At 54.6% G+C, this 57,671-nt stretch carries 48 protein-coding genes (2 of these 48 only partly in view); 20 read left to right on the forward strand and 28 right to left on the reverse strand.

Annotated elements, in window-relative coordinates:
- Positions 1–738 carry the 3' portion of an MFS transporter gene (locus tag NST26_RS26805; RefSeq protein ID WP_340950397.1) on the forward strand. 441 nt of this gene lie to the left of the window's left edge, so only the last 738 of its 1,179 coding nucleotides appear in the window; its start codon lies beyond the left edge, outside the window; the stop codon is at positions 736–738.
- 110 nt (positions 739–848) lie between these two features.
- Positions 849–1,208: a DNA primase gene (locus tag NST26_RS26810; RefSeq protein WP_036722053.1), complete on the forward strand. Its 360-nt coding sequence runs from the start codon at positions 849–851 to the stop codon at positions 1,206–1,208.
- Between the two features lie 107 nt (positions 1,209–1,315).
- Here NST26_RS26810 and NST26_RS26815 read toward each other — a convergent pair whose 3' ends face one another.
- Together NST26_RS26815 and cyoE are read right to left on the reverse strand one after the other, a co-directional pair.
- Positions 1,316–1,933 carry an SCO family protein gene (locus NST26_RS26815; protein WP_340950396.1) on the reverse strand — a complete coding sequence of 206 codons (618 nt, stop codon included), beginning with the start codon at positions 1,931–1,933 and terminating at the stop codon, positions 1,316–1,318.
- A gap of 31 nt (positions 1,934–1,964) precedes the next feature.
- Positions 1,965–2,897: a heme o synthase gene (cyoE, locus tag NST26_RS26820; protein ID WP_036722057.1), complete on the reverse strand. Its 933-nt coding sequence runs from the start codon at positions 2,895–2,897 to the stop codon at positions 1,965–1,967.
- Positions 2,898–3,103: 206 nt separating this feature from the next.
- Between cyoE and NST26_RS26825 the strand changes: the two genes are divergently transcribed.
- Together NST26_RS26825 and NST26_RS26830 are read left to right on the forward strand one after the other, a co-directional pair.
- Positions 3,104–4,108: a metal-dependent hydrolase gene (locus tag NST26_RS26825; RefSeq protein WP_340950394.1), complete on the forward strand. Its 1,005-nt coding sequence runs from the start codon at positions 3,104–3,106 to the stop codon at positions 4,106–4,108.
- Positions 4,109–4,439: 331 nt separating this feature from the next.
- Positions 4,440–4,631: a hypothetical protein gene (locus tag NST26_RS26830; RefSeq protein ID WP_036701722.1), complete on the forward strand. Its 192-nt coding sequence runs from the start codon at positions 4,440–4,442 to the stop codon at positions 4,629–4,631.
- A 1-nt stretch (position 4,632) separates the two neighbouring features.
- Here NST26_RS26830 and trpS read toward each other — a convergent pair whose 3' ends face one another.
- Positions 4,633–5,622 (reverse strand): tryptophan--tRNA ligase, encoded by a 990-nt coding sequence (gene trpS, locus NST26_RS26835; RefSeq protein ID WP_036722062.1) that lies wholly within the window; start codon positions 5,620–5,622, stop codon positions 4,633–4,635.
- Between the two features lie 447 nt (positions 5,623–6,069).
- Here trpS and NST26_RS26840 point away from each other — a divergent pair, with 447 nt between their 5' ends.
- Both NST26_RS26840 and NST26_RS26845 read left to right on the forward strand, forming a co-directional pair.
- Complete coding sequence (locus NST26_RS26840) at positions 6,070–7,041, forward strand: aldose 1-epimerase (protein WP_340950393.1); 972 nt, start codon at positions 6,070–6,072, stop codon at positions 7,039–7,041.
- A 102-nt stretch (positions 7,042–7,143) separates the two neighbouring features.
- Positions 7,144–7,377, forward strand: coding sequence for an alpha/beta-type small acid-soluble spore protein (locus NST26_RS26845; RefSeq protein ID WP_036701727.1), 234 nt, complete (start codon positions 7,144–7,146; stop codon positions 7,375–7,377).
- A gap of 114 nt (positions 7,378–7,491) precedes the next feature.
- Here NST26_RS26845 and NST26_RS26850 read toward each other — a convergent pair whose 3' ends face one another.
- Together NST26_RS26850 and NST26_RS26855 are read right to left on the reverse strand one after the other, a co-directional pair.
- Positions 7,492–7,866, reverse strand: a complete 375-nt coding sequence (locus NST26_RS26850; protein WP_340827879.1) for an O-methyltransferase — start codon at positions 7,864–7,866, stop codon at positions 7,492–7,494.
- Between the two features lie 392 nt (positions 7,867–8,258).
- Positions 8,259–10,058: a M3 family oligoendopeptidase gene (locus NST26_RS26855; RefSeq protein WP_076081557.1), complete on the reverse strand. Its 1,800-nt coding sequence runs from the start codon at positions 10,056–10,058 to the stop codon at positions 8,259–8,261.
- 105 nt (positions 10,059–10,163) lie between these two features.
- Between NST26_RS26855 and NST26_RS26860 the strand changes: the two genes are divergently transcribed.
- Entirely contained in the window at positions 10,164–10,355 is a 192-nt protein-coding gene (locus NST26_RS26860) for a YycC family protein (RefSeq protein WP_036722071.1), read from the forward strand.
- A complete protein-coding gene (locus NST26_RS26865) occupies positions 10,352–10,582 on the forward strand; it encodes a hypothetical protein (protein WP_036722073.1) in 231 nt (76 codons plus the stop codon). Before NST26_RS26860 ends, NST26_RS26865 begins: the two co-directional genes overlap by 4 nt.
- Positions 10,583–10,702: 120 nt before the next feature.
- On the opposite strand, the gene NST26_RS26870 is transcribed toward NST26_RS26865, so the two are convergent.
- Together NST26_RS26870 and NST26_RS26875 are read right to left on the reverse strand one after the other, a co-directional pair.
- Positions 10,703–11,407: a DUF2225 domain-containing protein gene (locus NST26_RS26870; protein ID WP_235191738.1), complete on the reverse strand. Its 705-nt coding sequence runs from the start codon at positions 11,405–11,407 to the stop codon at positions 10,703–10,705.
- A gap of 29 nt (positions 11,408–11,436) precedes the next feature.
- Complete coding sequence (locus tag NST26_RS26875; protein WP_339250957.1) at positions 11,437–11,820, reverse strand: globin domain-containing protein; 384 nt, start codon at positions 11,818–11,820, stop codon at positions 11,437–11,439.
- Between the two features lie 441 nt (positions 11,821–12,261).
- On the opposite strand from NST26_RS26875, the gene ylbJ reads away from it, so the two are divergent.
- The 4 genes from ylbJ to NST26_RS26895 all read left to right on the forward strand — a co-directional run bounded on the left by ylbJ (position 12,262) and on the right by NST26_RS26895 (position 17,300).
- Positions 12,262–13,533, forward strand: a complete 1,272-nt coding sequence (gene ylbJ, locus NST26_RS26880) for a sporulation integral membrane protein YlbJ (protein ID WP_340950391.1) — start codon at positions 12,262–12,264, stop codon at positions 13,531–13,533.
- A 132-nt stretch (positions 13,534–13,665) separates the two neighbouring features.
- The gene (locus tag NST26_RS26885) at positions 13,666–14,463 is read left to right on the forward strand and encodes an NAD kinase (RefSeq protein WP_036722084.1); all 798 of its coding nucleotides are present in this window, start codon (positions 13,666–13,668) and stop codon (positions 14,461–14,463) included.
- A gap of 172 nt (positions 14,464–14,635) precedes the next feature.
- Positions 14,636–15,814, forward strand: a complete 1,179-nt coding sequence (locus NST26_RS26890) for a stalk domain-containing protein (protein WP_340950390.1) — start codon at positions 14,636–14,638, stop codon at positions 15,812–15,814.
- 34 nt (positions 15,815–15,848) lie between these two features.
- Positions 15,849–17,300, forward strand: coding sequence for a S41 family peptidase (locus tag NST26_RS26895; RefSeq protein ID WP_036722086.1), 1,452 nt, complete (start codon positions 15,849–15,851; stop codon positions 17,298–17,300).
- Positions 17,301–17,449: 149 nt separating this feature from the next.
- On the opposite strand, the gene NST26_RS26900 is transcribed toward NST26_RS26895, so the two are convergent.
- Both NST26_RS26900 and lipA read right to left on the reverse strand, forming a co-directional pair.
- Positions 17,450–18,127 carry a YutD family protein gene (locus NST26_RS26900; protein WP_340950388.1) on the reverse strand — a complete coding sequence of 226 codons (678 nt, stop codon included), beginning with the start codon at positions 18,125–18,127 and terminating at the stop codon, positions 17,450–17,452.
- A gap of 310 nt (positions 18,128–18,437) precedes the next feature.
- Positions 18,438–19,343, reverse strand: a complete 906-nt coding sequence (gene lipA, locus NST26_RS26905) for a lipoyl synthase (RefSeq protein ID WP_340980248.1) — start codon at positions 19,341–19,343, stop codon at positions 18,438–18,440.
- Positions 19,344–19,576: 233 nt separating this feature from the next.
- Here lipA and NST26_RS26910 point away from each other — a divergent pair, with 233 nt between their 5' ends.
- Positions 19,577–20,686 carry a M23 family metallopeptidase gene (locus tag NST26_RS26910; RefSeq protein WP_340980249.1) on the forward strand — a complete coding sequence of 370 codons (1,110 nt, stop codon included), beginning with the start codon at positions 19,577–19,579 and terminating at the stop codon, positions 20,684–20,686.
- Positions 20,687–20,746: 60 nt separating this feature from the next.
- On the opposite strand, the gene NST26_RS26915 is transcribed toward NST26_RS26910, so the two are convergent.
- On the reverse strand, positions 20,747–22,447 hold the full coding sequence (locus NST26_RS26915; RefSeq protein WP_340980251.1) for an alpha amylase N-terminal ig-like domain-containing protein: 1,701 nt from the start codon (positions 22,445–22,447) through the stop codon (positions 20,747–20,749).
- Between the two features lie 116 nt (positions 22,448–22,563).
- Between NST26_RS26915 and NST26_RS26920 the strand changes: the two genes are divergently transcribed.
- Complete coding sequence (locus tag NST26_RS26920) at positions 22,564–23,592, forward strand: LacI family DNA-binding transcriptional regulator (RefSeq protein WP_340980252.1); 1,029 nt, start codon at positions 22,564–22,566, stop codon at positions 23,590–23,592.
- A 179-nt stretch (positions 23,593–23,771) separates the two neighbouring features.
- On the opposite strand, the gene NST26_RS26925 is transcribed toward NST26_RS26920, so the two are convergent.
- The 3 genes from NST26_RS26925 to NST26_RS26935 form a co-directional block, all read right to left on the reverse strand.
- Complete coding sequence (locus NST26_RS26925) at positions 23,772–24,443, reverse strand: alpha/beta hydrolase (protein WP_340980253.1); 672 nt, start codon at positions 24,441–24,443, stop codon at positions 23,772–23,774.
- 163 nt (positions 24,444–24,606) lie between these two features.
- On the reverse strand, positions 24,607–25,185 hold the full coding sequence (locus tag NST26_RS26930; protein ID WP_339250978.1) for a hypothetical protein: 579 nt from the start codon (positions 25,183–25,185) through the stop codon (positions 24,607–24,609).
- 23 nt (positions 25,186–25,208) lie between these two features.
- A complete protein-coding gene (locus tag NST26_RS26935) occupies positions 25,209–25,745 on the reverse strand; it encodes a hypothetical protein (protein WP_339250980.1) in 537 nt (178 codons plus the stop codon).
- Between the two features lie 794 nt (positions 25,746–26,539).
- Between NST26_RS26935 and NST26_RS26940 the strand changes: the two genes are divergently transcribed.
- The 4 genes from NST26_RS26940 to NST26_RS26955 all read left to right on the forward strand — a co-directional run bounded on the left by NST26_RS26940 (position 26,540) and on the right by NST26_RS26955 (position 33,992).
- Positions 26,540–27,439 (forward strand): DUF6385 domain-containing protein, encoded by a 900-nt coding sequence (locus tag NST26_RS26940; RefSeq protein ID WP_340980254.1) that lies wholly within the window; start codon positions 26,540–26,542, stop codon positions 27,437–27,439.
- A 162-nt stretch (positions 27,440–27,601) separates the two neighbouring features.
- Positions 27,602–29,671: a glycosyltransferase family 2 protein gene (locus tag NST26_RS26945; RefSeq protein ID WP_340980256.1), complete on the forward strand. Its 2,070-nt coding sequence runs from the start codon at positions 27,602–27,604 to the stop codon at positions 29,669–29,671.
- Entirely contained in the window at positions 29,671–31,308 is a 1,638-nt protein-coding gene (locus NST26_RS26950; protein ID WP_340980258.1) for a glycosyltransferase, read from the forward strand. The genes NST26_RS26945 and NST26_RS26950 overlap by 1 nt, the downstream gene beginning before the upstream one ends.
- Positions 31,309–31,826: 518 nt before the next feature.
- Positions 31,827–33,992 carry a glycosyltransferase gene (locus NST26_RS26955; protein WP_340950379.1) on the forward strand — a complete coding sequence of 722 codons (2,166 nt, stop codon included), beginning with the start codon at positions 31,827–31,829 and terminating at the stop codon, positions 33,990–33,992.
- Between the two features lie 32 nt (positions 33,993–34,024).
- Here NST26_RS26955 and NST26_RS26960 read toward each other — a convergent pair whose 3' ends face one another.
- From NST26_RS26960 to NST26_RS27025, 14 genes are all read right to left on the reverse strand, one after another.
- Positions 34,025–34,198, reverse strand: coding sequence for a hypothetical protein (locus tag NST26_RS26960; protein WP_209875854.1), 174 nt, complete (start codon positions 34,196–34,198; stop codon positions 34,025–34,027).
- Positions 34,199–34,524: 326 nt separating this feature from the next.
- Positions 34,525–35,415: a glycoside hydrolase family 43 protein gene (locus NST26_RS26965; protein WP_235192081.1), complete on the reverse strand. Its 891-nt coding sequence runs from the start codon at positions 35,413–35,415 to the stop codon at positions 34,525–34,527.
- A gap of 33 nt (positions 35,416–35,448) precedes the next feature.
- Positions 35,449–37,290, reverse strand: a complete 1,842-nt coding sequence (locus NST26_RS26970; RefSeq protein WP_340980260.1) for a glycoside hydrolase family 127 protein — start codon at positions 37,288–37,290, stop codon at positions 35,449–35,451.
- 18 nt (positions 37,291–37,308) lie between these two features.
- A complete protein-coding gene (locus tag NST26_RS26975; protein ID WP_036732596.1) occupies positions 37,309–38,139 on the reverse strand; it encodes a carbohydrate ABC transporter permease in 831 nt (276 codons plus the stop codon).
- Positions 38,136–39,023: a carbohydrate ABC transporter permease gene (locus NST26_RS26980; RefSeq protein WP_036732595.1), complete on the reverse strand. Its 888-nt coding sequence runs from the start codon at positions 39,021–39,023 to the stop codon at positions 38,136–38,138. Before NST26_RS26980 ends, NST26_RS26975 begins: the two co-directional genes overlap by 4 nt.
- A 21-nt stretch (positions 39,024–39,044) precedes the next feature.
- Positions 39,045–40,448, reverse strand: a complete 1,404-nt coding sequence (locus tag NST26_RS26985) for an ABC transporter substrate-binding protein (protein WP_340980261.1) — start codon at positions 40,446–40,448, stop codon at positions 39,045–39,047.
- A 128-nt stretch (positions 40,449–40,576) separates the two neighbouring features.
- Positions 40,577–42,343, reverse strand: coding sequence for a sensor histidine kinase (locus tag NST26_RS26990; protein WP_340980262.1), 1,767 nt, complete (start codon positions 42,341–42,343; stop codon positions 40,577–40,579).
- Positions 42,340–43,935: a response regulator gene (locus tag NST26_RS26995; protein ID WP_340980263.1), complete on the reverse strand. Its 1,596-nt coding sequence runs from the start codon at positions 43,933–43,935 to the stop codon at positions 42,340–42,342. Before NST26_RS26995 ends, NST26_RS26990 begins: the two co-directional genes overlap by 4 nt.
- Before the next feature lie 487 nt (positions 43,936–44,422).
- Positions 44,423–45,259: a sporulation protein YunB gene (yunB, locus tag NST26_RS27000; RefSeq protein ID WP_340980875.1), complete on the reverse strand. Its 837-nt coding sequence runs from the start codon at positions 45,257–45,259 to the stop codon at positions 44,423–44,425.
- Positions 45,260–45,756: 497 nt separating this feature from the next.
- A complete protein-coding gene (locus NST26_RS27005; protein ID WP_340980265.1) occupies positions 45,757–46,482 on the reverse strand; it encodes a hypothetical protein in 726 nt (241 codons plus the stop codon).
- Between the two features lie 151 nt (positions 46,483–46,633).
- Entirely contained in the window at positions 46,634–47,248 is a 615-nt protein-coding gene (locus tag NST26_RS27010; protein WP_339251004.1) for a TVP38/TMEM64 family protein, read from the reverse strand.
- 208 nt (positions 47,249–47,456) lie between these two features.
- The gene (locus NST26_RS27015) at positions 47,457–48,341 is read right to left on the reverse strand and encodes a glycine betaine ABC transporter substrate-binding protein (RefSeq protein WP_340980266.1); all 885 of its coding nucleotides are present in this window, start codon (positions 48,339–48,341) and stop codon (positions 47,457–47,459) included.
- A gap of 15 nt (positions 48,342–48,356) precedes the next feature.
- Positions 48,357–49,193 (reverse strand): ABC transporter permease, encoded by an 837-nt coding sequence (locus NST26_RS27020; protein ID WP_036732574.1) that lies wholly within the window; start codon positions 49,191–49,193, stop codon positions 48,357–48,359.
- Positions 49,190–50,389 (reverse strand): quaternary amine ABC transporter ATP-binding protein, encoded by a 1,200-nt coding sequence (locus NST26_RS27025; RefSeq protein WP_036732571.1) that lies wholly within the window; start codon positions 50,387–50,389, stop codon positions 49,190–49,192. The genes NST26_RS27020 and NST26_RS27025 overlap by 4 nt, the downstream gene beginning before the upstream one ends.
- 255 nt (positions 50,390–50,644) lie before the next feature.
- Between NST26_RS27025 and NST26_RS27030 the strand changes: the two genes are divergently transcribed.
- Positions 50,645–51,199 carry a GbsR/MarR family transcriptional regulator gene (locus NST26_RS27030; protein WP_036732568.1) on the forward strand — a complete coding sequence of 185 codons (555 nt, stop codon included), beginning with the start codon at positions 50,645–50,647 and terminating at the stop codon, positions 51,197–51,199.
- A gap of 682 nt (positions 51,200–51,881) precedes the next feature.
- Here the strand turns inward: NST26_RS27030 and NST26_RS27035 are convergent.
- A complete protein-coding gene (locus tag NST26_RS27035; RefSeq protein WP_340980268.1) occupies positions 51,882–57,047 on the reverse strand; it encodes a carbohydrate binding domain-containing protein in 5,166 nt (1,721 codons plus the stop codon).
- 315 nt (positions 57,048–57,362) lie between these two features.
- On the opposite strand from NST26_RS27035, the gene NST26_RS27040 reads away from it, so the two are divergent.
- Positions 57,363–57,671: the 5' portion of a LacI family DNA-binding transcriptional regulator gene (locus tag NST26_RS27040; RefSeq protein ID WP_340980876.1), read on the forward strand. 717 nt of this gene lie beyond the right edge of the window; only the first 309 of its 1,026 coding nucleotides appear in the window; its start codon is at positions 57,363–57,365; the stop codon falls past the right edge of the window.

Consider the following 57,671-nt stretch of genomic DNA (forward strand, 5'->3'; position numbering starts at 1 on the left):
GCCTTCATCGTCGCCAAAGCCGGTTACTCCGGCACGTTCAGTACATTGGGGTGGCTCCTGATCTTCACCGGTGTGATGGCCTTCTTCAGTGTGCCGAAGCATAATCCGGCCCTGGCCCTGCCGGGGCCAGTACTCCCGGTGAAGGAGAATCTGCCGTCTGGGGCGGCCGCTACCGGCCAGCCTGCTGTCTCCAGGCGTTACTATCTGCTGCCCTTCTTCGTATCCTGCTCCCAGGGCGTACTGTTCTTCGAGCTTCCGCTGTCACAAGGACAAGACGGGATGGTATCTACCGGAATTCTGCTCTCCCTGCTCAGCCTTGGAGCGCTGGCGACCCTCTGCCTGTTCTTCCTGAACCGCCTCTCGCCGGGCATCCGGATTGCCGCTGCCCTGCTGGGAATGGCTCTCTGCTTCTTCACCCTGGCTGCCTTCCGCAGCATCCCGGCCGGAGTGATTCTCTTCCTGCTCGGCTCTGCCAAAGGCGTGTTGTTCCCGGCTATGGCCTCCCTCTTCATCAGTCTGGGCGGCGCAGGACGGCTGGGCCGGACCTTCTCGCTGCAATCCATCGCCATGTCCCTCGGAGCCTTCGCCGGACCCGTCGCTGCCGGGCAGCTAAGGGAGTACGTGTCCCCGTACTTCATCGCCTTCGTGCTGCTGATGACAGCCCTTATGCTGCTGCCTCCGGGCAGATCCGGCCGTCTCTCTTCCTACGCTCCCGGCTGGAACAGCCCGGCCGCCTGAATGCGACATTTCCCGGGGAATGAATACATATTGTTCCGCCAAGCTGTTAAAAATAGCGCAGCTTAGGTACAATATCGTCATAACAACTAAGATCCGGGGGCTGATTGCATATGTCCATCACCATTATTGTCGAAGGCAAGAACGACCGCAGCAGACTGAGGCGGCTGCTTGAACCAGAGGTCGACATTCTGTGCACCTTCGGTACGCTGAATACCCTGAAGCTGGAATCCCTGCGGAATACCATCCGGGACGGGGAAGTCTACCTGTACATGGACAATGACAGCTCAGGCAAAAAAATCCGTGCAGTCCTGCGTGATGCCTTTCCCGATGCCATTCATATGTATACCCGCAAGGGTTATGCCGGCGTGGAAGGGACTCCGGATGAATATAACATCACCCAGCTGGAGAAGGCCGGACTTGAAGATTTCATTATTTACCCCCAGCCGTATCCGCAGGGTATAGAAGGATAATTCATCGCATGAAGCATATACATTCTTAACCTTTCACCACAAAACGAGGGTGTCCTGTGCAGCAGCTCCACTGCTCCACGGACACCCTCGTTTATTGCGTTCCTGTGCTATTCACGGGCCAGCTTCTTAACCGTTCTGGCCAGGAACTCCGGCGTTACTTTCTCCGTATCCCCGGCATCGTACAATCCCCGGAGCCGGTTGTTCTTGTCCACCAGGCCAATAAGGTTCGCGTGGGCGAAATCATCCTTGCTCGTGCCATAGATCAGCACCTTGAAGGACTCCGCTGCCAGCTTGCGTACCTGCTCCTGATCCCCCCGCAGGAAGTACCAGCCGTTATAATCGGCATGGAACTTGTCGGCGAAGGCCTTGATCGCTTCCCTTGTATCATTCTTCGGATCGAAAGATATCGAGACGAATTCAACGTCTTTGCCGAAGCTGCCGTCTTTAACCAATATATCCTGCGTCTCTGACAGCATATAGGTGGTAATCGGACACACATCGGGACAGACCGTGAAGAAGAAATAGACCAGCCTTGCTGTGCCTGCCGTATCCGCCAGACTGATCTGCTTCCCGTCCACATTCTCCAGAGAGAAGTCCTGTACCTGACCTATGACAGGCAGCTTCTTCTCACCGAACCCAAAGGATTGGACTGCCAGATAGCCAGCCATAATTATTGCAATCAGCAGCAGCAGCCAGGTCCACTTGTAGCGCTTCAAGGTCTGCACAGGACGCCCTCCCCCTCTATCCTAAGAATACTTACACGTGAATGGTATTCAGCACCAGGGCAATCAGACTTAAGGTCAGATAATTAATGGAGAAGAGGAAGCTTTTCTTCGCCCATACCTCATCATCCTTTGCCTTGAATCCGATTAGAGTTAAGTAGAGCCATGCCACCGACAGTCCCAGTGATACAATCAGATAATATATACCTGCATAATCATAGGCGTACATCAGCACAGGCACCGGTAGCAGCAATGCCACATAAGGAATCATCTGGAATTTGGTGCGGCGCGTCCCCTTCACAACCGGAAGGAGCGGAAATCCTGCTGCTCTGTATTCCTCCTTGCGGCGGATGCCAAGGGCCCAGAAATGGGGCGGCTGCCACAAAAAGAGCATTGCGAACAGCAGCCAGGCGCCGAGATCCACTGTTCCTGTAACAGCCACATAGCCGATGACAGGAGGCATGGCTCCCGAGATCGCACCTACCGAGGTGCTCCAGGTGGAGGTTCTTTTGAGCCAAAGGGTGTACACTACAACATATACGAACATGCCGACTATGCCGAATAATCCGGCTAGTACGCCGCAGAAGGCGAACAGCACGCCCAGCCCGGCAATGCCGAGCCCAATGCCATAGATAAGAACCGTTGTCGGCTTCAGCCTTCCTGTAGGCAGCCCGCGTTCCCGGGTCCGTTCCATCTTCATATCCAAATCGCGGTCAAAATAATTATTGAAGACACAGGCTGAAGCCATGACCAGCATGGTGCCGAGCAAAGTCAGAATCAGGCGGCCATACTGTACATCCCAGCCTGATGCCACCCAGTAGCCTGCGAATGCCGCAATCAGATTGGAGCGGATAATCCCGGGCTTTGTAACGGTAATAAAGTCGCGCCAGCTTGCACCTTCCGGTGGAGACTTGGCAGACATTGATGCGGAATCAGAAGAAGCTTGATATCTCAATTGATTGTCCACGTATCGGGTTCCTCCTTCTAGGGAACTTCTTACACTCCGCTATTAACTTTATCATAGCAAACTGGGAAAGACTTTGACAATCATTGACCAAGATGTTCATTAATTCGACAATTACGTGACGATATTTATTTTCCCGTCCTTAAATAACTTAGCCCAATAATGGGTAGTTATTAATAGAGAACTTCCGTACAAAGGAGATCTGACTAATGGATACTGCCACACATTTTGTTATGGGACTTGGACTTGCAGGTCTGTCCTTCGTCGATCCGCTCGTCGCTTCGAATGGAACGCTTGCCGGAGCGGTGATGGTAGCTACTGTACTGGCTTCTCAGGCACCGGATGCCGATACCGCCCTGCGTCTGAAGGATAACGCGGTATACATCCGCAATCACAGGGGGATCACCCATTCCCTGCCCTTCTTACTGCTGTGGCCGGCATTGATCACCGTGGTCATCGGGCCGTTGTTCGGCTTCACGGACCTGAGCACCTTAAGCCATATCGCACTCTGGAGCTTCATCGGCGTTGCCGTCCATGTATTCTCCGATCTGTTCAACACCTACGGGACTCAGGCCGCACGCCCGTTCACCGAGAAATGGATCGCCTGGAACATCATCCATATTTTCGATCCGTTTATCTTCGGCAGCCATGCAGCGGCGATTATTCTCTGGATCAGCGGACTGGTGCCGCCCGCTCCCCTGTTCATCACCTTGTATGCCTGCATCGTCTTGTACTACATCTGGCGGACCCTCGTTCATGCCCGCATTACCCGCAGCATCAAGAACAAGGATGTTCACCATAATGCAGGCGACCGTTACTATGTGATCCCAACCATTTCGCCAACGCGGTGGAATCTGGTCAAAGCTAAGCCGGACGGAAGCTACAATGTCGGGCTGCTGAACAGCGGACGGCTGGAATGGTTCAAGCATGCGGTGTGCTCCACTCACCCCGCTGTCGAGCGTTCCAAATCCCATCCGGATATTCAGGCCTTCCTGTACTTCACCTCGTACGCTGTCGCGGAGGTGGAGGAGCTGCCCTCTGGTTATATTGTACGCTGGGGAGATGTCCGTTATTTACACCGTAAGCAATTCCCGTTCGTGGCTGTGCTGGTAATGGACCATGAGTATAAAGCGCTGAATACTTATGTCGGCTGGCTGAGCAGCGAGAAGCTGGATGAGCGCTTCGCCGTTGATCCGGGAACCGTCAAGCTGTAGTATGATTTGCAAACGATAATCACCATGGAGAGGGTTGCCCCGGAAGCCAGGAAGGAAATGGCTGCCTTGGGCAACCCTCTTGACGTCCGGGACCGCATAAGTCACAATCAACAACAAGTGGAAAGGCTTTGCCGTCCTTTTAAAGGACGGTACCCTTTCAGCGAGAAATATAAAGACAATGCACAGTGTGAAACATTTACATTCTTATATTTCAAAAGCGCTTACAGGTCAAAGCCTATATACGCTCACTTTACGTAAAATCCCGGCATGCTGCGAGGCACACCGGGATTCACTTGTACATTATTTGAAGCAGAAAGGAAGGCTGGAACATATGGGTAAAGGTCTGTCACTGTGGTTCGCCTGCTCTTCAATTCTACTCCTCACAGCAGCTTCCATCTCGATCAGCTATAACATTTGGCTGGCGCTGCTGCTCGGCGCGCTGTGCGTGCTTAACATCGGCTGGGGCTTCATCGTCAAGGCCAGGCTGAGACGCAAGGCGGAGAGCAACCAGCCTACCCCTTAACTTAACGGGTAGGCAGGAAGCCCATCCGTTCCTTCACGCCCTCCAGGGTACGGGCGGCACTTATACGTGCACTTTCGGCACCCTGAGCCAGAATATCGCTGAGCATCCCTGAGCTGCGGATGTCCTGATATCTTTGCTGGATTGGCTCCAGCAGCGCTACGACCACTTCAGCCAGCTCTTTTTTGAAGCCGCCGTACATTTGGCCTTCATATTTGTCGGCAATCTGCTGCAGGCTCATTCCCGAGCACTCGGCATAGATGCTCATCAGATTGCTGATCTCCGGCTTAGCCGCCGGGTCGAAAATAACCTCACGGCCGGAATCCGTTGTGGCCCGGCTAATCTTTTTGCGGATTACATCAGGCGGGTCCAGGAGTCCGATTCTGCTGCCGGGGTTGGGATCGCTTTTGCTCATCTTCTTGGTGCCGTCATCCAGGGACATGATCCGCGCCCCGACCTCCGGAATGTAAGGCTCAGGGACGGTGAAGAAGTCACCGAACCGGTGATTGAAGCGTCCCGCCAGGTCACGTGTCAGCTCCAGATGCTGCTTCTGGTCTTCGCCTACCGGTACCAGATCCGCATTGTAGACCAGAATGTCGGCGGCCATCAGCGACGGATAGACGAACAGACCTGCGCCTACGGATTCTTTGCCGGCCGACTTATCCTTGAACTGTGTCATCCGTTCCAGCTCACCCATGGCAGTGAGCGTAGTCAGAATCCAGCCCAGCTCGGCATGCTGCGGCACATGGGACTGCATGTAGACATGCGCGATCGATGGATCAATGCCTGCTGCCAGATACAGCGCGGCTACCGATTCCGAATTCTCGCGCAGGGCTGCGGGGTCCTGGGCTACCGTAATGGCATGCAGATCGACCACCATGAAGTAACATTCGTATTCCTTTTGAAGCTTGACGAAATTCTTGATTGCCCCGATATAATTACCGAGTGTGAGTGAACCGCTGGGCTGTATGCCCGACAATACTTTTTTAGCCATCCTCTTATCCTCCATCATCATTAAAATTGTCCGCTGGTGCAAGGAACGCAAAAAGGCCCCACATCCGCAAGGGACGTGAGACCGTGGTACCACCCTTATTCGCTGCCTGGAGTCCCCGGAGGGATCTATGCAAACAGCCTTGGCTTCCGTTAACGGGGAAGAGACGGCCGGTCTACTTAGGGCTTCTGCAGCCTGTTCGAGCGCGGCGCTCAAGGGTCCATTCAGTCAGAGGTGCACCACCGGTTCACATCAGCCACCGGCTTTCTGGAGGTACAGTCCATGCTTACTTGTCCCTGTCATCGCATTACTTGTGTTAATTGATGCCTCCATCATAGATCGGCCTGGAGAAGTTGTCAAATCCCTAACCTCCGCCGGATAAATCTGGTATGATAAAGGTATTCGTGTGTATGTAATCCGATTACAGCTTATCAAAGGAGCATATCTCTTATGAAACAGGTGACCAAAGGGCAATGGAACGGTTATGATACGTATATTTTGCATAGCCGGGAACTGGAAGTCACGCTTCTGCCCAGGCTGGGTAATAACGTAATTTCATTATGGGACCGCACCATGGAGCGGCAGATCCTCCGTCAGCCTGAAGAAAGCGACTTGGCATCATATATGCAGAAGCCTTATCACTTCGGCCTTCCGCTTCTTGTGCCGCCTGGCCGCATACGCGGCGGAAGCTTCCTGTTCGACGGCACAAGCTACCAGTTCGACCGGAATGCGGGAGAACATCATATTCACGGGCTGCACCGCGCCCAGGCTTGGTGTGTCAGTGATATTGAGGAGGACGAGTTCGGCTGCGCGGTCACCACTGAGTTCATAACCACAGATGATCCGGAGTGGATCAGACAATTCCCTGAGCCGCTGAAGCTTGAAATGACCTTCCGGCTTCAGGATGACCGGCTGCAGCAGACGCTCAAGGTCACTCATCTCGGCAGCAAGCGTATTCCTTTTGGCGCAGGCTACCATACCTGGTTCATGCTTGACGGAACGCCGTCCCGCTGGAATGTAACCCTTCCTGCCGGAGCCGTCTGCGAGCTGAGTGAGGATCTCCTGCCTACCGGCCAGCTATTGCCGCTCGGAGAGCTTACGAGCCTGCATACCCGGCTGAATCTTCAAGGTGCGGACCTGGATACCGTCCTGCGTATAGCAGAGGGCCAGCCTGCCGAGGCCGTGCTGATGCGCGATGATGGATACGGGCTGCGTTACTCAGCCGATACTGACTTCTTCCGCCACTGGATTCTCTATACCAAAGGCGAGGCCGACCAGTTCCTGTGCATTGAACCGCTCACCTGGCTCCCGGATGCGCCTAATCTCCAGCAGGACGCCTCCGCTACCGGGCTGATCACGCTTGAACCCGGACAGACGCTGGTGCTGGGGGGCACCCTGCAGATGATCTACCCGGAACGATAAATTTCATAATAATTACCATCCTATAAAACTTCAACATCCGTGCATGAATTCTCCCTCCCGCGCTCATACTATCTTCACAACGGGCGAAGGAGGTGAGCACACATGGGTCAAGCAGGTCAACAAAGTCGTGGTAGCCGTTCTAACAACCTGGTCGTTCCTCAAGCGAATGCAGCGCTGCAGCAGTTGAAATATGAAGCAGCACAAGAGCTTGGAGTAACTATCCCGGCTGACGGTTATTATGGGAACTATACTTCCCGCGAAACAGGTTCTTTGGGAGGATATATCACCAAACGTCTGGTGCAACTGGCAGAGCAACAACTGTCCGGTCGTTCGTAATCGCTACCTTATCTTTACAAACCGTCTAAGCCGTGAGGCATAGACCGAGCAGCTTCACAGCCCTCCCGCGCTTCTCGTCGAAGCGCAGGGGGGCTTTTCTATATGTATATAGAATCAGCCGAAGGATTGATCCGAGACATCGCCGTGGCTGTTGCGCGGATAGCGGATCATCAGATTCGCCATATTGTAATTGGACTCCAGCGTGGCATCCACCACCACCATCCCCTGGCGTACAGCAAATTCATAGCTGATCTCTCCATGTGTCCACCGTTTTTTATATTTCAGGCTCTCCAGCGCCATGACGCGGAATGAGGATTGCTGGCCTGAAGTCAGCCCCTCCTGCCCGGCTGCGAAGCTTCCGCTGCGTCCGGCGAGCGGATTGTGGCGGACCCCGAACTTGCCGATGATATTATTCCTGATCTGTACAAATACGGTCCCTGAATTCAGTCCTGACAATTCCTCCTGCAGCTCATGAAATACCAGATCCATCTGTCTTGCAAGCGATAATTGTTCCGTCCTCACATGCATTTCCTCCTAAAAGTCTTGTGGGTGATGCAGCCTCATGGCTCTGCCTCACACAACACTTGCTTCGTAAGCAGTTGTTTGAATTTTGTGGGTCTAGCAGCGCTTATATAAGGCTTTAGGCTCATTATAGGATACTAATTAAACACGCACAACATTATTCAACATAATTGGGTTATAATCCCTATAAATGCGCAAATTATTTAGTATTAATAGCAATATACAAACTTTTGTCGCCATTTATCGACAAATAAACAGCATAAAAAGACCCCTTAACCGGGGTCTTTGCACATTCACACCATATTCAACCGCCATCATTTTACTGTAAAAAAGCATTTCGTCTCATTTTCGACAAATTCTTAGCCGCGTTGTTCCGTCATTTCCAGGAATTCATTAATATCGGCAACGATTAAATCTGCAGCCCCCTGCCAGAAATCCGGCTTGGACAGATCAACGCCCAGATGCTTCGACACCAGATCCTCCAGCGTCATCACTCCGGTATCCTGCAGCAGGCTGTCATATTTACCGGCAAAGGAAGCCCCTTCCTCAAGCGCGAGCCGGTATAGACCGGTGCTGAACATATACCCTACCGTATACGGGAAGTTGTAGAACGGCACATCTGTGATATAGAAATGAAGCTTGGACGCCCAGAAATGAGGATGATATTCGGAAAGAACCCCGCAGAAGGCTTCCTTCTGGGCTTCCTCCATCAGCGCGGACAATTCCTCACTGCTTACCAGACCTGCCTTGCGCTTCTCATAGAAGCGGGTCTCGAACAGGAAGCGGGCATGGATATTCATGAAGAACGCCACACTGTTCTGGATCTTCGCTTCAAGCAGCGCCAGCTTCTCCTCACTGTCCGTCGCAGATTTCACCTGCGCATCCGATACAATAACCTCCGCGAAGGTAGAAGCCGTCTCCGCCACGTTCATCGCATAGTTCTGGTTGAACAGCGGCTGGTCCTCCAGCAGGAAGGAATGATAGGCATGGCCCAGCTCATGCGCAAGTGTGGATACATTGGACGGCGTACCGCTGTAGGTCATGAAGATGCGGGATTCCTTGCTCTCCGGGAAGGAGACGCAGAAGCCCCCCGGACGCTTCGCGGCCCGGTCTTCGACCTCGATCCAATCCTTGTCGAAGGCGCGTTCGGCGAAATCCGCCAGCTTCGGACTGAATTTGCGGAACTGGGTCACGATGTCGGCGGCTGCCTGTTCATAGGGAATTTTGCCGGAGGACTTGCCGACTGGCGCATCCACATCGACCCAGGCGAGTGACTCCAGACCCAGAATCTCCGCCTTGCGCTTCAGATAAGATACCAGGGCAGGCTTACTCTTCGTGATTACATCCCACATGACATCCAGGGTCTGACGGGACATACGGTTGATGCCCAGCGGCTCCTTCAGCACATCCTCCCAGCCGCGGCCCTTGTACAGCTTCAGACGGAAGCCTGCCAGATGATTCAAGGTATCTGCACAATAGTCGGCCGCGCCGCCCCAGGCTTCTTCCCATTTGCGGAACATCGTACTGCGGACCTCAGGATTCTCATCCGCCAGCTTGTTGAAGGCTTGCCCGGCAGAGAGCAGCTTCTGCTCCCCGTCTTCTTCACAAGGAATCTGAATCTGTCCGACAATCGTCTCATAATGCTCGCTCCAGCCATGATAGCCGTCAACTGCAAGCTCAAGTGCCAGGCTCTCCAGTTCCGGGCTCATCTTCTCACGGGCCAGATTCCGGCTCTCACTGAGCACGAAATTCAGCGGCGCAATCTCCGGCCGGGCCATCCACTCGGCCCATACCGCGTCAGAGGTCTGCCGGAGCACGTTATCGAAGGCAGAGCTGATGCCCTCATAACCGGCGCGCAGCCCCGTTACCTTGGAGGACAGTCTCACCGCCCCTTTGTCGAGCTGATTCTGTGCACCCAGACAGCCGGCGAATTCCGAGGCCTGTGTAAGGCGTCCGGCACAGCTCTGCAGCAGCTCAATGACCGGGTCCAGCCCCTTCGTTGAAGCCGCATCAGCCGGTGCGGCAGCGGCAGCCACCTGTGCGCGCAGGCGCTCAATATCGGATTCGAGCTGGCTCAGGAAGCTCTCAAACTGCGGGGAGGCAGAGCCTCCCGGAAAAATCGATTCCAGCTCCCATGTCAGTGATAACGGTTGTTTCATATATACTCACCATTCCTTCGTTATAGAGTAGTTTTCTTTGTATTTGCGGTACAGCCATGGTAAAGTGAATCATGATACTCCACTAACTGTAAGGAGGGCATCCTGATGAAGCCACTGCAAATATCGCCGGAGACGGCCATCACCTTATCGAAACAACTCGGCGTTCCGCTGGAACACCTGATGCATATGCCCCAACATATCCTGCTGCAAAAGATCGCTGAATTATCCAAGAAAGCTGCTAGCGAGACCCCCGAAGGCAGCGTGCCTGCTCCCTCTGACGAGAAGGACAAGCAATGATCCCCTTCAGCCATACCTGGCCTTATGACATTATTCTTGGCGACATGTACGTGCAATACTGCCCCTTCTGCGACCATGAGAATGTGCTTCTGCCGATGAAGCCGCGGGAGCTGCAGCACGTGCGTGACGGCAAAAAAAAGCTGCTGGTCTTTCCCTGCTGCAGTGCAAGTCCCACCGTCATTGATAATGACAATGACTACCTGTTGTTTGACCGGGCGGTCCGCTAAACGCGGTTGTCCGGCAGTTCGCCCCGCTTAAGCGGGCAGAGGCGTAGAAGAGGCATCCCTTCTACGCCTTTTTGCGTTCCGGTATACCGGATAGACACTCTAACACCCTCACTCCGCCTTCTATGTACCTGCGGGAAGCCCGTCCGGATCAACGTCCAGCCCGCGCATCTGCTCACGCAGAATGGCCCATTGCTCGCGCGAAGCCCGGATCATGGCCGCGTCCGTAATCCGCTGGTCATTAATGACCCTTGAGAACCACCGCACAGCAGCGGCGAACTCCCCGATCCGGCGGTTCAACTCACCAATCAGATACATCAGACGCGCATCATTACCACCGGATGAATCATTCTCGAACACTTTCACATACTCATCCAGCGAATAGGCCAGGAAACGCTGCTCCTGCACCGAATCCCCTTGATAACGGTACAGCCAGGCAATATGGTGAAGCAGGCTGGCTATAATACGTTCCTTGTCCTTAATGCTCTGCGCGCAGATCAGCGCCAGCTTGTACGTCTCCAGCGCCTCCTCCCAGCTACGCTTCTCTCCGAAGTCGCGGGCTTGCCACCGTCTTCCTACTTGTGCATCGAAGGACTTGCGCTGCCAGTCAGCCAGCTTGTCTGCAGAATTCTCCGTGGAGGCAAAGCCGCACTTTGGACAGACCCGAACCACATAATAATCGGGATTCTCCGCCTTGTAATAGGAGCAGAAGTCCGCATCGCGGCGGATGGCCTTCTTAAGGCTGGGACGTACTCTTGAGGTTGAAAATTCATGTTCACAGTTACAGCAGGTAACCTTGATCGAGTAAAGCGGTATTAATTCCGGCACGGGTGCCCTCATCCTTTCACAACTACACTTTATTCATGGGGCATATTGACAAAATGATGGGCGGGACCCGCCAGCCGGCTCAGGACAAACGTACGCAGGGACTCCTCCACACCAATCTCCTCCAGCGCCGCCTTCATGCAGGCGAGCCAATCCTCCGCCAGAGCAGGAGTGATGGGGACATGCATATGTCTGGCTCTCATCATGGGATGGCCGTGCTGCTCGGAGAACAGGGCAGGGCCTCCAAAGAATTGGCTCAAGAACTGATATTGCTTCTCCAGCACCGGAGTAATATCTTCAGGGAATAACGGACTGAGCTGCGGGTGAAGCTGCACCTTGGCATAGAACACAGTCACCAGACGGCGAATTCCCTCAGCGCCTCCCAGGCTGTCATACAGGCTCTCTTTCGGATTCATTTGGAGGTTTCGCCTTCTTCCATATTAATCTGATAAGCAGTTGCTTATCATTATACCAAAAAACAGGCTGCACAGTTATCCCTGCCTTAAGACATGCCTGCTAAGCCTATGAAAATAAAAATTTGAACAAAAAAAAGGCGCCAAACCGGAGTTCAGCGCTCGTAAGCTAATCAGTATGTTCTAAAATCTTCATCACCAGGCGGGACAAGGGAGACCCGGATCACATATACAAAAGCACAAACGAGCACTCCGGCAACTACACTCATCACCATCACTCCATCCCTGAAAATCTATCTCAACAAGATGTGCATTAATTAAGTTTATAATACCATAATTTCAATGAAAAAGCACCGGTAAATGTAACCGTTTTCCTCGTTTTTTTTGTGCTGTTTGTCCAGCTTTCGGCATACAACTAAGCATAGAACTGGAGGCGAGAAACCGATGACTCTGAACAAAATCGCAAGCCCGTTGCTCGGGATCGTGCTGGCGGGCTGTATGCTGCTGATGCTGGTCCATCCCGCCAGCTCCCTGGATGCGGCGCTGCGCGGGCTCGCCGTCTGGTGGGATGTGCTGTTTCCCTCGCTGTTCCCGTTCTTCGTCATCTCTGAAATTATGCTGGGCTTCGGCATCGTCCATCTCTTCGGCGCTCTGCTTGATCCGCTGATGCGCCCGCTCTTCAATATACCCGGCAGCGGCGGCTTTGCCCTAGCAATGGGATATGTATCAGGATACCCTGTCGGCGCGAAATTAACCGCCAAGCTGCGCGAGCAGGGAATGATCAGCAGAATCGAAGGCGAGCGGCTCGTCGCCTTCACGACCTCCTCGGACCCGATTTTCCTGCTGGGTGCAGTCTCTGTCGGATTCTTTCACGATGCCTCTCTGGGGCTTGTGCTTGCCCTTGCCCATTACGGGGGAGGGCTCATCGTAGGTCTGCTGATGTCCTTCCATGGCCGGGGCAGGCCGGAAGCAGCAGCTGCGAACACCGCCCTCCCCCATTCAGGCAGCTCTTCTGTATCTCCGGAAGGACAAGGCCCCGGCAGGCTGCGGACTGCCCTGAACGCGATGGCACATGCGCGCCGGGTAGACGGCAGAAGTCTCGGCGAGCTGCTGAAGAGTGCCATTACCTCCTCACTCCAGCTTATTATTGTTGTCGGCGGGCTGGTTGTCTTCTTCAATGTGCTGATGGAGCTGCTCGCCCGTGCCGGCGTAATGTCCGCCCTGTTCAGCATGACCGGACGACTGCTGTCGCTGGCCGGCTTCCCGCCTGAGCTCTCAGCCGCCTTGGTCAGCGGCTTATTCGAAGTGACGCTCGGCGCCCGGTCGGCTGGTGAAGCTGCCGGAGGCGTGCCGCTGCAATTCAAGGCTGCGGCGGCAGCGTTCATCCTCTCCTGGGGCGGCTTGTCGGTTCATGCACAGGTCGCCAGTATCCTGAACGGTACCGGACTGCGCTATCTCCCGTTCATGGCCGCCCGCCTGGTGCATGCCCTCCTCTCAGCGGTTCTGCTTCTCCTGCTCTGGAAGCCGGTAGTCAGCTCGGGACTGGCTGGTCAGTGGTCCATACTACCCGCCGCCTCCGGGCTGGCCGCTCCAGAAGCCGCTCTAATCAGCAGCATCAGCCTGCTCTGCCTTCTGCTCGCAGTCATGCTGGCCCTGTCTCTGGTAGTCTTTGTGCTCGGGAAGCTGTGGCGGCAATCTTATGCGCACCGCAGCTAATTCGATATGTCACAGCTCTGCTGATGCAACACTGAAGCGGATTCCGGCTTTTCACAGCGCTAATATTGTGTTCCGGGTCAAGATTGATTATGATCGGTGTATGACTGAATTACACAAAGGAGCCTGTACACCTTGAGATATTATGTTCTGGACCGCGGAGATGAATTATCCATCCAACTAGCGGAGCAATTTCACAAGCTGGCGCAAGGCCGGAATCTGGAGCTGGATGCCAAGTCACCGGAAATCGTGATCTCGATTGGCGGTGACGGCACGATGCTGCACGCTTTTCATACGTTTATCGATCAGATCCCGAACCTCGCATTTGTTGGCGTGCATACCGGCCATTTGGGCTTCTATGCGGACTGGCAGGCCGAAGAGCTGCCGTCCTTGATTGATTACATGTGCGGAGAGGTTGGGCCGCATAAACCCCGTATCGTACAGTACCCGCTGCTCGAACTGGAAATACATAAGAAATCCGGCTCCAGCAAGCACATTGCCCTGAACGAATTCACCCTTAAGGGCGTGGACGGGACGGTTGTGATCCAGGTGGATATTAATGATGTGACCTTTGAGATGTTCCGCGGGGACGGCCTGTGTGTATCCACACCTTCCGGCAGTACCGCTTATAACAAAAGTCTGGGAGGCGCTATGGTACACCCCTCGATCGAGGCGCTGCAGATTGCTGAAATTGCCTCCATTAATAACCGGGTATTCCGCACCATGGGCTCGCCGCTAATGCTGCCTAAGCATCATCACTGCGATATCTTCTCGCGCAAGGATCAGCGCCTGCTGCTGACCATTGACCATAATAATATTCCGGTGGATGATCTGATTTCGGTACGTGCTCAGGTCGCTGACAAAAAAATCAGCTTCGCCCGTTACCGCCCTTTCCCGTTCTGGAACCGTGTCCGGGAGGCCTTCTTGGTCTAGTTAGTATTTGCCGATAAAGCCGGAGATGCTCCCGATCTCCGGCTTTATCATGCCGGCTGACGGGAACTCTACTGAGCCTGGCATTATCCCGTAGAATAAATAGACAGACGGAATTTCCAAATGGTATAATGGTTCTATTTTACAAAGTTTTCTATTTGAAGGAGCGAATCTATTGAAGAAATTAGTATCCCTGCTAGGCATCAGCCTGCTGGCCCTTGTGCTGGCGGTTCCCGCTTTTGCCGCAGACAAACCCATTAAGGTGTATATTAACGGCAGCAATCTTGCCTTCACAGCAGGGACTCCGTATCTGAAGAATAATACGGTGCTCGTGCCTTTCCGCGTTGTTTTTGAGAAGCTTGGCCTGCAGGTGCTGTGGGACTCCAAGACGGGTACGGTAACCGGCACCGGAACAGGGCTGGATATCAGCCTTAAGGTAGGCAGCAAGCGGGCCAGCGTCAATGGAACCGTCAAGCAGCTTACAGTCGCTCCTGTATCGAACGCCGGGACCACTTACATACCCTTGCGCTTCATTGCCGAAGCCACCGGGGGCACAGCGGTCTGGGATGCAGCCAGCCGCAGCGTGAAGATCACCGTATCGCCGTCCTCCGCCTCCAGTGAGCAGGAGATCAAGGCTATCATTCAATTAGCTAACCAATATTATAATGAAGAGAAGGCCAGCAGCTTCTATTCGATTGTCGATGCAGGGGCAGACAAACCAGAAGCTGTAAGCAATATGAATTCCCAGTTCGAGCTATATGACATCAAGAACACGATTGAGAGTCTTAAAGTCCTCAGTGTTACAGGTAATGAAGCTACAGTCTATACTGTCGAAAAAGCAGTACGAACCGGCGGTTATTATACTCCGGATGAGCAGTACGAATATTTATATACACTGGTCCGTCAAGACGGCGCGTGGAAGATCTCCGAAATGGAGCTGCAGGAATCCTCTGTGCTGCTGACGCGCGAACAAGGCATGAAGCCCGCTGTGCTTCCACAGGGCGATCAGACCGGAATTAAGGATACGCTAAGCAAATACTACCAGGGTATGAATGCCCGCAATGCAGATGCAGTCCTTGCCGTGATGACCTCGTACGATAAGGAAGAGGATGACTCTTACAAAGAGGAGCTGCGTGATTATTTCAAAACCTACGATCTGAGCTATGCGGTGTCTTCCTCCAATGTCTTCTATTACACTGACTATGAAGCCGCAGTCTATACGGAAGTGGTGATTACGGACGGTGAATCGAAGGAGACCTATACCCAGTCTCTGATCCTCCTGCTCTCGAAGCCGGAGAGCGGTGCCTGGACGATCGATACTACTTATCATATCGGCTTCGACGCGCAGTCCTAAATTCAAAAATTCATCTAAAGGATGTAATGAACTCATGAAATCAGCCAAAATCGTTACCGCACTCTTAAGCGGCTGTCTGGCACTATCCATCGCCTGGGCCCCTGCTGCTTCAGCGGCAGATGCTGCTGCCTCTACAGAAGCTGCGCAAGCCTCGAAGACGGAGATCATCAATGAAATTATGCAATATCTGGAGTATTACAACGTTGAGGGTGTGGACCAGGATACACTTATCCGCGGTGCAATTGACGGTATGGTAGGCACATTGGAAGATCCTTATAGCCAATACTTCACGAAGGAGGAGGCTGCTGACTTCGGTCATCAGGTCGATCTGGAATATGTCGGCATCGGTGTCCGGCTGATGTATACGGCCAAAGAGCTATATATTGAAGAGGTCATGAGCGGTTCACCGGCCGAGGCTGCAGGGCTAAAGCGCGGCGACTCCATTCTCAAGATCAACGGGGTGCGGGTGGCTGATACGAACGGCGATGAGCTGAGCGGCAAAGCGGGCACGAAGGTCTCTCTGCTGATTCAGAGAAACGGAGCTAACAAATCCTATACGGTAACCCGCAGTGAAATTGCTACAAGCTCCGTAACCAGCAAGATGCTTAACTCTAAAATTGCTTATATCTCCATCAACGGCTTCACCCAGACTGCCGATGAGGAATTCTCCGCAGCGCTGGACAAAATGCGTTCAGGCGGCATGAAATCGCTGGTTCTTGATCTGCGAGATAATACGGGCGGTTATATGGACAGCGCCCAGAATATCGTCTCAAAGTTCATGGATTCCGGTATTATGATGTACACCTCCGATCAGACCGGTACACTGAAGCCGGTCGCAATTACGAACGGCAGCAAGATCGGCGTGCCCGTGGTCGTATTGACCAATGAATATACGGCCAGCGCCTCCGAAGCCTTAACCGGTGCACTTCGTGACAACAAGCTGGCTACAGTTGTAGGCACACGCTCATACGGAAAGGCCCGGATTCAGAGCCTGATTCCCATGTCCGGCGGCGGCGAGCTGAAGCTGACCACCATGAAGTATCTGACTCCGAACAAGGAGGACTTCAACCATATCGGGCTTGCGCCTGATATCGAGGTCAAGGGCAAAACTGCCCAGTTGATTACCGCTCTGCAAATTGCCGGCATGAAAGAGATTGTCGCGTCTGGTGACCATCATATTCTGGATATCAACGGCACTGCTTTTGCCGGAAATGTAGGTCTGATCAAGCAGGGCGATAAGGTGTATGCTGCCTCCCGTGTCCTCGCCGCGCTAGTGGAGAATGAGGTCTCCTGGGATGCCAAGAATAAAAAGGTAATGCTGACCACCGGCGCCGGTAACGTATTCGGGTTCACCCTGGCCTCCAAGGAGGCGCTGTTCCAGGACGGAGAGTCCTTCATCGAGCTGAATGCCTTCAAGAAAAAGTTCCCTGCGCTCGTATGGAGCTACAATGCTTCACTGAAACAGCTGAAATTAGCTGTGAAATAGAATCGTCAGAGGTTTTTCGCATACCTTTGGCCCGTGCCCTCTCGCCCGCCCATAGAATTAGAAAAAGCCCCTTCAGCTAGTGTGCTGAAGAGGCTTTTTGAGTTACATTGAGAAACCGGGGGTACATGCTGTCCCCATTGGCTATCGTTCTAGTTGTCCTGCTTGTTTTGGTTACTATCCTGTCTGCTCTGGTTGTCCTGCTTCTCCGGTCTATCCTGCTTATTCTGATTCGCCTGCTTGTTAGACCGGTTGGAATGGTTGTCTTTGTGTTCTCTGTTCTGCCGGGCATTATTCGGTTGGCCTTGCTGGCCTCTGCCCTGGAACTCTTTATGGTTCTTCTTGCCCTGGCCTTCTTTGTTGCGGTGATTGCGGCTCTGGTGCTCACGCACCGGTCTGTCTTTGGTTACATGCTCCCGGCCTGCACCCTTGGTCTGCGGCTCCCGGTGTTCTTTTACCGTCACCACCTGTTCAGCATCCTGCTCCAGATCCTCGTCTAGCTCCGGCTCCGGGATTTCCTTGATCAGAATATCCTTGAAGCTTCCCTCCTGCGGGGACTCCTTCAGCTTATGCAGCACAAAGTACGCACAACCAAAGTTACAGTATTCGTTAATATAATCCACCATGCCTGAGATGGCCGTGTCCCGGTTCACTTTAGGGTGATTATCCCGGTAAAAGCCTTTGAGGCGCAATTGGCTGTAGCCCCAGTCACCGATGATATAATCGTACCGGTCCAGCACTTCACTGTATCTTCCGCGAAAAGCCTCAGGGTTCCAGCCATCCTTATGATCGAGCATCAGCTCGTAACCTTTTCCACCTATAACGATCAAGCGTGTGTCGCCTGCCTTTCAATGATATCTAGGGGGGCGTTGATAAGCCGTCATTGCGCAGGATTTTGAATTTCCGGCCGCTGCCGCTCCTACAATTTCAAAATCCCTCTCCATGACTCCATCAACGTGAGGGGGTGCAAACGTCACCCAAGAACCTCGCCGCTACGCAGCATCGGTCCTTTCCCCCTTTTTAAATCTAAATCCAAACATTAAAACCAAAACCTATCTACTGTGACTCCGTCACGCGGCAAACTTGTTTTCACAAGTTTTTATAAAATCGGACCCAACGCAAATAGACTAAAAGACCTACCTATGCCTGTGAAACGGAACGCGCCTCACGGGCCACCGCAGCAGACTTCACCTGCTCATGGGCACGATAAGAGCTGCGCACCAGCGGGCCGGCCTCCACATGGCTGAAGCCGCGCTTCAAGCCCTCTTCCTTCAGCACCGCGAACTCCTCCGGCGGATAGTATTTCTCCACATTCAGATGCTTCGGCGAAGGCTGAAGATATTGTCCTAATGTCAATATATCACAATCTACGGCTCTAAGGTCATCCATCGCCTGCAGAATCTCATCCCACTCCTCACCGACGCCAAGCATAATGCTCGATTTGGTCGGAATCTCCGGCTTCATCTCCTTGGCCCGGCGCAGCAGCTCCAGGGAACGGCGGTACTTGGCCCTGGCCCGGACACGGTCGGACATCCGCTCCACAGTCTCGATATTGTGATTCAGGATATCCGGACGGCTGTTCATCACGGTCTCCAGGCTCTCGCGGTCCCCCAGAAAATCAGGAATCAGCACTTCAATGCTGCATAGAGGAAGGCGCTTACGGATCGCAGACACGGTCTCGGCAAAAATCGCCGCACCCCCATCCTTCAGATCATCGCGGGCCACGCTCGTAACCACACAATGCTTAAGCTGCATGCCTTCGGCAGCCTCTGCCACTCGTTCCGGCTCCAGCAGGTCCAGCTCGGTCGGCAGGCCTGTATTCACCGCACAGAAGCGGCAAGCGCGCGTACAAATATCCCCCAGAATCATGAAGGTCGCCGTGCGGTTAGCCCAGCATTCATAAATATTCGGGCAGCGTGCTTCCTCGCATACGGTATGTAACGTCTTCGAGCGCATCATACCCTTGATTTCCTGATATTCCTCACCGGTGGTTAACTTGATTTTGATCCAGTCTGGCTTGGGCTGTTTGGCTGTTCGATTAGTCAAAGTGATGAGACCCCGCTTTCGAGCTGAATGTCATGTCAATTTATTTCACAGTCAAAAGTTGCTGCCTCATATTATAGCATGTGAAGTAGTCCTTTGCCTGTTTTTGTGAACCTTGGAGCAGTCATGGATAAAAAAAGTCCTTTTGCTTCAATCTAAAGAAAAGCATCTGGCCCGAGTGCCGCTTCCGCAAACCTATATGCAATTCATGCGCCCAAACGCAGGAGGATGAGATCATGCTGGCTTTAATAAAGAGCCCCTACACCCGGAGAACCTTGATGTGTATGTCTGCCGCCGCCCTGCTCTGGAGCGGTAGTCCTGCCGAAAGTACCCAAGCTGCCCGTTATCATAAAATTCCCGAACTGAGCTCGGGCAGTCCTGCTCCCGCAGACAGCAAAGAGACTGCCGCCGCTGACCGCAAGCAGCTCTTTGAGCAGATGGGTGCGGCAACCGGCATTCCCTGGTACCGCTTCGCTGCCATCGATCAGTATGAACGGTCCATCGCCAGGAAAAGCAAAAAAACAGCCGCCGCAGATAGCACTTCTGCAGCGGCTAAGCCACGGCTTACCGGAATTATGATTCCGGCGCCCGTATGGTCCGGTCCGCTGAATCCGGATCAGGACGACAAGCAGCCGGAGTCGATCCGCTTTTTCGGCGGCTTCGGGCTGGACGGCTCGGGAGACGGCATCGCCGATCCCGAGAGCGATGCCGATGTGCTCTACAGCATGGCCCGCCACCTGCTCAAGTACGGGGATTCCGCTACGGATTTCAATATAGGGATCTGGGAGTATTATCATAACGGGCGGGCCGCCCAGCGCGTCTCCCAGTTCGCCAAGCTATATGAGCATTTCGGACGGCTGGACCTGTCCGGCAGCGCATTTCCGCTGCCGATCGGGACTAATTATGCCTACCGCAGCACCTGGGGCACCGGCCGGAGCTGGGGCGGCGCGCGCATTCACGAAGGTACGGATCTGTTCGCGCCGCATGGCTTGACGGTGCGCAGCACCTGCTTCGGCATTGTCGAGACCAAGGGCTGGAACCGCTACGGCGGATGGCGCATCGGTATCCGCGATATCGAGAACCGCTACCATTATTATGCCCACCTGATGGGGTATGAGAAGTCCCTGCTGCGCGGGGATATTGTCACTCCGGGACAGACCATCGGCTGGGTCGGCAGCTCCGGTTATGGCAGCCCGGGCACACAGGGCAAGTTCCCGCCCCACCTGCATTATGGCATCTACCGTGACCGCGGCATTACGGAGTGGGCCTTCGATCCTTATCCGCTGCTCAAGCAATGGGAGAACAAGGAATTCCGGCTGCTGAGACAAAACAAAAAGAAGAAATAACACCCGCTTGCTGCGTCCCTCAGAGTCCGTTACTCTTTTACCGTGGACAGAGGTTACAGGTTAGTGCAGCATCAGACAGCCAAATGGCTCGATCTCCACAAGAAGCTTGCTTGAGCTGCGGAGGGTGAGTCCGCTTAACAGCTCAGTCAGCACTTTGGTGTCCGAACGGTAGGCGGGCAGCTCCAGATGGTAGCGGTTGGGGGAGTTATTGATAATTAGCCCCATCCGATCCTGCCCGCTGCGCCGGACATAGCCAAGGATCACCCGCGTCTCATCTGTGAACCAGGGGCGGAAGGCCCCACGGCGCAGCACCTCATGCTCTGTTCTCAGCGAGATCAGCCGCTTGTACCAGTCCAGCAGTCCGGTATGCTGAGCCTGCTCCTCCCAGAGCATCGGCTGCCGGCAATGCGGGTCTGTAGCGCCTTCCATTCCAACCTCATCCCCGTAATAGATCATCGGCAGCCCAATATAAGTCATCTGGAAAAAGACAGCCAGCCGCATCCGGCTCATTGCCGTAGCTTCCCGGTCCCAGCCCCGGCCCCCCTCCTTGCAGGCGGTCAGGAAACGCAGCGTATCGTGGCTGCCCAGCAGCTGGAACATCGCCGAATTGGCCTGATCATTGTACAAGGCCTCCTGGTGCAGCAGCTGCTCCATGAACCGCGACGGCCCCGCAGACTGCGCTGCAAAAAACTCCAGCACCGCATCCCGCAGCAGGTAATTCATCCCGCCGTCGAACTGGTCTCCCCGCAGCCAGGGCCCGGAAGCATGCATAATCTCGCCGATCAGCAGAAGGTCCGGGAATTCCGCCTTCAGCTCCCGACGCAGTCTTGTCCAGAAGGCCGGAGTCACCTCGTTGGCCACATCCAGCCTCCAGCCGTCGATCCCCGCTTCCCGCACCCAATACCTGGCTACGTCCATCATGTAATCTGCTACCTCGGGATGATCCATATTGAGCTTAGGCATACTCGCCTCCGCCTTGGCGAAGGTCTCATAGCCGGGAGCCGGCGCCCCGCTGACCGGGAAGGAATGGATATAGAACCAGTCCTTGTAGCGCGAAGCCTCCCCATGCTCCAGCACATCCCGGAAGGCAAAAAAGGTATCGCCGGAATGATTAAAGACCGCATCCAGCAGAACCTTCATTCCCAGCCGGTGGGCAGTCCCGACCAGCATCTTCAGATCCTCAAGCGTCCCGAATCCAGGGTCTACCTTATAGTAATCGGAAGTATTATACTTATGCCCGGAAGGCGATTCAAAGATTGGCGTCATATAAATAGCAGTCACGCCAAGCTCTTGCAAGTATGTAAGCTTGTCTGTAATGCCTTGAAGCGTCCCCTGATGGTAGCTCTCGGGGTAAATCTGATAGACCACCGTGTCTGAACTCCAGGCAGGCAGCGCAATAGCCTGCGGGCGGTGAATATAGGCATATTGAAAGGCACCCGCCTGGTCCCTGTTCTCCGAGCTTCCCCGCTCCCCATACCATATGTATTCACCTGCGGGATTCCCGATGTGGAACAGATACCGGCATTTGCCAGTCTCGGCAGGAATAAGGGCTTCATGAATGTCATACGCTCCGGCACAGCCGATCCGCTCCATCTCTTGCGGAAGCTCATGGCCGGGTGAATCATAACGGTCAGCGTGGACAACCGTGCAGGACAAGGACTGTCCGCTCTGCACGAATAGTCTGAGTTTAAGCAGGCGGGGGCCTGCCGGGAAGGCAAAAGGGTCCTCCGCTGTGTGATATACGAATAACCGGGTAAGCATACTGTATAGTCTCCTTTTATGCCGCATAGAGCAGTCTCAGCAACTGTGTTATTATGACAGGTAGAACAAGGTTCGCCATTAGGGCGTACCATACCGTAAGGACGGGAGGGAAAGCTATGAAAGTTACTATTAAGGATATCGCCCAGGCAGCGGGTGTCGCCAAATCCACTGTATCCAAGGTCATGAACGACTCTCCCAAAATATCCGAGGAAACGAAGGCCCGGGTCCGGGACATCATCAAGCAGATGAACTATACCCCAAGCAGCATCGCCACCGGACTTGCCAGACAGAGCAGCAATACGATAGCTATCCTCATTGATATGTCCAAGGAAAGCGAGTTTCTCAATCAGTTCTTTTATAACATTATCGGCGGGGTGGAGAGCATCATTGGTCCTCTGAAATATGAGCTGACCATTGCCAATATCCAGCATGACCATGCGGAGGGGCATTTCCTGCAGAGGCTGGTGCTGAATAAGCGGGTGGACGGCATTATTGCCAACACCTCGGTGCTGACTCCTGAGCTGTGCGCGGAGCTGAACCGGCTTGAGTTCCCCTATATCTCCATCGGTGAGATCAACGCTCCGGGAATCTGGGTCGATTGCGACAATGAGCTGGGCGGATTCATGCTGACCCGGCATCTGCTGGACCAGGGCTACCGGTCTGTAGCCTTCATCGGCGGCGAGAAGGATGAGCCGCTCTTCCTGCGCCGTGCAGCCGGCTATCAGCGGGCACTCAGCGAGGCGGGAATGGCTGTGCAGAGCGGCTGGATCATCAATGGCCGGGCGGTGGAGGAGGATGGCTATCAGGCAGCCAAGCAGCTCCTGCAAAGTGCGAATCCCCCCGACTCCATCGTCTGCATGAGTAACTTCTCTGCTTACGGCGTGCTGCAGGCGGCCCGGGAATTGAATATCTCCATTCCTTCACAGCTGGGCATTGCCACGTTCGATGAATATCCCTTGTCCCCCTACACCACTCCTCCGCTGACTTCACTCGATATGGATACCTTCCAGCTCGGCGCATCCGCAGGACGATTATTAATGGACAAGCTGGATAACAAAGAAGCTGCTGTGAGCGGACAACTGCTGGAGCCGGAGTTGATTCCCCGGTTATCTTCCAAGCGAAGCGGCGGAGATGCTGCGGAATAACTAACGGAATCACGCAATAACGGAATAGAAGAATAGCGGGAGGACGGTAATCATCCTTTTCAATAGGAAACCGGTTTCCTTAAGCTGAAAATACCACGCCCCCTCCTCAATGTCAACGTATAATCATAAAAGCAGCGACAGACCGAAGAACCCTTTCCAGCCCTGGAAGGGTTCTTCGTCTACCCGGAATCGCCGGCGCGGCGGATAAACCGGAGCACTTCATCCATCATGGCGGGACTCTCCGCGCTATGGCAGACCATATGTCCGCTTTGCTCCATAATCAGCACCTGTCTGCGTTCCGAGGGGATCGTCTGCCGGAGATAGTCCGCACTTTTGAATTTCACCAGATGATCCCGCCTGCCCTGTACAATCAAGGTCGGCACCTTCAGCTGCGGATAAACCTCGAAGCTCTCACGCACCAGCCGCTGGAACTCCCGCGTGGCTCTCATGGGTGTAGAACCCCATTTGCTGAGATAATTCCGGAGCATCTCCGGGCGGACCAGTGTGCGCAGAATCTCGGCCGGGTTGAGCGGATACACCGGGGTTGACAACAAGGTGAGCGACTGAATCCTGGAAGCATACTGAACGGATAGCCGAGATGCAATCAGCGCTCCGGTAGAGAAGCCGATCAGATGCACTTTTTCGACGCTTGAGAATAGCTGCTTCAGCTCCTCCTCGGCGCTTAGCTGCCAGTCCCCCCGGCTTGAATGGAGCAGCTCCCTTCTGCTGCCTCCATGTCCATGCAAGGTAAACATTCTGGCCGCATATCCGTTCGCCTCCAGAAACTGCGCAAGCGGAGAAATCTCGTATTCGCCTCCGGTGAAGCCGTGTATAAACAGACAGCTCTCCATGCTTCCTCCTCCCAATCTTCTAATTCATCCATTTATAGAAAAATAAACCTTAACCACGCTGAAGTCAAGTGGGCACGGTTTTGCATAGCGTGAATATACCCCCCTTACAATTTCAAAGTCTATTCTCTCAAAGCGGCTATAGAGGTACTGAAGCATTGGCCCGCTATCTCTCCCACCAGTTCAGGCTTAGCGCAGATATAATCGTCCCGACTGCCGCGCTTGATGAACTTACGCTGATGCTGATGACATTGTTCGGAGGGACTATAATACTGCCAGTAAAAGCCGGACTGAACACTCCCGGAGCAATCTGATAACTCGCCAGCACGTTGCCCCCGGAAATAGCTGCGGTGGAGGACTGGACCGTCATGCTGCTTGCTGCCGCGCTGGCCAGATTATTATTTACCGGCGTCACCGTGGACGGTGAAGAAATTGTGCCTCCTTTGACAATGGTAAAGCTGCCAGAGATCGAGGTCAGCACCGAGGTGCCGCCGATACTGCCGCTGATCCGGGACAGATACAAGGTCCGGCCGCTGCCCGCAGGATTACTGATGCGGACTGAAATAACAGCCGAGAGAAGCGACAGCACGATCGTTGCCGAGTTCGAGGCATTCGCCGAGAATAATACGGCGGCCTGCGAAGCGCTGATCTCTGGCGGGGCACTGATATCCGGGGCACGGAAGGTGTTCGTCATTTCCACATAGACCGGCTGGTCATTGTCATTGATTACATAGTTGTTGGGCATGGTTCTTCTCCTCCTCTTCCGTTCTAAAATTCCCACCAGCTGATGTTGCCTGTTGCCGCAGTACTCCCTGACGCAATGGTTACCGATATCGTAAGAGAGTTGCCGGGAGGCAGGATCATCCTGCCGTCCATATTAAGGATGACCGGACCTATGGCCAGCAGCATCGACATTAATGTTGCCGGAGAACCTGTAGGCGCAGCCGTTGCGGTCCGGGCAGTGCCGACGCTTGTGACCGAGCTCCCGAAATTATAGTTGACCGGGGTGACTGTTGATCCACTCACCGTTGCATTACGCAGCAAGGTTAAGGTGACCGACGCTGTTCCCGTGCTTGCGATGATGCGGGAGATATACAAGGTACGTCCGCTGCCGCCGGGATTAGCTATCTGCATGACAAGCGGGGTTGAAGTACCCACCGTGGAGGCAAAAGGAATCCCAAACAATAAACCTGACATCGCGGCTCCCGCTTCAGGCAGAGTATCGATCCCGGGTGCAATATAGGTGTTAACCTGCTCGGTATACAGCGGCTGGCTATTCTGATTAAATACAGTCTCATTCGGCATATTCTCACTCCTTCTGTCGGTCTAGCATATTTTCATAGTATGCGAAGCTGTCCGGCAGGTTGTTTGGCGGCTGCGTATTTTTGCAGGGCTAACCCAGTCATTCTCTTAAAAGCTCCATATCCTAATATCACACCATTCGAATGGTCCTGTCCAACTCATGCTTCTCTCTATTAACCCGGCAGCCTATACATGCTTATGGACCCAGACGACGGTTTGGGTCTTTTCATGAGCAGGCTGACGGCAGAAATCGCCCACAGAAAGGATGACTCCATTTGCCAAATTTCAGTTCATTTCAGGCCAATCCGGATAATTTGCGCACACTTATTTTTGGGCGGGACCCCTCGACCCTGATCGACCGGCCGCTAACTACGGATACCAGCGGGAACCTGACCACCGTCATTTTGAACGGCACCATCTCTAGTATACTTGGTGCGACTATCACTGCTGGTACTTTAACATCTGCTGGTACGGTGACCAACCTCTTAGACGGTACGATTACTAGCGTGCTTGGTGCGACTATCACTGCTGGTACTTTAACATCCGCTGGTACGGTGACCAACCTCTTAGACGGTACGATTACTAGCGTGCTTGGTGCGACTATCACTGCCGGTACTCTATCATCTGCTGGTACAGTGACCAACCTCTTAGACGGTACGATTACTAGCGTGCTTGGTGCGACTATCACTGCTGGTACTTTAACATCTGCTGGTACGGTGACCAACCTCTTAGACGGTACGATTACTAGCGTACTTGGTGCGACTATCACTGCTGGTACTTTAACATCCGCTGGTACGGTGACCAACCTCTTAGACGGTACGATTACTAGCGTGCTTGGCGCGACTATCACTGCCGGTACTCTATCATCTGCTGGTACGGTGACCAACCTCTTAGACGGTACGATTACTAGCGTGCTTGGCGCGACTATCACTGCCGGTACTCTATCATCTGCTGGTACGGTGACCAACCTCTTAGACGGTACGATTACTAGCGTGCTTGGCGCGACTATCACTGCCGGTACTCTATCATCTGCTGGTACGGTGACCAACCTCTTAGACGGTACGATTACTAGCGTGCTTGGTGCGACTATCACTGCTGGTACTCTATCATCTGCTGGTACAGTAACGAACATCCTCGCTGGTACCATTACTAGCGTGCTTGGTGCGACTATCACTGCTGGTACTTTAACATCTGCTGGTACGGTGACTAACCTGTTGGACGGTACGATTACTAGCGTGCTTGGTGCGACTATCACTGCTGGTACTTTAACATCCGCTGGTACGGTGACCAACCTGTTGGATGGTACCATTACTAGCGTGCTTGGTGCGACTATCACTGCTGGTACTCTGAGCAGCGTAACGTCTATTTCCCAGCGCAGCTTCATTGAGCTGCCTACAACGGCAATTGCAACCTCGGATACCTATACGCCGCTGCCGGCCAACAATACCAGTGTCCTTGGCACCTATTCCTACTTCATTGTGAATACCGGAGCCAATCCGGTGAATACACGGGTCGAGATCAGTGCAGACGGAACCAACTATTTCGTCGATACGACCGGAGACAATCCGCTGCCAGCAGGTTCTGTAGACGTTATTGTGCCTGCCCGGTTCCTGAAATACACCCGCCTCTCCTATCAATCCGCCACGCCGGGTGCGGCTTCTACGCTTAATGTTATTTTTGATGCACAAGGAACGTAAGCATAATTTCCGTCATACGATGCAGGAGCCAAGAGTGCATGGATACCCATGTACTCTTGGCTGTGCGTTATTCCGCATCTACATAAGACGGCAGCAACGCATGTACATTCTTATTTTTGCAGAATACCCGGAGGAATTAAGGCCCGCGAAGGAGGAACGATCTTGAATCAATCTGCCAAACCTACACTAGGAGTACAGCTCATAGTCAACAATGAAGCCGAGCTGCTCCCACGTTGCCTAGCTAGTCTGCAGGGCGCCGATGAAATCATCGTGGTCGATACCGGCTCCACGGACCAGTCCGTGGAAATCGCCCGGAGATACGGGGCAACGGTCATTGAAGCCCAGTGGAACCACCATTTCTCAGACGCACGCAATACCGGTCTCTCCCATGCGGCCAGCAGTTGGATACTGGTCCTGGATGCAGATGAAATCCTTCAGACTTCCATAGATTCAATCAAGGAGATTCTCGGAGGCAGCACAGCCGAAGCGTACACGGTGCGCATAGAGAACCTGCTGGGAAGCAGGCCCGAGGATCGTCTGTATCACCATCCTGTGCGGCTGTTCCGGGGTGGGCAGGGCTATCTTTTCAGCGGGAGAATTCACGAAAGTGTAGAGTCCTCTATTCTCACAAAACATGGGTCCGCCTCCATCGAGGCCAGTCCAATAGAGATTCTTCACTTCGGCTACCTGCCCCCGGTCATGCGCGCCAAGCATAAAATCAGCCGCAACGAGCACCTGCTGCGGCTTGCGCTTGCGGAAGAGCCTGACGATGTGTTCAGCCGTTATAATCTGGCAGTCACCTGCTGTCAGGACGGACGGCTGGAGGAAGCCGGAGAACTGCTGCGCCAGAGTCTTACCCTCGCTCCGCTTCAGGCTTCTTACCGTCCCTCGATCATTCGCGATCTGTGCAAAATTGATCTGGCCGCCGGTAATGTGAAAGCGGTCGACAGCCTGCTGACCCGCGAGCTGACACGTTATGGAGATTATCCCGACCTGCATTACATGCAGGGCCAGTCGTGGGAGAACCAAGGATTCTATGAGCGCGCCGTCCAGTCTTACCAGCACGCCATAGATACCTCGTCTGCCCCGACTCCGCGCAGAGCATACGTCACTGAACAGGGCATGGACAGCTTCCGCCCGCTGCACCGGATGGGGGCCATTTTCCAGCAGCTCGGGAAGCAAAAGGAGGCCGCGCAGTTGTATCATCGTGCGCTTCAGCAGCACTCCCTGTATCTCCCCGCTTTGGAGGGGATCGCTGCTGCTTTTCAGGAGCTGGAGGTGCCGGAGGGAGAGATCGCCGCACTCTTGATACAGCTGACCGGCACAGCACAGCGTGCTGCCAGAACCGCAATTATCGGTACTTTATATCGGCTGGGCGCTTATAAGGCAATTGCAGAGCTGCCGCCTGCGGTCTGCCCGCTGGAGGAGGACACCTTGCTGTTCCTGCTGTCTTCCTGGATCATTACCGGAAAATATCATTCGTTCAGGAAGACAGCCGACAAGCTGCGGGCCGGCACTCTACAGCTCTCAGCCGGAGGATTGAACACAGAAACGGTGCGGCAGCTATGGCTCCTTGAAGCCATGGTGACATGGGAACTGGGCGAGAAGCTGCAAGAGGAGCTCTGGCTGCAATCACCTGCGGAAGTGCGTTCCGAATTGCTGGAGATCGATGCAAGGTTGTCGTCCGATGCTGCCGTGCAGCAAGCGGAGTTCGCCGCCTTCGGGGAATCCCCTCTGCTTGCCGAGGTCATCCGGCTTGCTGTGAAGCACCAGTTCATCGCCCTGGGCAAGCGGCTCGTTGAACGCTTCCCAGCGCATACAAGCACTCTGGCAGAGGCGCTCTATGAGGAAGGCTGGCGTGCAGAAGCGGGGGAACTGTTCATTGGCCTTGCAGGCAGCAAGGAAGCTTCAGGGGCAACCCTACGGTATCTCGGAGAACTGCTCATCGATAAAGGACATTATGCGGAAGCTGCCAGCTGGTACCGGCTTGCCTTGGGGGAATCCCCTGCAGACGATGCAGTTAGCACCGGACTAGCGCTCTGTTATCTTCATCTGGCGGAGCAGCGTCTCGCAGAAGCTGTAGAACGACTACAGGGGAAGGGGCAACCGCCTCATGGCCCGCTTCAGGAGGACAGTGCAGCGGTGGTTCAATCCATCGCGGTGCTGCGCCGCACCCCTTGGCATACGAAGTGGAATTACACCCAACGGCAGAGAGGAGCAGGTCTGAGCTAATGACCACGAAACCACACCAACCGCTGATTTCCTTATGCATGATTGTCAAAAATGAAGCCGACAACCTGGCCCGCTGTCTGCGGAGTGCGCGCGGGGCTGCGGATGAAATCATCATTGTGGACACCGGCTCCACCGACGCCACCCGATCCATTGCCCGCAGCTTCGGTGCCCGGATCATCGATTACCCGTGGAACGGGGATTTTGCCGCCGCACGCAATGCCGGGCTGGCCCTGGTTCAGGGTACCTGGATTCTGGTGCTGGATGCAGACGAGGAACTGGATCCGGGGAGCCGGGATGAGCTGCTGGTGTGCGCGAAGCATACGGAGTATGAGGCTTTTTTTGTGCGGATTCATAATCATCAGGGGATGGAGCGCGCTTCGCAGACCCTTACGGTTAACCCGATCCTCCGTATGTTCAAGAACAGCCCGAATTATCGCTTCAGCGGCATTATTCATGAGCAGATTGCGGCTTCCATTGTGCAGGAGACCCCGGCGGCCGCGATGCATATGAGCACCGTGATTGTTCATCACTACGGCTATGCCGACGGAGTTGTGGAGCGAAAAGATAAAATCAGCCGTAATCTCGGATTGCTGAAGCAGCAGTTGGAGGAGAGTCCCGGAGATGCTTTTCAGCATTTCAATCTGGCGGTTGAATATATGCGGCTTGGCGATTACGGGCAGGCGCTGGAGCATATCGGCACCTCGCTGAACCTGGCCGAGCCGGGCACCAGCTATATTCATCTGCTCTATAAATACAAAGTCCGCTGCCTGGCGGTAACCGGTGATTACCCGGCTGCGCTGGAAGCCTGCGGGCAGGGAAGCTCGCTCTTCCCGGACTATCCCGATCTTCACCATCTCAAAGGTGCGCTGCTGCTGCAGGTATCAGCCTTAGCCGAAGCCAAGGCTGCGCTATGCAGGGCACTGCAGATCGGAGCCTCCCCTCCCCTCTATCATACAGAATCCGGGTTAGGCACCTATCTCACCCACACGCTGCTGGGGCAGGTCTGCCAGCAGATCGGCGAAGACCATGAAGCGGCAGCCTGCTTCACCAGGGCAGCCCAGCTCCAGCCGGAGCCCTGGCTGCTGATTCCCCGGCTCACGCGCCTGTTCAAATGCACGGGCCGCGAGCCCGAGCTTCACGGCTGGCTGGCCGGGCAGCTGCCCGGCATCCTGACGGAGCAGCGCCAGGAGCTACTGCGCCTGCTGGTAAGGGATGGCTGTTACACAGCGGCGGCTGATATGCTTGAGGGCGGTGTGGGGTCTGGTGTGGCGGCGGGAGCGGTGGATGCTACGGCGCAGAGTGCGGGTGAGATCGATGCTGGGGTAGGTGCTGGAGCGGTAGATGATGCAGCGCTTGAGGTGCCGCCTAGCGCTGATTTGTTGAAGCTGTTGCAACGGGCGGAAGCAGCTTCCGCAGCTGAGCTGAGCTACGATGATATCACCGGGCTGCTAAATCATCCTGCAGTTAACCCGGCGGACGGGAACACCTCACTCCCCTTATCTGCTATTGCTGCGGCTGTGCAGCCCTTGATTCTTTTGGCTGACAAGGTTCTGGCTGCGCTCGCAACCTCGGCAATCTATTCACCAGCGGCTGCGGCAGTCCGTCTTACACTTCCGCTTCCCAGATCAACCGATTAGTATGTCATCAGATGATCGGAGTTGCGATAAGCCTTAATTGTATTTGGTACAACTAAAACGCCTGATTGCTCGCCAATTTCCGGTTTAGTTGTACTTCGTACATTTAAACATCCGTTGATTCTTCCCTCTCCCCTTTTTGGGCAGATTTAGTTGTACAGACTACAGTTATACAATGAAAGTGTGCCTTTTCGCTCGTTTTAGGTGTACGTTCTGCAACTATCCCTGCATAGTCCGTTTTTATTCAGCAGAGTGTCAGTTGCCTGGGCGTTGCGGACTGAGGAGCGTTTATTTTGCAGAAAACGCATGACTGGGAAGAGTTACGGACTCCACGGCGCTTAAAGGCGGATATGCTGCCTTAAATCATCGGTTAGAGTGATAATAGGTTCCTCTGAGTCCGCAACTCCGTAAAAAGTGCTGTTTTTTTGAAAATAACGGCTCTCCAGTCCGTCAGGGTATACCCGCTTGCTTTGCACTCCCGCTTTTTCAATCAGATACTGTTAGAAAGGAGCGTATAGACCATGGATACTCCCGGGATCTCGCTCTGCATGATCGTAAGGAATGAGGCGCAACATCTGGAGCAATGCCTCCTGTCTGTTCAGGGTATGGTCTCGGAGATTATTATCGCGGATACCGGATCAGAGGATAACAGTATGGCTATCGCCGGCAGGTTCGGTGCCCGGGTAATCAGGCTGCCCTGGGAACACGATTTCTCCAAAGCCCGTAATCATACCCTACAGCTGGCCTCCTATGGGTGGATTCTGGTGCTGGATGCAGATGAAGCCCTTGCTGACTGGAAGCCAGAGGAGTTAAAGCTTCTGCTGGAATCGGAGCATGCGGACGGGTATTTCCTGCCTTTTATTCATTATGTAGGTGATGCCTCCGGGCGCGAATACGTGACAGACAATGTGTGCAGACTCTTCCGAAACGATGTACGTATCTGTTTTCGCGGCAGCATTCATGAAGAGGTAGCCTCCAGCATCTGGAGCCTCCCCGGAGGACATATTGCTTATGCCCGTCTGCCTGTCCACCATTACGGCTATCTGGATGATGAGCTTCAGCGCAAAAATAAAGCCAGCCGCAATCTGGAGCTGATCCATGCTGCGCTAGAGCTTGAGCCCGGCAGTGTTCCCCTGCGGTACGCACTGGGGACGGAATATTACCAGCAGGGCAAGTACCCGGCTGCGGCGAACCTGCTACTGCCGCTGCTGGAAGAAGCTCCGCCCGACTCCGGCTATACCGCCGACCTGTATCTCAAAACAGCCTTTGCCCTCCAAGCGGGCGGGCGGCCTGCGGACGCGGAGTCTGTCTATCAGGCCGGGATTGGGCTGTACGCAGATTTCACTGATCTGCTGGAGAGCTATGCGGGTCTGCTGCTGGAGCAAGGGCAGGTATGGCGGGCATACCCTCTGCTCCAGCAGGCGCTGGACAGCGGGGATACCGCACATAAATACCCTTCCTCCTCCGGCAGCGGAACCTACCGCACCCGCCTTTCCGCCGGGCGGGTCTGCGAGCGGCTGTTCCTCTACTCGGAAGCAATGGAGCATTACAGACAGGCGATCGGCTACGCGCCTGATGACGTAACCGCCTGGGAGCAGCTGGCCACGCTGTGCCTGCTGTCCGGGCAAGCGGAGCAGCTGACAGTGTTCACGCGTCAGCTGCTCCCTGCCCTGCCCCGGCGAGTGCTGATCCGGCTGGTGCCGGCCGCACTCAATGCCCGCGCCGCCCCGTGGCTGGCGGCGCTTCTCGCAGCACCGCATCTGCCGGAGGATATCCGGCAGGTGCTTCAGGTGCTGCTGGGGACGCTGTTCCGCGACCCGGAACAGCCCGGGGCCGCATCCGCTGAGCTTGCGCGGATGCAGAGAGGCGCGCCGGATAACCCGTGGGTATCCGGCTATCTGTGGGCCTTGTCCTGCCGCAACAGCGGGATCGCCGCGGCAGGACAAGGCCTGGGGCGGCTGGCGGAGCTGCCGCCCGGGCTTGCAGCCATGCACCGCCGGCTGGCGGGGCAGCAGCCCGGCCCGGCGGAGCATCGGGCAGGCTCTAACAGCATGCAGGAGCGCCAAGTCGCCTCCCCCCATGCTGAAACCAGCCATTCCAGGCTGCCACAATGCCAAGCCGAAGAACAAGAAGACCCTTCTGTTCCGGCAGAATGTTCCTTCCCGGCCCCCGATATCGGCAGCTTAGCCGATTCGGAATACCGCGCAGACACACCGCTTAGCTCTACAGATTTTTCTTACACAGCACAACTGCTGCTTCAAGCAGGCGCTTGGGACACACTGCTCCTGCTTCTGCTTGACAGGCCGCTTGGCGCTGCACACTTTCTCTGGAGCAGACTTCCCCTGCCACTGCTGCAAGGAATGCTGCATGCACCTGCTTCATTTAGATTACAGTGGTGTGCGGAATATACCGGGCAATCTCAGCACCATAGATTGCCCGGGGATGCTGCCGAATGGCTGCTCTATGCAGCCATAGCTCAATCCTGCGGGCAAGCTCCACAGCTTACGTCAGACGATGAACAGACGCTACTGCAATCCGGCAGCGCTGCCGCAATCACTGGCCTCAGTTATTACATGCTGCTGCTTGCAGCGGAGGTTCACCCGGAGGGGAGCATCGCCGCTACTGGAAGCATTCCGTGGCTGCTGCTTGTGAAGTCGGTGCTTCAGGGTGGGGATGACGGGAGGTAACAATGTCTGAAGCTCCGCTTGGTTTCAAAGCTTTACTCATTAATACTCCCTTGCAACTGCGTTTCAAACATATGCGCCAAGACATCAATGAACTCAATCATGACGGGAACTGAATTGTCTTTGCCGCCCAATGTTTGGAATGTAATTTTTGACTTTTGCAAATCAACCTTATAAGAAATAATTTCATTATCATGAATATTTTGCATTCGTCCCCAACCTCCCAGTGAAAATCCTGCTCAAAATACAACATTACCCTGCTCATCCCGGCTACATTTCAAAGTTACTGCATAAAAAGCAGGATTTTTCATCCTCCAAACGCTCAGCGGGGGGCAATTCTTGCATTTTATACAACAACTCTATCATATCCCCGGATATCCCGGTTTCCGAGTTGCAATTTGTACAACATTATGGGAATACAGGGGTAATAACATTAATTGAATGACGCATTCCTCTCCGGCACCACTACAAAAAAGGCCCCGTCATAAGCCAAGGCCTCATTCCTCCTGTATTCACCTACGATAAGCCGACAAGCTTACCACCGGTCGGTCATCCTTACCGGCTTGATAACGCCTGCACCGAGTTCCAGTCTGTCGATGCATAACATGCGGTTGCCCGGCTCCCGGTCTCCGATGAGTCTGCGGTGATAGACGATCAGCCATTCATCGCGGTCCGGCAGATGCAAATATCCGTGATGGCCGGGGCCTTCCGCCACCGGCTCCTGCCTCTCCAGTATGGTCCCCAGGTTCGGGAATGGACCAAGCGGGTTGTCGCTTACGCCATAAGCGACCCGGTAGGTCCCGTTGGTCCATCCGCCCATTGACCACATCAGATAATACAGGCCGTCCTTCTTGATCATACACGGCCCCTCCACATAACCCGGCGGGGTGACGGAAAGGATGACCTCTCCGTCCGGGAACGGAACAAACCCCGTCATCTCCTCATTCATCCGGGCCACGTTGCAATGCCCCCAGCCCCCGTAATACAGATAGATTGCACCGTCATCATCCTTGAACAGATGAGCGTCGATCGGCTGCGCGCCGTGAACGAACCCGCCGATCAGCGGCCGGTGGAGATACCCTCTGTAGGGGCCTTCGGGAGCATCCGCAACAGCAATCTCCAGCCCGCCGGCTTCGCCGTCCTTCTGGATATCGTTCGAGGCAAAGACCAGATAATGCCGGCCGTGATGCTCAATCTGGGTCGGAGCCCATACCGCTCTCCAGATCCAGGGGAAATCATCCATTTCGATGATCCCCTCGTGGGTCGTCCAGTGAACCAGATCCCCGGAACTGAAGGCATCCAGATTCATCTGCCGGGTATATTCCGTGAAGGATCTGGTGGCATACACATAATGCCTGCCCCCATATGTTCTGGCCTCCGGGTCAGCATACCAGCCCGGGATAACCGGGTTCGTAATTCCGCGCAAGCGAATCTCCTCCTTTGCTCTGCACTAGCGAATTCAATAGCCGTACAGGCCACTTCCTTCCCGTTCCCGCACCCAGACCTGCATGAAACCAGGCTCCCTGTTGTCCCAAGCATAATAGGGGATGAACCTGAGCGGCCTGCCGTCTGCATCCCGGCTCTGCAGCACCGTCACCCCGCCCAGCAGCTCCGGCAGATGCTTCACCCGGAACCTCGCTCCGGCCGGCAGGGAGAAGGCATCATAGGAACTGCCGGGATGGTCCGTCTGCTCCAGACAATATACAACGGGTCCCCGCTGCACGGCAACCCTCCCTCTGTCCGCCTCCACCTCCGGTCTGGCCCGCACCTTATTCACGGGCAGCTCCAGCTCAAGCACCACCGTATCCCCCGGCGACCAGTTCCGCTCGAGCACCATATACCCCTGATGCGTCAAGGCTTCCGCCTCCCCGATGCTGATGCCTCCTGCCTCCACCCGGTACCCGCTGCACCACTCCGGCACCCGCAGCCGGATACTGAATTCGGCGCTTGCAGCAGGGTTCACCTCAAGCTCTATCCGGCCATCCCAGGGATAACGGGTGCTTAGCTTCAGCCTGACGCCCAGCCCGCTGGCAAGCCTAAGCTCCGCTTCGCTGTTCATATATTGATTCACCGCCAGGCCATCCTCTGTAACAGCATAGGAGTACTGGCCCAGGGATGGCAGAAAGCGGGCCAGATTGGTCGGACAGCAAGAGGTTTCAAACCATGGGACACGATGATGCCCGCCCTGGGAAGCCAGCGGATTCTCATAGAAATATTGATCCCCGGACAGGGAGATTCCCGACAAAGCGCCATTATACAGCTCACGTTCTACCACATCGGCATATTTACCGTCCCCGAACGTCAGATTCATCCGGTGATTCCAGAACACCATGGCAATGGCGGCGCAGGTCTCGCAATAGGCTGTCTCATTAGGCAGGTCATAATCGGAGGTGAAGCCTTCATTGTGCCTGGACGGCCCGATGCCGCCCGTTACATACATGTTGCGCTCAACCGTATGTGTCCAGACCCTGTGCAGAGCCTCCGTATAAGCGGAATCTCCTGAAGCATGGACAATATCCGCCATGGCCGTATACAGATACATGGCACGGACGGCATGGCCGGTGACCTGCTTAATCTCGCGGACGGGGACATCGTCCTGGCAATAGGCCGGTCCCCACTCCGGATTATCCCAGATCGCGCCAACACCATAGCCATGGCCTCGCTCCTCCAGCAGCCAGAGTGCCAACTTCCAGTAGCGCTCACTCTGCGTCACGCGGTACAGCTTCACCAGTGCCAGCTCGATCTCCTCATGCCCCTCCACCCAGTGCCGCTTGCCGGGGCCGAAGACCTCGTCAACATGATCGGCCAGACGGCAGGCCACCTCCAGCAACTCGCGCTTGCCGGTGGCTGCATAATAGGCAACCGCCGCTTCGATCAGATGGCCGCCGTTGTACATCTCGTGCTTCTCCATGTCTGTCCACTTGCCCTGGGGATTCTCCAGGGTAAAGTACGCACACAGATAGCCGTCTTCTTCCTGCGCAGCCGAGATCAGCCCGATGATCCGGTCAGCCTCAGCCTCCAGCGCCGCATCCCGCTCTGACATCAGCGCATAGGCAATGCCTTCAAGCACCTTGTAGACATCTGAGTCGTTATAATATTTGCCTTCGTAATGCCCTTCCAGCAGTCCTGCTGCCTTGGCGAAGTTATTGATGCGGCCGGTCTCCTCACATTTGGACAGGCAATCCGGCAGCGTGGTCTGCCTCAGCACCTTCAGGCGCGGCTTCCAGAACTCGTCATTGATAGTTACACAGGTGAAGGACACATCTTGCCAGGCATGAATCTTCGCTTGTTGCTCTGCCATTTCCGTTCCCCGCCTCCTTTATCCTTTTAATCCCGTTAAGGTTATGCCCTCCAGGAAGTAACGCTGTCCGGCCAGAAACACAATGACACAAGGCAGAACGACAGTGGCCGAGGCCGCCATCAGCAGATCCCACTGCGCGGTATAGGTGCCCTGGAACATTTGCAGGCCCAGCGCGAGGGTGAACCATTTGTCGCTTTTCAGATAGATCAACGGTCCCATGAAGTCATTCCAGGAGGCCAGGAAGCTGAACAAGGCCACTACGATAATCGCGGAACGGCTTAGGGGAAAGATGATCCGGGTATAGATCTGCCAGTAATTCGCCCCGTCCACATAGGCAGCTTCATCGAAATCGCGCGGAATGCTCAGATAGAATTGCCGGAGAAGGAAGATGTTGAAGATTCCCCCGCCGAAATAAGCGGGCACAATCAGCGGATACAACGTATCGTAGAACCCCATCATTTGCCAGCCCAGAAAGCTTGGGATCATCGTCACCGCCGCCGGCAGCATCATGCTGGTCATCAGGACCGCGAACACCGCATCCCTGCCCTTCCAAGGAATCCGTGAGAATCCGAAGGCTCCGATGCTGCTCGTAATTACGGTTCCCACCAGCACGGTGACCACGATGATGAGCGTATTCTTGAAGAAAACATCGAACGGCAGCACCGTAAGCGCCTTATGGAAATTGCCCCATTGAAACGGCTTCGGTATCCATTCGGGGGGCATGGTGAATATTTGCGATAAATTCATCAGCGAGCTGCGGATCAGCCAGACAAACGGAATGATGAACATACAGGAGATTAGGATCAGCGCCCCGTAACCTGCGGTAAGTGAAAGCTTCGATGGCCTCAAGCCCGGTCCCCCCCTTCGTAATACACCCATGACTTCGAGGTTCTGAAGACGATGAAGGTGAAGAACAGAATAATGACGAACAAGATCCAGGCCAGCGCGGACGCATACCCCATCTCGGCATCCCGGAAGCCTGTTCTCCACAAATAAAATACATAGAACAAACTCCGGTTATTCGGTCCGCCCTGCGTCAGAATGTAGGCTTCGTTGAAGACCTGGAAGGAACCGATAATCGTCATGATTGTATTGAAAAAGATTGTCGGGGTGACCATCGGAACCGTCACATGGCTCAGCTTACGGAACCAGCCCCCTCCATCCACCTCAATGGCCTCATAATACTGCCGGGGGATGCCGGATAGTCCGGCGAGGAAAATAATCACCGTGCTGCCGATCCCCCAGAGCGTGGTAAGTACGACTGAGGGGATCACGCTGCCTTCCCCGTACAGCCAGTTGCTGGTCGGCAGATGCAAGCGGCTCAGCAGCGAATTGATGAGGCCCAGGTCAGGGTTAAGCAGCCACATCCAGATCATGGCCGAGGCCACCGCCGGAACAATACTCGGCAGGTAGATGATCGTACGGAAGATAGCCCTTCCCTTCACATTGAGATTCAATAGCAGCGCGATCCCGAAGGAGAGGAGAATCACCGCAGGCACACGCAGTATGACGAAATAGAAGGTGATCCCCAGCGATTTATAGAACAGCTCATCTTCACCTGAGAACAGCCGCAGGTAATTATCCAGACCGGTGAAAGCGGTCTGCTCTTTGAACACATTATAGTTAGTCAGGCTGAGCACCAGGCTGGCGATCATGGGACCCAGCGTAAAAATGGCAAACCCAAGGATGGCGGGGGCGGTGAACAGCAGCCCGTAGAACATTCCTTTTCGCATACTGGCCTCCAGTCTTGTTGATTATTCCTTGATATCGCGCCGTCCCTTAATCTGGGCCTGGACCTTTGCCGCGATGGAGTCCATCGCTTCCTGGGCAGTCTGCTGGCCGAGCCACACCTTATCCAGCGCAGGATTGACCAAGTCCATAATATTGTTGAAATTCTTCACATAGCCGGTCGGGGTCTGATGCCCTTTGGTCAGAATCACATCGACAATGGCTTCCTTATAGCCGGACGGTCTGGCGTCCAGATTCTCCGTCCATTTGGCCAGTAGCGCAGGATCGGTGTACCAGTCCTTGGGAGATGGCATCCAGGTTCCGGCTGTAAGCATGTCAATGGAGGCTTCGGGATCGAGCAGCGCCTTCAGCAGCTCCCAGGTCTCCTGGGGATGCTTGGTGGATTTGAAAATGGAGAACATGCCGCAGACCACGGTGGTGACCGGCTCCTTCATTACAGGCATGACCCCGACATTGAAGTTGAAGTTCGACTGGGCGAGGCCTGCGCTTGCCCATTGCCCGTCTACAGTCATCGCCACCTTCTTGGTCTGGAGCGCTACATTCGTTGCCGGAATATTCTTGGACTGCACGGGTGAAGGGGAGACATGATGCACATTCATCAGATCGGATATTTTCTGAAGGGCTTCCACCGCCTCCGGCTGGTTCAGCCCGAAGGTTTTGCCGTCCGCTGAGATGAAATCCCCGCCGTTGGAATAGATGAAGTTGCTGTACACCCCCCACCAGGTGGAGATATTTGCTCCATATTGCTTGATTCTGGTCGGATCGAAGCCTTCCTGGTCCGCTGTTTTGCCGTTCATGTCCACCGTCAGCTTCTTGGCCACCTCAACGAATTCATCCCAGGTCCAGGCATCCGCCACATTCGACGGAGGAGGTTCAATGCCGGCGTCCTTGAAGATATCCTCATTGTAGAACAAGGCGAAGGATTCGGGGCCGGGGCCGATTCCGATAACATTGCCCGGCTCCAGGGAATAGGTAATATTGGGAACCAGTGTATCCGGACTGATATCGGCATCCGTATCCAGGAATTCCTGAAGATTATAGAATTTGCCCTGCTCCGCCATCGGAAAAGCAATGGTGCCCGATTCCATCATGGCAATGTCCGGAACATCATTCCCGGCGACCATAGTCGTCAGCTTGGTATCATAATCGGCGGCAATATGCTGAAGCTCGACCTTAACGCTCGGATGCTTGGCCTCGAAATTCTGAATCGCTTTTTTATAAGGAGCCACTTCCTCCGGTGAGCCCCAGACCGTCATCCGCAGCTTAATATTCTCCTTCGATCCGGAATTCCCGGAAGATGCGGAAGTGTCAGGGCTTGCAGTATTAGACTTCGAGCACGCAGACAGCACGGCGGCAAGCATCAGAACCAGAGCCAATGTGATGAAGACTGATTTCCTGGGTTGCGACATATTCGGAAGCCCCTCTCGATTTCTAAGTTCAACGGGTTCATAGCTGCAGTCTATGATGTCTTTATTATAAAATATAAGATAGCGCTTACATAACCCTAATCTCTTTGGATTGGTGGACCGGGATTGGCTTATAGCGGCAAAGTAATCACTACCTTCGTGCCTGCTCCCGGAGTCGAGAAGATGGATATCCCGTACTCGCCGCCGTAGGTCATCTGAATGCGGTCAATAGTATTCTTAATACCCACAGAGGAAGACTTCTGATACAGAATTCTGTGTACCGTCTCCGCACTCATGCCCCGGCCGTTGTCGGCCACCTCGTAATGCCGGGTTCTGCCGTTAATCCAGCCGCGGATTCCAATGAGTCCTCCAGAGCCGGTCTGATCGAAGCCGTGAAGAATCGCATTCTCCACAAAGGGCTGGAACAGCAGTCTCGGCACATCGTACGCCAAGAGCTGCGGGTCCATATCATACTCCACGGTGAACTTGTCCTCGAAGCGGATCGACATAATATAGAAGTAATTACTCATCCAGCTCATCTCTTCGGACAACGGTACGGCGTCCCATGTCTTCCGGGAGGTATAATGCAGCATGTTGGATAGACAGACAAGCATCCTGCTAAGCTCCTGCTGATCATTCTCAATTGCCGTCCAGTTCATCACATTCAGCGTATTATACAGGAAGTGCGGATGCATCTGCATATTCAGCGCCTGTATCTCAGCCTCTTTCTCCTTCAGCTTGATCTCGTAATTCTCCGTCACCAGCAGCTGAATCCGGTCATTCATCCGGTTGAAGCGCTGCGTCAGCACGCCGAACTCGTCATGGCTCACCACATCCACGCGGGTCTGGAAATCTCCCTCGCCCACCGATCTCATTGCGCTGAGCAGCCGCTTGATGGGCTTAGTGATTTTACCTGCAATGAAATAAGCGAAGATCAGAGCCACAATCCCCATCACAACAGCCAGTACAGTAATAGATGTCCGGATCACCGGCACCAGGCTGCTCACCAGCCCTGCCTCCGGTATCCACACCACAGACATCCAGCCGGTCACCTCCGAACGGTCGAAGCAGACGATCACCGCTTCGCCGTCCAGCTTCATTCTCCGTGCCCCGCTGTTCTCCCGCTGCAGCTTGTCCAGTCCTGCCTCCTTATAGATCTGTGCAACCTGACCCGGCTCACTGCTGGCGACTACCCTGTCCTGCGGATCAAGCACCATGTAGCGCGAGTTCCCCGGAAGGCTGTCTGCATACAAGGATTTAAGCACCTCGGATTTGAAGCTTATGGCAAGTACGGGGCGTTCCACTCCGGCATCCATTTTAGCAAGCTTCGTATTGCTCAGATAGGTGAAGTCCAGCAGACGTGTAGCCGAGAAGAGATAACGGAACTCCAGATTTCCGCCTTGCAGATAGGGCTGGTTGAACATGGACGCGAACTCATAAGTCGGTATCCACACCAGCTTCCCTCCCGCCTGCCGGGCCATACGGTATATATCCGATTGCGTCGGTTCTCCTTGAGGCAGGGGTTGTCCGAAGGTGAAGTAGGAGGTCCATAGCTGGTAGGCAAAGATATCCTGGTTCTGGGAAAAGGTTTTGCCGAGCACAGCCGTCACCTGCCGGTCGGCTGCGAACAGCTCCGCTTCATTCGCGGGGTCCAGCTGGTTGAAGATGCGGAACAGATCCTTATCGAGGAACAAGGACATGCTGTTCTGGTCCACGATCCGCAGCTTGGTGTCCATGACTTCATTATTCTTCCTGACAATCTCATATACATTCTTCTGCGCCTGCTCTGTGATAATCTTCAGGCTGGTCCGGTAGAATAAAGCCCCCAGAACGAGCAGGGGAATGGCGATCAACAGAATATAGCTGGCCAGCAGCCGGTAACGGAAGGTGATCTTCATGCCTCACGTTTCCTTTGCGACAGCGCATGCTTATAGGCTTTGGGCGACATGCCGTAATACTTCTTGAATACGCGGCAAAAATATTTCGTATCCTGAAATCCGCATTCCAGGGATATCTCATATATTCGGAGCGGCTCCCCGGCAAGCAGTACCTTGGCCCGCTTCATCCGGGCCGCCGTCACATGCTCCGAGAACGTTTTTCCCGTCCTGTTCTTGATCAGTGTACTGAAATAGGAAGGGTTAAAATGGAAATGCTCAGCTGCCCGCTCCAGTGTAAGCTCCTCCTTCATATGCTGCTGTATCCAGCTTAGGCATTCAGCGATCATGCTCTCCCCCTGATCCTGCCGGGATACGGTTAAGGCCAAATGCGCTTCCCGGAGTGCCTGCCCCAAATGGGCCACCAGCTCCGGGTACGAGCGGCATGAGCGGATAAGCATCGTAGCCGTACCGGTCAGCATCTGCTGCGCTCTCTTATCCAGAATGTCCTGATGCTCACTCCGGATCTGCAGCAGCATTAGCGATGCCTGCTCCTTTAGCAGCATAGGGCTGGCATGTCCACCGTCTGCAAGCTGGCAGAGGGCTTCCACACAAGCTTCCAGAACAAGCGCAGCATCATCCATTTTCAACGCCTCATAGACCTTGCTCCAGTCAGGAACGGCCTCGCGGGAAGAAAACCTGATCTCATCTGAAAACAGCAGCCCCTGCCGGAAATCATAGAAGTTGTAACTGTTGGCCGTTCTGGCTGCCAGATAGGACCGCGGCGCTTCCTCCCGGAGGGAACGGCATTCCGGGCCAATCCCGTGGGTGAGCTGTCCGGTATGCGCCCAATCCGCCGCCAAGGAACGGGCAATGGACCGGGCTTCTTCCCGCTTGTCCCCGGTAAGGGCTTCCAGGGAAATCAAGGTAACGGCGGCAAGAGAGCCGTCCTCCGTCATCCCGCTCAAGGGAATGGTGATGGCTTCCCCCCACCTGCCCCAGGCCTGCTCCAGAGCACGGATGAACACGCCGCTGTCCTGCCTCTCCCCGCTATCCTGGCAGGAGTTCAGCTCCGAATACACAGCGACACCGCTCTCCCGCAGCCAATCATAACCGTCCAGCTCCGCCAGCTCGGCCAAGGACGCACTGCCGTTCAGCCAGGACAGCATGAGCCGGTTCAGGTAGGCGGAAGAAGCGAGCTTAAGCCGGTGCTGCATTTCTTCCTCTTCACGGCGCTGCCTCTGTTCCGCTGTCAGCAGAAGGTCGATCCGGCTTAGGACATCCGCTACCTGGTCAATCTCCACCGGCTTCAGCAGGTAATCGTAAGCCCCATAATGAACTGCCTTCTGCGCATACTCGAACAGATTGTAAGCGGATACCATTACGACCTTGGTCCGGATACCTTCAAGCTTAAGCCGTTCCAGAAATTCAAGCCCATCCATTCCGGGCATACGGATATCAGTCAATATAGCTTCCGGGCGGTGGGCTTTCACCATTTCCATAGCGGACAAGCCATCCTGCACCGCCACCACCTGATCCTCCGGCCGAAGGCGTCCGATCAGATTGACCATCCCTCTAAGATGTCTGGGCTCATCATCCACGATCAATATTCTCATTATGCTAGCCCCCCAAGATTGGCTTACAGCCCCTGTCAGCCGCAGTGTTGCCCTTATTATAGAAGCCATTCCGGTTCATTCCTAGTGGATTCATATTGGAAAGGTGGATTTGAATTGAAAAATATGAGCTCAATCCTGAAAACAAGTAGAAAAATGTAGCTTAATTACTCCACTTCTGGCGGTTACAGGACAATAAGTGGATTAACAGCATCTGCTAATACCGTTCTGACCACTAGTGGAGAAATTACGAAAATTTAAATGCTGTTTTTCCAACTCTTGTCGCAATATCCGCCATTCGTCCATTAACAAGTGTCCTAATTCCACCCACTTCCCTCATCGTCCTCATCGCACCGGCAGCCTGCCAACTAATTCCGAACTTTATCCGCATTAGCCCGTATCAACCTCTCCGGCACAATAAAAAAAGACCCCCATTTAGCCATTAAATGACCACAGGAGCCCTTACCCCGACATTATCCCCGCTTCTCCCCTACTCCGGCCCATCCCCCGTATTTCCGCTTCCGCTTTCCGCATCCGGCGCATTGTTGCTGCCTGATGCAGGCGAGGGGCTCTCCCCGCTGCCCGCATGTCCGCCTGATCCGCCCGAGCCTGAACTGCTGTTGCCGCCGCCTGAAGGCGTGCCTTCCGCGCCGGTGCTGCTTTTCTCCGTACTCAGCGAAGGGGCCGGGATGGCGATGCCCGGGGCGCTGCTGCCGTTCTCGCCGACAGGCTTGCCCTGATTGTCATAGTAGTACATCGGAACGTCACCGACTACCATCAGGTAGGAGACGGGGATCTCTGTGTCCACCACCTGCGGCTCCATGTCAAAGGGGATTACGACCGCTACCTCGGTCACAATGTGAATATAGACCTCAACCAGAATCATATTGATTCCGGCATTTTGCTGCCGGGTATTCAGCTCCACCTTCACGGCCCCCTGAGGTTCGATCTTGATCGGAATATCGGGTCCAAAGGAGGCAATCAGCGGGCTGCCAAGCGCCTGGCCCAGCGGAATACGCTCGCTGCGGTTATGCAGTTCCTGCAGTGTGGACTGTATCACCTCGGCGGCTTGCGAGGTAATCCGCATATGCTCCTTATAGTTGAGCATGAAGCCGGAGATTTTGCCGCTCTTATCCGTCTTCCAGTCAATCAGCGCCTCAGCATTCCCGCCGTCCGCCACCTGGGACGTAATTGCCTTGTTAATGGATTCCGTAGCGATCTGCTTCACCCGGATCTGCGCCAGATGGAGAATCGGCGGCTTCAGGTGCTGCTCCACATAACGCAGCCCCTGCAGCACCGCCAGAAGCAGCAGCAGGCTCAGAACGATCCAGAATCTGCCCCGTCTGCGCGGCTTCCGCCCCTTGTCCCCGTCAGCTTCCTGCCGCTTCCCGTCCCTGCTGCCGAACAGGCGGAACCCGCCGCCCCCGCGCCCGGCCTTGCGCCAGACCCGCTGGCCCGGAGCGCCCGCTGTTCTCCCGGACGGCTTCGCTGTCCCGTAATCCGCTCCGCTCCCGTCCAGCCGGCCGCCGGACCTGGAGGGCTTCGCCACGAAGCCCCCGCTCCGTCCCCAGCTCCGGCCAGGCAGACCCGCGCCGGGTCTTGAAGGCTTCGCTTCGAACCTTGCTCCCGAACCCGCACCCGGCGGCCGGATTCCCGCTCTGGACGGTTTGGCCTTGAAGGCCTGGCGGCGCCCGACCGGCCCCCTCAGACCGCTTCCGCTGAAGTCCGGCAGCCGCAGACGCCCGAAGAGCGGTACGCCTGCGCTCCGTTTCCCCCATTTTCTGATTCTGCCCATGCCTGCAGTCCCTCCCGACATTCCTGCGGTCAAGCCGCTCCCTGTACTAATAGGCTATTCGGCGCACACGCAAAATAACCCCACAATGTGGGGTTTCCGCTTTGATATATCTGGTCCATTCTGAGGGTTGTCTCCCTCACCGCCGCTTGTACGGAGCAGCATTGTTGCAATTCTTGCAGGATTTCTCGAAATTTGTTACTGGCTGTGGCCACATGATATTCGCTTTTACTCATACATCCGCCCACACGCCTTCGCACTCGCCATTGTATTCGGTTTTTCATACACATGTTGGTTTCTCTTCCAGATAATTCACATAATCCTCCTCCCAACCCTATCCCCACCATAAAACAAGAACAAAATGCCTGCGGCATCCCCATTGTGATCGGTTTTTCGACCATATCCGGCCCACACGCCTCTGCCGCACCGATTGTAGCCGGTTTTTCGACCACATCCGGCCCACACGTCTCTGCCGCACCGAATGTAGTCGGTTTTTCGACCACATTCGGCCCACACGCCTCTGCCGCACTGAATGTAGTCGGTTTTTCGACCACATTCGGCCCACACGCCTCTGCCGCACTGAATGTAGTCGGTTTTTCGACCACATCCGGCCCACACGCCTCTGCCGCACCGAATGTGATCGGTTTTTCGACCACATCCGGCCCACACGCCACTGCCGCACCAAATGTGATCGGTTTTTCGACCATATCCGGCCCACACGCCTCTGCCGCACCAAATGTGATCGGTTTTTCGACCATATCCGGCCCCGAATATAGTCATCCTGCCGATGCTCCAAGACACTTACCCCCAACTTTATGCACAACTTATCCACATCGGACGCAAATCATAATTTCCTAATCCACAAAAAAAAAGAACATCCCCGCGGCAGCACACCGCAGCAACGTTCTTCTAATGCCCCGCCCGCTTGCGCTTATCCTCCTGAAGATGCCCCCAATGCAGCCGGACAAAGATAGCAAGCAGAATCAGCATAAATACGCCATACCACAACAGAAAACCGTTCCAGTCCTCACGCGGGACAATGAGCGAGGAGCTGAGCGTACCGAACAGCCAGATAAAAGACAGATTGCCGAGCACCGTCCCCCAGACAAAAGCCGCCGGCTTCATCGGAGACACGGCTGACATCAGGTTGATGATATTGCTGGGCACAATCGGAATCGTACGCAGCAGCACCAGGGTCCAGATGCCGTATCGGTCCAGATAGGTCTGCCATTTCTCATACTTCTTGAGCTTGTAGCCCCATTTGCGGTCGAACCAGTCGAAGAGATAGCGCCGGAAGAGAAAATAGACAATTACCGCGCCCAGGTTGCAGGCCAGCCAGCTGACAGCCATCCCGCCGATCACTTCGAATACAGAGACATGCAGCACAATCAGAATCGCCAGGGGGAAAAATCCGAACAAGCTTTGCAGCACGGCGAGCGGAAAGGTAGCAAAAACAATATACGGGCCGCTAAGTCCCAGACTTTGCAGCAGCCAGTCAATCCAGGCATTGATGATCTCGGTCATAGAGCGCTCTCCTTCCCTGACTCTTAGCAGCATGTAAAGGAACCGCTCATTAATGTTGAAGAAAAACACCCCTTGCGGGGTGTTTATTGAACATCTAACTATAGATTCTGCGACATAAGCGTACAAGTTACAGAATTGTTGCTTATTTTCTCCCATCATAGCACACATCGGTCATCGCCGCCAGATCACTGAACCCTACAGAGTTCACTTAAGCAGAGATACCAGCCGTCCACTCATTAACCTTGGCTTCATTACTCTCTACCCATTCCTTGGCCGCTTCTTCAGGCGATTGTCCGCCCTGAATCTTGACCATAACCTGCTCCATATCCTCTGCGGTCCATTTGAATTGGCTCAGGAACTTGTGCACATCCGGCATATCTTCCTTCAGACCTGAGCGGACCATGGTATGAATCTGCTCAGCTCCGCCGTAGACATTCTTCGGATCGTCCAGGTACTTGAGGTCCATGTTGGCGAACATCCAGTGCGGAGTCCAGCCGGTGACCACAATCGGTTCATTCTTGTCAAAAGCCTTCTGCAGCTCCTGCGCCATTGCCGCCGACGAGCTCTCCAGCAGCGTATAATCGCTCAAGCCGTAGGCTTCGAGCGCTTTTTCCGTGGCCGTCATAATTCCGGCCCCCGGCTCAATTCCGATAATCCGCTTATCGAGCGTTGCCGCTACTTCCGCATTATTCAGATCTTCAATGGAGTTGATCTCCATATAGGCGGGAACGGCAAGCCCGGTCTTCGTTCCATCCAGATTCACACCGGCATCCTCAATGTCCTTGCCGTATTTCTCCAGATAAGAGGCATGCGTGCTTGGCAGCCAGGCGGCTACCATGGCGTCTGCGCTTCCGTCAGCAATCCCGGCCCACATCGGCCCGGCATCGACCTGCAGCATCTCCACCTTCACGCCGAGCTTCGTTTCCAGCACTTCCTTGACTACGTTAGTACTGGCGATCTCGGAATCCCAGGCCACATAAGCCAGCTTCACCGTACTGTTATTATTGGACGAACAACCAGCTACCAGAATTACTGCCATTAGCAGCATCAGCAGGACCAGTGGTCTGCGCTTTATCAATTGGATTCTTTTCATATTAATCATACACTCCTATTCTTGTGGTTTGGATTTGAAGAGCTTCTGGGTCAGACGATCCAGCAGGATGGCAATAATAACAATCGCAATCCCCGCCTCGAAGCCCGCACCCGTCTTCGCCTGTGATACTGCACGGTATACATAGGCACCTACACCCTGGGCACCGATCATGGACGAGATGACGACCATAGACAGCGAGAGCATAATCGTCTGGTTAATCCCGGCCATAATAGTCGGGAGCGCGATCGGCAATTGCAGCTTGAACAGCTTCTGCCCTGCGGTTGAACCGAAGGCATCCGCCGCTTCCACCAGCTCCGGTGAGACCTGGCGAATCCCCAGGTTCGTTAACCGGATGGTTGGCGGAATCGCAAATATAATAGAAGCAATGACGCCGGGAACAACGCCCAGCGAGAAGAACGACACGGCTGGAAGCAGATATACGAACGCCGGCATCGTCTGCATGAAGTCTAAGATAGGGGTGGCAATGTTCTGGAAAGTCCGGCTCTGTGCACACAGCACTCCGAGCGGAACCCCGATCACTACAGCCAGCAGAGAGGCTGTCAGTACCAGGGCCAGCGACTGCATCGACGGTCCCCACAATCCAAGATTGTCAATCAGGAGCAGTCCGACCACCGCAAACAGCGCCATCCGCCATTTGCCGATCCAGTAGGCCAGAGCTGCGATCAGAAGGGTCAGCACCATTGCGGGCAGGAAATTCAGCGCCGCATCAATCCCGCTCACCATTCCGCCAATCACAGCATGAATGATATCAAATATAGGGCCGAAGTAGGTCGTGAGCCAATTTTCAATCCATTCTACGCCCTTTCCGAGCGGTATTTTGGGTAAATTCATGAACCAATTCCTCCTTCAGGAACCGCGTTACCGGCCAGGGCAGACAACACGGCCCCTTTGATAACAATGCCCTTCAGCTTCTCGCCTTCCCCCACTACAGCAACGGGCAGATGCGTCTCCGACATCAGCTCGAACAGATCATTCAGCAGGGTATCCGGCTGAACCCGGGGAATGTCGCGCAGCATCACATCCAGAATACTGCGGTTCTCCTTCAAGGCCTGTGAGGCATTATCCGCTGTCAGCAGACCTTGCAGCCGCATCTCATTATCTGCGACATACAGGCTGGAGACCCCGCTGTCCCGCATGAGCTGCAGGGCTACCCGGGGACCGCGTTCCGGGCGGATCATCTCCGGCTGGCGCATCACATGGGAAGCGGTCAATACTTTGGACAGATCCACATCCTCCACGAAGCGTTCCACATATTTGTTCGCAGGCTGAATCAGAATTTCTTCCGGCGATCCGATCTGGACAATGACCCCGTCCTTCATCAGGGCAATACGGTCCCCGATCCGCAGCGCTTCATCCAGATCATGCGTGATGAAGACAATCGTCTTCTTCACTCTGGATTGCAGCTCCAGCAATTCCTGCTGCATATCCTTGCGGATCAGCGGATCAAGCGCACTGAAGGCTTCATCCATCAGCAGAATGTCAGGATCATTGGCCAGACCGCGCGCCAGGCCGACACGCTGCTGCATGCCTCCGCTGAGCTGATCCGGGCGGTGGTTCTCCCAGCCCTTCAGCCCTACAAGCTCAAGAGCCTCCATGGCCAGCCGGGTTCGTTTGCTTTTCTCCACGCCCTGGACTTCCAGTCCGTATTCTGCGTTAGCCAGCACACTGCGGTGCGGGAACAGTGCGAACTTTTGAAAGACCATGCCGATATTCTTCCGCCGGAATTCCCGAAGCTGCTCCGGATTCATCTTGACAACATCCTTACCCTTGAACAGCACCTGTCCTCCGGTAGGCTCAATCAGCCGGTTCAACAGACGGACAAGCGTGGATTTACCACTGCCCGACAATCCCATAATGACAAATATTTCTCCCTCTTCAATGCTGAATTCGGCTTTATTCACACCGACCGTCAGCTTGGCTTCCCGGGCGATCTTTTCTTTGGACCAGCCTTGTTCTAATAATGGAAGCGCCCGTGCTGCATCATGACCGAATACTTTGGTTAACTGTTTCACCTCTATAATTGCCATGTTGACCTCCTTCTCTCCTTTTACTTTCGGGTTAACGCTACTGACCTAGTGTAACGGACTTACGAAAAAATACGCAAAGCTCATATTCGCTAAGAATTGAGTGTACAGTTTTAACTTTACGTACTTTACGTATAGAATACTCTGTTTAACGCCGGATTCCGTTCCGGATGAATTCTTTACTTCTTGCCGGGGATTTGATTACAATACACTAGGAGAGACATGCAGAATGTCAGCCTATTCCTCAGGAGGGACATCATGAACGATTTAGAGGGGCTTTTGCCCGAGCAAATAGAAAAAATCAGCAAAGCCCGTGAACGGGTCATCGACTCTATCGGCAAAAATATGGATTTATACGGCATCACCCTGTCCATCGGGCATTTATACGGTTACATGTACTTTAATGAGGGCCCGGTTACACTGGATGAGCTAAGCAGCACCATGGGCATGAGTAAGACCTCCATGAGTACTGGAGTACGTACACTGCTTGATTTGAAGATGATCGATAAAGTCTGGGGCAAGGGCACCCGCAAGGATCTGTTCGAGGTGGTTCCCGACTGGCATCAGAACTTCAGCGATTACTTCTCTATTAAATGGAGAAAAGCAGTTGAAGGGAATATGACCGCCCTTAACAAATCACTCGCCGAAATCCGGCAAATGAAAATCGATTACGCGGACGAGCCCGACCTATCGCGCCTGCTCCACACCGACGAGCTCAAGATTGAAGAAGCCATTAAATATTACCGCTGGCTGCTGAAGCTGATCGAAGCGCTGGAGACCGGCAAGATCTTTGAATTAATCCCTAAAGAATAATATCAGCTATTGGCGTTCAAACTATTCTGCTCATGCTGAAAAGGCTGTTCCAAAAGGGGATGTTCCATAAGCCATGAAATGGCAGGGACACCCCGTGTTTTGGAGTTGGATGGACGTTTGCGCTCGGTGAGGACGCTCCGCGAACGAAACGTTGTTACAATCGCTGTGCTCTCCAGATTTTTTTCATTCCCCTATTCGGTGAAAATCCGGAGACCAAGGCGACCGCTATCGCTTCTCCACAATCGTTTCGTCCTCTCCACTGTTTAAGCAGGAAATGGAACTACCAAAGACTTCAAGGGAACCTAGCCTCGCATACATTTGAGCCATCGCCTACGTTTGAGCACAATGTATGCTGTTTTCCGCATACATTCGGGCCATCACATGCGTTTGAGCACAATTTATGCTGTTTTCCGCATACATTCGGGCCATGCGCCTGCGTGTGAGCACAATGTATGTTGTTTTCCGCATACATTTGGGCCATGCGCCTGCGTTTAAGCACAATGTATGCTGTTTTTCACTTTCATTTGATCCCATATGATGCTTTATCAGGGAAACTATAGTTTCCATATAAGTATCAAAACGGCCGCGACCCTTTAATTCAAGGATTGCGGCCGTTTTCGCATGCTGATGTGCTGTCTTTCGGCAGTTATACTTCCGGCAAATCACACCATCTTTCGTTAGCTTACGGGTTCTCGATCAGACTGACATCATCGATGTAGATATGATTGCCTGCTTCGATAGCCGCATTCGTCTCTGCGCTGTTTCCGGGATTCAGCCCCAGCAGAAAGACCAGATGAACCCCTGCATCCGTTCCGCCGTTCATGGTGAAGGTGTAGCTGAAGCGCTGCATTTCGCCAGTTAATGAAGCGGCGGTTGTCTGCAAATATTTCGTATAATCTCCTCCGAAATGCTCGACTGCTACTTCAATCTGCCGGTTGATATCCGAACGGGCGCTGAAGGCCAAGGTATAGCTTTTACCCTGAGTCAGCTTCAAATCTCTGTAATCTACCTGAGCGGCGTAGTTGGCAGATCCCGTGAAGCCCAGCGACACCTCAAGCTCCCCATTCTGGACTGCGGCATTTCCGGTGCTCTCGAAGTACTGGGTCCAGCCTTTAAGGGCCGGCTGCGCATCGAATGTGCCGTTATCCAGTGTGCCGCTGGCAGGCTCGGTGTCCGGTCCGTCTGTTACCTTTCTAAGCACGATATCATCCAAAGAAATCGTATGCGCCGTATGGTTCGCCGTTTTATCTTCACCCAGCGTGGCGCCGATCAGATAGTTCAGCTTCAGCGGATTGGCGTTCGTCACACTGAACTGAGTGCTGTAAGTCGCCCATGTGGCTGTAATGTCGAACTTCGCCTGAGCCGCCTGGGCAGAGGTTCCGCTATATTCCACGATAATCTGCCGGGGAACGGTAGATTTCGCTCTGAAGCTTAGCTCATAGGTTGCGCCAGCTTCCAGCGGTATTTTCTCCTGATAGAGCTGGGTGTGCCAGGCTTGTGACCCGGCCGCCGTGATCAGCACCTCCGCTGCTCCGTTCACCACTTGGAAGGACGAGACTCCGCCTTCGCCGGACCAGGTGGACCAGCCCGAGCTGCCGCCGGTGAATGATCCGTTGACGACCAGATTGTTATCATTCGCCAGTATAGTCTGAAGCACACTAGCATTGACGTACCCTTCGGCTTCCACGGTAATGTTATAGCTTCCCTCTGCCGGGAAGGCGGCAGGCTGAATTGTGATTGCTCCCGACCCTACATTGTACAGCTCCGCCGCAAGCGTGACGCCGTTCACTTTAAGAGACTTAATGCTGCCGGACCATTCTGCTTTCGGGATGAAGGTAAGCTCAATCGGCTGTGATACCCGGTTGGCTGTGGAATCTGCGAGCAGCTCCTGCGGCTTCGCCGGGGCATCCTTGATCTCGAATCGCACATTGTCGATGATGATATCATGACTTTGCGGAACGCTCACACCCCCTACCTTGCCAAGCAGGAATTTCAGCGAGAGCATATCATTCGCCCCCTGCCGGAATTCGAACCGGTAATGCTTCATCTCTGGTGTCAGCTCCACCGTCTTATCGATGGAAGGGGAATAGCTCGCATTCTCTGCCTTCACATTCATCTGCCGGGCCACGCTGGCACTGGCATCGAATTCAACCACATAATCGAGGCCCGCCGCTGCCTTGAGGTTATTCTGGAAAAGCATCACCGAATACGCCTGATTGCCGGTATTCGTAATGCTGAATTTGGCTGCTCCATCCACCGCAGCGGCAGTGCTCTGGCCGCCGTCTTCTGTCAGCAGCCGCTCCCAGCTCGTAAGCCCGAAGCTGAAATCCCCGTTCAAGAGCGGGTAATAGGTCAGATCAGGATCATAATAGGAGCTGGTGCGTACCAGCGCGAATTGATCCAGAAAGACCGTTCCTGCTGTCCCGTCAAGCCGCAGTACGAATTGTCCAAGATGATCCGTGGCCCCCGCGAGATTCTTGAACAGCGCTTCAACCTGCTGATGTCCTGCATTCAGCTGAACCGGCTCCGAAGCATAGACTACGCCGTCATTGCCTTGCAGTTCGACTACAGCTGTCCTTGCGGAGAAGCTATCGGCCTCGAAGGTCAGCTTATAATCCTGGCCTTGCACCAGGAAGATTCCCTTCTGTTGCAGCGTAACCTCGCTGCCGCCGGTGTCTGCGTCTGTAATGTCCAGCTTCAGGCGGCCGTCAGCCTCAACCCGCGGAGTAACCTCCGCACCTCCTGAAGCAGCAATATGCCAATAGCTCATCCGGTCCGGTTCTCCCAGATCAAAGCTGCCGTTGTAGAGATGGTTGCCGCTGCCGAGCGGCGCCTTGGCGCTGTCTTGATCGAAGGGAATGCTATCGATTTCTTCAAGCCGTGCATTGCCAAGCCAGACCGGAGAAGCATTGGTCCCCAGATTGAACTCAATCCGCGCAGCATTGTCCGAGCTCTCCTTCATCTGGAACATCGTCTCGTAATGCTGAAGCTGCGGGGTCAGCACCGCCTTGAATGCCGGGGAATAGGACGGGAAGCCCAGCGGCGCGCCACCGGTCAGCCGTGCTGTGAACTCCCTCGCCGTATCTGTTCTGGCGTCGAAGCTCAGCTTGTAAAATCTGCCCTTTGCCAGCGAGACAATGGCTTGCGGCTGAATCGAATAGGTGTTGCCGCCTGGCTTCAAGATGTTTACCTTGAGCAGATTCACGCCGCCTGCCTGCTCCAGAGACAGAGCCGCATCCGCGCCTTCATCTTTGTAGAGTACCCAGTGGGCTGTATTCGGGATGCCCATCCCCGGATCTCCCTCCACCTGCTGCGTGAATCCGCTGTTATAAATGAAGTTCCCATCTGCCAGCGGCGGCTTCGCTCCCTCCAGATAAGGCTCCTTCGCCAGCTCCACCGGTACCGGCTGCCGGTATTCGCGTCCGGTCAGCTCATAGATTCTGACATAGTCAATCTCCATGGAACTCGGAAATACGGTCTCATCCGTAGGGTTACCGTCAAAGTTGCCGCCGACTGCCAAATTCATCAGCAGGTGGAACTTCTGGTTGAACGGTGCCGGATACGCATTGATAGCCGGCTGTCCGCTGCTCTTGCTGTACCAGTCATTCTTGGTCGAGAACAGCACCCCGTCCACATACCAGCGGATCTCTCCCGGCTCCCACTCAATGGAGTAGGTGTGGAACTCTTCAATGGTGGAACTGCCAGGCAATACATACTCCTTGCCGGAATAGACATTATCCGGCCACTGGGAACCATAATGGATCGTTCCGGCAACCACATTCGGACGGCTGCCCCAGCCTTCCATAATATCCAGCTCCCCGGAGGCCGCCCAATTGCCGTACACATAATTCTCCGGCAGCATCCAGATCGCCGGCCACAGCCCCTTGCCAGCCGGAGCTTTTGCCCGGATCTCGAATTTGCCGTACATTTTGCTGTACAAGCCATTGGTCTTAATTCTGGTGGAAGTGTACGGCTTGCCGCCTATTGCCTCCTTGCGTGCGGTAATGATTAGCTTACCGTCCTGCTCTTTCACATTCTTCGGATCATTGGTGTAATATTCCAGCTCATTATTGCCCCAGCCCGGATTCCCGACAGCGGTGCCGTCTCCGAGATCATAGGTCCACTTCGCAGGATCAATGACATTGTCATCGAATTCATCATTCCACACCAGACTCCACGGATCAGTGCTCGGCGCGGGTGTTGACGTGGGTGTCGGCGTCGCTGTCGGTTCCGGCGTAGGCTTCGCTGTCGGTGTCGGCGTCGGTGTCGCTGTTGGCTCCGGCGTGACCTCTGGTGTTGGTACTGGCGTCGGCTCCGGCGTAACCTCTGGCGTCGGTGTTGGCGTCGGTGTCGGCTTCGCTGTCGGTTCCGGCGTAGGCGTAACCACCGGAGTCGGCGTCACTTCCGGCGAAGGAGTGACAGCCGGTGTAGCCGTCGCTGTCTCTCCGCCACCGGCGGCCACAGGCGGCTGGCTGGCCTGCGGCGAGGCCAGATTGAGATTGCTGCGGCTGCCTGGCATGAGAACAATGCCCCCGGCCGTTACAGCCTCGGCCTGATTCAGCACAGTACCTAAGCTACCGCTGCCTGTAATTGTAGTGCCCCGGGCACCGGCTGTAAGGAGCAGCTCAGCCACCTGCGCCTGATTCATCAGCACCAGCTTGCCGGGAGTGCCCCAGATCAGCTTGGATAGCTTGCCTGACAAGCTCAGCGTGAGGTTGCCTCCGGCCGCATCAGCGGTGGATACAACCCCATAATTGCCAATAAGAGTGACCGTCTGCTCACCTGCCGGGAGGACAACACCAGCGAATCCCTCCCCGGTAAGCGCAGCTTCTTCAAGGATAGCACCGGAATCAAGATGTACCGTTCCGGCGGATGTTGTCCCGCTGGCAACGATGCGGACACTGCCCTTCGGCTTCGCCACCTGCACAGCCCCAAGGCTGCTGTCCGTAAGGCTCACGCCCTGCCCTCCACCGCCGCGAATATAGGTTGTGCCGGTAACCTGCACCCCCTGAAGCCGGATCACTCCTTCCCCGATCCCCTCGGTAAGATAGAGATTTCCTTCTATGATAGTGTCCCTCAGTGTAATATCCTCATGGCTCAGCACCACATTGCCCTTCACCTTGCCCAGCTTCACTTCCCCGGCGGCGGAGCGCAGCTCCGGCACCAGTGTATCCGCCAGCTTCGCCAGCTCGGCACGGGTGATCCTCCCGTCCGGCTTGAATAAGCCTCCGGGATAGCCCTGCATATAACCGGCTGCCGTAAAAGCATCCGCCGCAGCGCTAACTGCACTATCGGCTCCCGCCAGGTCGCTATACCTCCCCTGCGCTTGACGCTCTGTCTCCAGCCTCAGTATCCGCTGGAGCGCAAGGACCGCCTCCCCGCGTTTCAGCGGAGCCGCAGGTTCGATTCGCTGATGTGCGTCTTCACTCAGATACCCAGCTGCTACCGCTTTGGCGATATCGTCCTTGTACCAGGCCGCCGCCGGGATATCCGCCGGTAGCACAGCCGCCATATCCTTATAGCCGAATATACGGTTGACGATTGCCGTGAATTCTGCCCGGGTGACCTGCTGCTCCGGCCGGAAGCTGCCGTCCCCGTAGCCGGAGATCACCCCGCTGCGGCTCCAGCGCTGCACCGCATATGCCGCCCAGCTGCCCTCTTTTACATCGGTAAACGCTTTCAAATCATTAGCAGCCAAGCTCCCGCTCTGCAAGGCGGCTGTGGTCTCCGCAGACGCTGTCAGTCTGCTCTGAACAGACTTCGCCTCAGCCCCGCCGCTGCCCAGCGGCGATAGAAGTCCCGTTACGATGACAGCGGCCGCTAACAACGCTGATATATTTCTTTTCATTCCGTGTATGCCTCCTCAGGATTAGAGTCTCCTCTTACCGCATTTCCATCGCCCCGCTGCCTTCAAGTTGCTCTCAGCTCAATCTAAAGTACTCTCAGGCCCCCTGACCGAAATCGGTTTCGATTTTCTCCGTGCCATTCCTCTAAACGCAATTAACCTTTGACTTGTTTCGGCAAGTTGAATAGACTCTAGAAAGGACTGCTGTTTGACAGCAGAGAGTGTCCAAGTGAACGGTCAGTAGCCTTGAGAAACCCTGGCATACCCGTCTTTTGGCCCTGTTATAACTATGAAGCGGGGGTGAGCATAGCCATGCAAATGAATATCAAAAAAATCGCCGAAATGGCCGGGGTCTCTGTATCGACTGTCTCCAAAATCATGAATAATTACAGCGATGTTTCCGAAAAAACGAAACGAAGAGTGCTCGAAATCATCGAACAAACCGGATATACCCCCTCAAGCTCCGCCAAGACGCTGGCTACCAAGAAATCGAATCTGATCGGGGTTATTTTTGCCGGTGAGCTAAATGTGGAATTTACCCATCCTTTTTTTGTTGAGGTGCTGAATTCGTTCAAGAAGCAGATGGGGGTTCTGGGGTATGATCTGATTTTCTTCTCGAATGAAAAG

This window comes from Paenibacillus sp. FSL R7-0128 (genome assembly GCF_038002245.1).
GTDB lineage: Bacteria > Bacillota > Bacilli > Paenibacillales > Paenibacillaceae > Paenibacillus_AQ > Paenibacillus_AQ silagei.

What these genes read in the sequence shown, in the direction of transcription:
- NST26_RS26860 (WP_036722071.1), top strand. Translation starts at nt 10,164, where the DNA reads ATGAAGCCACTGCAAATATCGCCGGAGACGGCCATCACCTTATCGAAA.
- NST26_RS26875 (WP_339250957.1), bottom strand. Translation starts at nt 11,820, where the DNA reads ATGAATCCGAAAGAGAGCCTGTATGACAGCCTGGGAGGCGCTGAGGGA.
- NST26_RS26910 (WP_340980249.1), top strand. Translation starts at nt 19,577, where the DNA reads ATGCTGGCTTTAATAAAGAGCCCCTACACCCGGAGAACCTTGATGTGT.
- NST26_RS26855 (WP_076081557.1), bottom strand. Translation starts at nt 10,058, where the DNA reads ATGAAACAACCGTTATCACTGACATGGGAGCTGGAATCGATTTTTCCG.
- NST26_RS26810 (WP_036722053.1), top strand. Translation starts at nt 849, where the DNA reads ATGTCCATCACCATTATTGTCGAAGGCAAGAACGACCGCAGCAGACTG.
- NST26_RS27005 (WP_340980265.1), bottom strand. Translation starts at nt 46,482, where the DNA reads ATGGTCGAAAAACCGATCACATTTGGTGCGGCAGAGGCGTGTGGGCCG.
- NST26_RS26865 (WP_036722073.1), top strand. Translation starts at nt 10,352, where the DNA reads ATGATCCCCTTCAGCCATACCTGGCCTTATGACATTATTCTTGGCGAC.
- NST26_RS26830 (WP_036701722.1), top strand. Translation starts at nt 4,440, where the DNA reads ATGGGTAAAGGTCTGTCACTGTGGTTCGCCTGCTCTTCAATTCTACTC.
- NST26_RS27030 (WP_036732568.1), top strand. Translation starts at nt 50,645, where the DNA reads ATGAACGATTTAGAGGGGCTTTTGCCCGAGCAAATAGAAAAAATCAGC.
- NST26_RS26990 (WP_340980262.1), bottom strand. Translation starts at nt 42,343, where the DNA reads ATGAAGATCACCTTCCGTTACCGGCTGCTGGCCAGCTATATTCTGTTG.
- NST26_RS26895 (WP_036722086.1), top strand. Translation starts at nt 15,849, where the DNA reads ATGAAATCAGCCAAAATCGTTACCGCACTCTTAAGCGGCTGTCTGGCA.
- NST26_RS26915 (WP_340980251.1), bottom strand. Translation starts at nt 22,447, where the DNA reads ATGCTTACCCGGTTATTCGTATATCACACAGCGGAGGACCCTTTTGCC.
- NST26_RS26930 (WP_339250978.1), bottom strand. Translation starts at nt 25,185, where the DNA reads ATGCCCAACAACTATGTAATCAATGACAATGACCAGCCGGTCTATGTG.
- NST26_RS26960 (WP_209875854.1), bottom strand. Translation starts at nt 34,198, where the DNA reads ATGCAAAATATTCATGATAATGAAATTATTTCTTATAAGGTTGATTTG.
- NST26_RS26970 (WP_340980260.1), bottom strand. Translation starts at nt 37,290, where the DNA reads ATGGCAGAGCAACAAGCGAAGATTCATGCCTGGCAAGATGTGTCCTTC.
- NST26_RS26980 (WP_036732595.1), bottom strand. Translation starts at nt 39,023, where the DNA reads ATGCGAAAAGGAATGTTCTACGGGCTGCTGTTCACCGCCCCCGCCATC.
- NST26_RS26850 (WP_340827879.1), bottom strand. Translation starts at nt 7,866, where the DNA reads ATGGATCTGGTATTTCATGAGCTGCAGGAGGAATTGTCAGGACTGAAT.
- NST26_RS26920 (WP_340980252.1), top strand. Translation starts at nt 22,564, where the DNA reads ATGAAAGTTACTATTAAGGATATCGCCCAGGCAGCGGGTGTCGCCAAA.
- NST26_RS27035 (WP_340980268.1), bottom strand. Translation starts at nt 57,047, where the DNA reads ATGAAAAGAAATATATCAGCGTTGTTAGCGGCCGCTGTCATCGTAACG.
- NST26_RS26840 (WP_340950393.1), top strand. Translation starts at nt 6,070, where the DNA reads ATGAAACAGGTGACCAAAGGGCAATGGAACGGTTATGATACGTATATT.
- NST26_RS26845 (WP_036701727.1), top strand. Translation starts at nt 7,144, where the DNA reads ATGGGTCAAGCAGGTCAACAAAGTCGTGGTAGCCGTTCTAACAACCTG.
- NST26_RS26985 (WP_340980261.1), bottom strand. Translation starts at nt 40,448, where the DNA reads ATGTCGCAACCCAGGAAATCAGTCTTCATCACATTGGCTCTGGTTCTG.
- NST26_RS26935 (WP_339250980.1), bottom strand. Translation starts at nt 25,745, where the DNA reads ATGCCGAATGAGACTGTATTTAATCAGAATAGCCAGCCGCTGTATACC.
- NST26_RS27015 (WP_340980266.1), bottom strand. Translation starts at nt 48,341, where the DNA reads ATGAAAAGAATCCAATTGATAAAGCGCAGACCACTGGTCCTGCTGATG.
- NST26_RS26995 (WP_340980263.1), bottom strand. Translation starts at nt 43,935, where the DNA reads ATGAGAATATTGATCGTGGATGATGAGCCCAGACATCTTAGAGGGATG.
- NST26_RS26950 (WP_340980258.1), top strand. Translation starts at nt 29,671, where the DNA reads ATGACCACGAAACCACACCAACCGCTGATTTCCTTATGCATGATTGTC.
- ylbJ (WP_340950391.1), top strand. Translation starts at nt 12,262, where the DNA reads ATGACTCTGAACAAAATCGCAAGCCCGTTGCTCGGGATCGTGCTGGCG.
- NST26_RS27020 (WP_036732574.1), bottom strand. Translation starts at nt 49,193, where the DNA reads ATGAATTTACCCAAAATACCGCTCGGAAAGGGCGTAGAATGGATTGAA.
- NST26_RS26825 (WP_340950394.1), top strand. Translation starts at nt 3,104, where the DNA reads ATGGATACTGCCACACATTTTGTTATGGGACTTGGACTTGCAGGTCTG.
- NST26_RS26925 (WP_340980253.1), bottom strand. Translation starts at nt 24,443, where the DNA reads ATGGAGAGCTGTCTGTTTATACACGGCTTCACCGGAGGCGAATACGAG.
- NST26_RS27025 (WP_036732571.1), bottom strand. Translation starts at nt 50,389, where the DNA reads ATGGCAATTATAGAGGTGAAACAGTTAACCAAAGTATTCGGTCATGAT.
- NST26_RS27010 (WP_339251004.1), bottom strand. Translation starts at nt 47,248, where the DNA reads ATGACCGAGATCATCAATGCCTGGATTGACTGGCTGCTGCAAAGTCTG.
- NST26_RS26955 (WP_340950379.1), top strand. Translation starts at nt 31,827, where the DNA reads ATGGATACTCCCGGGATCTCGCTCTGCATGATCGTAAGGAATGAGGCG.
- trpS (WP_036722062.1), bottom strand. Translation starts at nt 5,622, where the DNA reads ATGGCTAAAAAAGTATTGTCGGGCATACAGCCCAGCGGTTCACTCACA.